At 37.5% G+C, this 57671-nt stretch carries 57 protein-coding genes (2 of these 57 only partly in view); 35 read left to right on the top strand and 22 right to left on the bottom strand.

Annotated elements, in window-relative coordinates; translation table 11 throughout:
- On the top strand, positions 1-161 hold the end of the coding sequence (locus tag AC106S_RS02715; RefSeq protein ID WP_482437595.1) for a DUF4468 domain-containing protein. The gene continues 370 nt to the left of window position 1, outside the view; the window shows 161 of its 531 coding nt (coding positions 371-531); its start codon lies off the left edge, out of view; the stop codon is at positions 159-161.
- A 2-nt stretch (positions 162-163) separates the two neighbouring features.
- On the opposite strand, the gene AC106S_RS02710 is transcribed toward AC106S_RS02715, so the two are convergent.
- Positions 164-577 carry a hypothetical protein gene (locus AC106S_RS02710; protein ID WP_482437594.1) on the bottom strand — a complete coding sequence of 138 codons (414 nt, stop codon included), beginning with the start codon at positions 575-577 and terminating at the stop codon, positions 164-166.
- A gap of 415 nt (positions 578-992) precedes the next feature.
- On the opposite strand from AC106S_RS02710, the gene AC106S_RS02705 reads away from it, so the two are divergent.
- The 13 genes from AC106S_RS02705 (at position 993) to AC106S_RS02645 (ending at position 15624) form a co-directional block, all read left to right on the top strand.
- Positions 993-1757: a S1 family peptidase gene (locus AC106S_RS02705; RefSeq protein ID WP_482437593.1), complete on the top strand. Its 765-nt coding sequence runs from the start codon at positions 993-995 to the stop codon at positions 1755-1757.
- A 309-nt stretch (positions 1758-2066) separates the two neighbouring features.
- A complete protein-coding gene (locus AC106S_RS02700; RefSeq protein ID WP_482437592.1) occupies positions 2067-4007 on the top strand; it encodes a leucine-rich repeat domain-containing protein in 1941 nt (646 codons plus the stop codon).
- A 302-nt stretch (positions 4008-4309) separates the two neighbouring features.
- Entirely contained in the window at positions 4310-5419 is a 1110-nt protein-coding gene (locus AC106S_RS02695) for a hypothetical protein (protein WP_482437591.1), read from the top strand.
- Complete coding sequence (locus AC106S_RS02690) at positions 5416-6513, top strand: hypothetical protein (RefSeq protein ID WP_482437590.1); 1098 nt, start codon at positions 5416-5418, stop codon at positions 6511-6513. Before AC106S_RS02695 ends, AC106S_RS02690 begins: the two co-directional genes overlap by 4 nt.
- A 3-nt stretch (positions 6514-6516) precedes the next feature.
- Positions 6517-7818 (top strand): hypothetical protein, encoded by a 1302-nt coding sequence (locus AC106S_RS02685; RefSeq protein ID WP_482437589.1) that lies wholly within the window; start codon positions 6517-6519, stop codon positions 7816-7818.
- A gap of 64 nt (positions 7819-7882) precedes the next feature.
- Positions 7883-9133, top strand: a complete 1251-nt coding sequence (locus AC106S_RS02680; protein WP_482437588.1) for a hypothetical protein — start codon at positions 7883-7885, stop codon at positions 9131-9133.
- A 32-nt stretch (positions 9134-9165) separates the two neighbouring features.
- Entirely contained in the window at positions 9166-9474 is a 309-nt protein-coding gene (locus AC106S_RS02675; RefSeq protein ID WP_482437587.1) for a hypothetical protein, read from the top strand.
- Between the two features lie 38 nt (positions 9475-9512).
- Positions 9513-10979, top strand: a complete 1467-nt coding sequence (locus tag AC106S_RS02670; RefSeq protein ID WP_482437586.1) for a hypothetical protein — start codon at positions 9513-9515, stop codon at positions 10977-10979.
- A gap of 77 nt (positions 10980-11056) precedes the next feature.
- Positions 11057-11662: a hypothetical protein gene (locus tag AC106S_RS02665; protein ID WP_482437585.1), complete on the top strand. Its 606-nt coding sequence runs from the start codon at positions 11057-11059 to the stop codon at positions 11660-11662.
- Between the two features lie 135 nt (positions 11663-11797).
- A complete protein-coding gene (locus AC106S_RS02660) occupies positions 11798-12211 on the top strand; it encodes a hypothetical protein (RefSeq protein ID WP_482437584.1) in 414 nt (137 codons plus the stop codon).
- A gap of 156 nt (positions 12212-12367) precedes the next feature.
- Positions 12368-12811 carry a hypothetical protein gene (locus tag AC106S_RS02655; protein WP_482437583.1) on the top strand — a complete coding sequence of 148 codons (444 nt, stop codon included), beginning with the start codon at positions 12368-12370 and terminating at the stop codon, positions 12809-12811.
- Between the two features lie 6 nt (positions 12812-12817).
- Complete coding sequence (locus AC106S_RS02650; RefSeq protein ID WP_482437582.1) at positions 12818-14785, top strand: leucine-rich repeat domain-containing protein; 1968 nt, start codon at positions 12818-12820, stop codon at positions 14783-14785.
- 581 nt (positions 14786-15366) lie between these two features.
- Positions 15367-15624, top strand: a complete 258-nt coding sequence (locus AC106S_RS02645) for a thioredoxin domain-containing protein (RefSeq protein ID WP_482437581.1) — start codon at positions 15367-15369, stop codon at positions 15622-15624.
- A gap of 317 nt (positions 15625-15941) precedes the next feature.
- Here the strand turns inward: AC106S_RS02645 and AC106S_RS02640 are convergent, their stop codons facing one another.
- Entirely contained in the window at positions 15942-16511 is a 570-nt protein-coding gene (locus tag AC106S_RS02640; protein WP_482437580.1) for a DUF6680 family protein, read from the bottom strand.
- Between the two features lie 295 nt (positions 16512-16806).
- On the opposite strand from AC106S_RS02640, the gene AC106S_RS02635 reads away from it, so the two are divergent.
- From AC106S_RS02635 to AC106S_RS02615, 5 genes are all read left to right on the top strand, one after another.
- Positions 16807-17097 (top strand): hypothetical protein, encoded by a 291-nt coding sequence (locus tag AC106S_RS02635; RefSeq protein ID WP_482437579.1) that lies wholly within the window; start codon positions 16807-16809, stop codon positions 17095-17097.
- A gap of 110 nt (positions 17098-17207) precedes the next feature.
- Positions 17208-18149 carry an IS1595 family transposase gene (locus tag AC106S_RS02630; RefSeq protein WP_482437578.1) on the top strand — a complete coding sequence of 314 codons (942 nt, stop codon included), beginning with the start codon at positions 17208-17210 and terminating at the stop codon, positions 18147-18149.
- Positions 18143-18379, top strand: a complete 237-nt coding sequence (locus tag AC106S_RS02625) for a hypothetical protein (protein ID WP_482437577.1) — start codon at positions 18143-18145, stop codon at positions 18377-18379. The genes AC106S_RS02630 and AC106S_RS02625 overlap by 7 nt, the downstream gene beginning before the upstream one ends.
- A gap of 54 nt (positions 18380-18433) precedes the next feature.
- Positions 18434-18646 carry a hypothetical protein gene (locus AC106S_RS02620; RefSeq protein WP_482437576.1) on the top strand — a complete coding sequence of 71 codons (213 nt, stop codon included), beginning with the start codon at positions 18434-18436 and terminating at the stop codon, positions 18644-18646.
- Between the two features lie 48 nt (positions 18647-18694).
- Positions 18695-18901: a hypothetical protein gene (locus tag AC106S_RS02615; RefSeq protein ID WP_482437575.1), complete on the top strand. Its 207-nt coding sequence runs from the start codon at positions 18695-18697 to the stop codon at positions 18899-18901.
- Here AC106S_RS02615 and AC106S_RS02610 read toward each other — a convergent pair.
- Together AC106S_RS02610 and AC106S_RS02605 are read right to left on the bottom strand one after the other, a co-directional pair.
- Positions 18885-19229: a hypothetical protein gene (locus AC106S_RS02610; protein ID WP_482437574.1), complete on the bottom strand. Its 345-nt coding sequence runs from the start codon at positions 19227-19229 to the stop codon at positions 18885-18887. The genes AC106S_RS02615 and AC106S_RS02610 overlap by 17 nt on opposite strands.
- A gap of 994 nt (positions 19230-20223) precedes the next feature.
- On the bottom strand, positions 20224-20376 hold the full coding sequence (locus AC106S_RS02605) for a bacteriocin-like protein (RefSeq protein WP_482437573.1): 153 nt from the start codon (positions 20374-20376) through the stop codon (positions 20224-20226).
- Between AC106S_RS02605 and AC106S_RS02600 the strand changes: the two genes are divergently transcribed.
- Positions 20330-20773: a hypothetical protein gene (locus AC106S_RS02600; RefSeq protein ID WP_482438423.1), complete on the top strand. Its 444-nt coding sequence runs from the start codon at positions 20330-20332 to the stop codon at positions 20771-20773. The two genes, AC106S_RS02605 and AC106S_RS02600, sit on opposite strands and share 47 nt — an antisense overlap.
- A gap of 53 nt (positions 20774-20826) precedes the next feature.
- Positions 20827-21579 (top strand): hypothetical protein, encoded by a 753-nt coding sequence (locus AC106S_RS02595; protein ID WP_482437572.1) that lies wholly within the window; start codon positions 20827-20829, stop codon positions 21577-21579.
- 65 nt (positions 21580-21644) lie between these two features.
- Here AC106S_RS02595 and AC106S_RS02590 read toward each other — a convergent pair whose 3' ends face one another.
- A complete protein-coding gene (locus AC106S_RS02590) occupies positions 21645-22460 on the bottom strand; it encodes an anti-sigma factor (protein ID WP_482437571.1) in 816 nt (271 codons plus the stop codon).
- A gap of 1 nt (position 22461) precedes the next feature.
- Positions 22462-23031, bottom strand: a complete 570-nt coding sequence (locus AC106S_RS02585; RefSeq protein WP_482437570.1) for an RNA polymerase sigma factor — start codon at positions 23029-23031, stop codon at positions 22462-22464.
- Between the two features lie 266 nt (positions 23032-23297).
- Here AC106S_RS02585 and AC106S_RS02580 point away from each other — a divergent pair, with 266 nt between their 5' ends.
- From AC106S_RS02580 to AC106S_RS02570, 3 genes are all read left to right on the top strand, one after another.
- Positions 23298-23867, top strand: coding sequence for a fasciclin domain-containing protein (locus tag AC106S_RS02580; protein WP_482437569.1), 570 nt, complete (start codon positions 23298-23300; stop codon positions 23865-23867).
- A gap of 76 nt (positions 23868-23943) precedes the next feature.
- Positions 23944-24657 (top strand): ferritin-like domain-containing protein, encoded by a 714-nt coding sequence (locus tag AC106S_RS02575; protein ID WP_482437568.1) that lies wholly within the window; start codon positions 23944-23946, stop codon positions 24655-24657.
- A 25-nt stretch (positions 24658-24682) separates the two neighbouring features.
- Positions 24683-25483: a ferritin-like domain-containing protein gene (locus AC106S_RS02570; protein ID WP_482437567.1), complete on the top strand. Its 801-nt coding sequence runs from the start codon at positions 24683-24685 to the stop codon at positions 25481-25483.
- A gap of 207 nt (positions 25484-25690) precedes the next feature.
- Here the strand turns inward: AC106S_RS02570 and AC106S_RS02565 are convergent, their stop codons facing one another.
- Positions 25691-26050, bottom strand: a complete 360-nt coding sequence (locus AC106S_RS02565) for a prevent-host-death protein (RefSeq protein ID WP_482437566.1) — start codon at positions 26048-26050, stop codon at positions 25691-25693.
- A 467-nt stretch (positions 26051-26517) separates the two neighbouring features.
- Between AC106S_RS02565 and AC106S_RS02560 the strand changes: the two genes are divergently transcribed.
- The gene (locus AC106S_RS02560) at positions 26518-27738 is read left to right on the top strand and encodes a hypothetical protein (RefSeq protein ID WP_482437565.1); all 1221 of its coding nucleotides are present in this window, start codon (positions 26518-26520) and stop codon (positions 27736-27738) included.
- A gap of 7 nt (positions 27739-27745) precedes the next feature.
- Positions 27746-28660 carry a leucine-rich repeat domain-containing protein gene (locus AC106S_RS02555; RefSeq protein WP_482437564.1) on the top strand — a complete coding sequence of 305 codons (915 nt, stop codon included), beginning with the start codon at positions 27746-27748 and terminating at the stop codon, positions 28658-28660.
- A gap of 1132 nt (positions 28661-29792) precedes the next feature.
- On the opposite strand, the gene AC106S_RS02550 is transcribed toward AC106S_RS02555, so the two are convergent.
- From AC106S_RS02550 to AC106S_RS02525, 6 genes are all read right to left on the bottom strand, one after another.
- Positions 29793-30206 carry a VOC family protein gene (locus tag AC106S_RS02550; RefSeq protein ID WP_482437563.1) on the bottom strand — a complete coding sequence of 138 codons (414 nt, stop codon included), beginning with the start codon at positions 30204-30206 and terminating at the stop codon, positions 29793-29795.
- 130 nt (positions 30207-30336) lie between these two features.
- Positions 30337-31005, bottom strand: a complete 669-nt coding sequence (locus AC106S_RS02545; protein WP_482437562.1) for a hypothetical protein — start codon at positions 31003-31005, stop codon at positions 30337-30339.
- Positions 31006-31259: 254 nt separating this feature from the next.
- Positions 31260-32792, bottom strand: coding sequence for a peroxidase, FMP-type (locus AC106S_RS02540; protein WP_482437560.1), 1533 nt, complete (start codon positions 32790-32792; stop codon positions 31260-31262).
- 24 nt (positions 32793-32816) lie between these two features.
- Positions 32817-34319, bottom strand: coding sequence for a ferritin-like domain-containing protein (locus AC106S_RS02535; protein WP_482437559.1), 1503 nt, complete (start codon positions 34317-34319; stop codon positions 32817-32819).
- A gap of 4 nt (positions 34320-34323) precedes the next feature.
- Positions 34324-36609 (bottom strand): GMC oxidoreductase, encoded by a 2286-nt coding sequence (locus AC106S_RS02530; protein ID WP_482437558.1) that lies wholly within the window; start codon positions 36607-36609, stop codon positions 34324-34326.
- Complete coding sequence (locus AC106S_RS02525; protein ID WP_482437557.1) at positions 36606-37052, bottom strand: hypothetical protein; 447 nt, start codon at positions 37050-37052, stop codon at positions 36606-36608. The genes AC106S_RS02530 and AC106S_RS02525 overlap by 4 nt, the downstream gene beginning before the upstream one ends.
- Positions 37053-37626: 574 nt before the next feature.
- Here AC106S_RS02525 and AC106S_RS02520 point away from each other — a divergent pair.
- The 3 genes from AC106S_RS02520 (at position 37627) to AC106S_RS02510 (ending at position 41061) form a co-directional block, all read left to right on the top strand.
- Positions 37627-39180 carry a hypothetical protein gene (locus tag AC106S_RS02520; RefSeq protein WP_482437556.1) on the top strand — a complete coding sequence of 518 codons (1554 nt, stop codon included), beginning with the start codon at positions 37627-37629 and terminating at the stop codon, positions 39178-39180.
- A 422-nt stretch (positions 39181-39602) separates the two neighbouring features.
- Complete coding sequence (locus AC106S_RS02515; RefSeq protein ID WP_482437555.1) at positions 39603-40703, top strand: lactonase family protein; 1101 nt, start codon at positions 39603-39605, stop codon at positions 40701-40703.
- Positions 40704-40836: 133 nt separating this feature from the next.
- Positions 40837-41061 carry a hypothetical protein gene (locus tag AC106S_RS02510; RefSeq protein ID WP_482437554.1) on the top strand — a complete coding sequence of 75 codons (225 nt, stop codon included), beginning with the start codon at positions 40837-40839 and terminating at the stop codon, positions 41059-41061.
- Positions 41062-41276: 215 nt separating this feature from the next.
- On the opposite strand, the gene AC106S_RS02505 is transcribed toward AC106S_RS02510, so the two are convergent.
- The 5 genes from AC106S_RS02505 to bla (AC106S_RS02485) are packed head-to-tail and all read right to left on the bottom strand — an operon-like array spanning position 41277 to position 45567.
- Positions 41277-42317, bottom strand: coding sequence for a serine hydrolase domain-containing protein (locus AC106S_RS02505; RefSeq protein WP_482437553.1), 1041 nt, complete (start codon positions 42315-42317; stop codon positions 41277-41279).
- Between the two features lie 3 nt (positions 42318-42320).
- Positions 42321-43208: a class A beta-lactamase gene (bla, locus tag AC106S_RS02500; protein WP_482437552.1), complete on the bottom strand. Its 888-nt coding sequence runs from the start codon at positions 43206-43208 to the stop codon at positions 42321-42323.
- 21 nt (positions 43209-43229) lie between these two features.
- Positions 43230-43991: an alpha/beta hydrolase family protein gene (locus AC106S_RS02495; protein WP_482437551.1), complete on the bottom strand. Its 762-nt coding sequence runs from the start codon at positions 43989-43991 to the stop codon at positions 43230-43232.
- A 9-nt stretch (positions 43992-44000) separates the two neighbouring features.
- Positions 44001-44675, bottom strand: coding sequence for an alpha/beta hydrolase (locus tag AC106S_RS02490; RefSeq protein ID WP_482437550.1), 675 nt, complete (start codon positions 44673-44675; stop codon positions 44001-44003).
- Between the two features lies 1 nt (position 44676).
- Positions 44677-45567 (bottom strand): class A beta-lactamase, subclass A2, encoded by an 891-nt coding sequence (gene bla / locus AC106S_RS02485; RefSeq protein WP_482437549.1) that lies wholly within the window; start codon positions 45565-45567, stop codon positions 44677-44679.
- Positions 45568-45834: 267 nt separating this feature from the next.
- Between bla (AC106S_RS02485) and AC106S_RS02480 the strand changes: the two genes are divergently transcribed.
- Positions 45835-46005, top strand: coding sequence for a DUF488 domain-containing protein (locus tag AC106S_RS02480; RefSeq protein WP_482437548.1), 171 nt, complete (start codon positions 45835-45837; stop codon positions 46003-46005).
- Between the two features lie 180 nt (positions 46006-46185).
- On the opposite strand, the gene AC106S_RS02475 is transcribed toward AC106S_RS02480, so the two are convergent.
- From AC106S_RS02475 to AC106S_RS02465, 3 genes are all read right to left on the bottom strand, one after another.
- The gene (locus tag AC106S_RS02475) at positions 46186-47391 is read right to left on the bottom strand and encodes an MFS transporter (RefSeq protein ID WP_482438412.1); all 1206 of its coding nucleotides are present in this window, start codon (positions 47389-47391) and stop codon (positions 46186-46188) included.
- Positions 47392-47485: 94 nt separating this feature from the next.
- Positions 47486-48400: a helix-turn-helix domain-containing protein gene (locus AC106S_RS02470; protein ID WP_482437547.1), complete on the bottom strand. Its 915-nt coding sequence runs from the start codon at positions 48398-48400 to the stop codon at positions 47486-47488.
- Between the two features lie 136 nt (positions 48401-48536).
- The gene (locus AC106S_RS02465; RefSeq protein WP_482437546.1) at positions 48537-49043 is read right to left on the bottom strand and encodes a hypothetical protein; all 507 of its coding nucleotides are present in this window, start codon (positions 49041-49043) and stop codon (positions 48537-48539) included.
- A 533-nt stretch (positions 49044-49576) separates the two neighbouring features.
- Here AC106S_RS02465 and AC106S_RS02460 point away from each other — a divergent pair.
- The gene (locus AC106S_RS02460) at positions 49577-50971 is read left to right on the top strand and encodes an aminotransferase-like domain-containing protein (RefSeq protein ID WP_482437545.1); all 1395 of its coding nucleotides are present in this window, start codon (positions 49577-49579) and stop codon (positions 50969-50971) included.
- Between the two features lie 6 nt (positions 50972-50977).
- On the opposite strand, the gene AC106S_RS02455 is transcribed toward AC106S_RS02460, so the two are convergent.
- Complete coding sequence (locus AC106S_RS02455; RefSeq protein WP_482437544.1) at positions 50978-52462, bottom strand: M1 family aminopeptidase; 1485 nt, start codon at positions 52460-52462, stop codon at positions 50978-50980.
- A gap of 735 nt (positions 52463-53197) precedes the next feature.
- Here AC106S_RS02455 and AC106S_RS02450 point away from each other — a divergent pair.
- The 4 genes from AC106S_RS02450 to AC106S_RS02435 all read left to right on the top strand — a co-directional run.
- On the top strand, positions 53198-53374 hold the full coding sequence (locus AC106S_RS02450; RefSeq protein WP_040994607.1) for a histone H1: 177 nt from the start codon (positions 53198-53200) through the stop codon (positions 53372-53374).
- 217 nt (positions 53375-53591) lie between these two features.
- Complete coding sequence (locus tag AC106S_RS02445; RefSeq protein ID WP_482437543.1) at positions 53592-54740, top strand: hypothetical protein; 1149 nt, start codon at positions 53592-53594, stop codon at positions 54738-54740.
- A gap of 203 nt (positions 54741-54943) precedes the next feature.
- On the top strand, positions 54944-56515 hold the full coding sequence (locus AC106S_RS02440; protein ID WP_482437542.1) for a M20/M25/M40 family metallo-hydrolase: 1572 nt from the start codon (positions 54944-54946) through the stop codon (positions 56513-56515).
- A gap of 222 nt (positions 56516-56737) precedes the next feature.
- On the top strand, positions 56738-57671 hold the 5' portion of the coding sequence (locus tag AC106S_RS02435) for a hypothetical protein (protein ID WP_482437541.1). The gene runs 188 nt beyond the window's last position; the window shows 934 of its 1122 coding nt (coding positions 1-934); its start codon is at positions 56738-56740; its stop codon lies off the right edge, out of view.

Genomic DNA, 57671 nt, shown 5'->3' with positions numbered 1-57671 from the left:
TAGTTTCTTATGGGATATTAACGTATGATGAAAAACCAAAAAGAGGAGCCAATAAAGGGTGGAGAGAGGTGAAAGAATTGGTAAACACACGTATAGAAAATCTAATTAAGTCTTTGACCGATTCTATGGCTAAGAATCATGAAACAAATAACGACTGGTAGAATTACAGGGCACTCCTTATATTTTTCTCAAGTGTATCAGCAATTAAGTTTTGAAGAATTTGGATGTCATTAAGGTTTTTCAGATCAATTAGAAAGTTTATTTGTTCGTCAAAAGTCATTTCATTAGAAATAAAATGCAAAAACATTGCAGACTTTAGTATAGCAGTAAGAATATTGAGTTTGATAATGTCAGAAAAAAAAGGAACATAATCACTCATCGTTTGAAAAGAGGTATTCTTCAAACTTATTTCTTTAAGTTGATCTGGCGATTCGATATTAAGAAAGAATGAAAAAATTATTTCGGAATCTATATTTTTTCTTAGAAATTCTTTTTTACTTTCATCAAAAGGAAGGCCTGAAATGACATTTTCTTTCTCAAGTTCAATAACATCTTTATTTTCTAGTATGTGTTTCATGATGTAAAAATACAATAATTAAATAGGCTAACAATAGATGACATAAACTGTCTATTTTTTATTCGATATTAATTTGCAATAAATGCCCTATTATAGATACATTTACAGGATTAAAATTAGTAACAAAAAAAGTAACAAACCGTAACACTTCGGAGTAAAACAACAAAATAAAACCCTTTAGAAACACGATTAATACGTATAAAATTACTGAAAAGCAGATTTCGGCTCCGACAGTGAGGGTTCGAATCCTTCTGCGGTCACTTTAGCCCCTGTTTAGGGGCTTTTTTGTTGGTTTATCCACACTTTTACACCCACTTTTTATTTTTTTTAGCATCAAAAGTTTTAAATATTATAATTTCCCCTAAAATCAAATTTTTGTTTTATTTGTATATTAGAAGAATTAATACTTATAACTATGAACTACTTAACGAAATGTTCACTGTTTATTGAACTTTACCTAAATGAAGATACAGAAAAGCCAGGGGGAATAGGAACTGCTTTTTTAGTTCAATCTGCTAAGAAAGATGTTTTTTTAGTAACAAATTGGCATTGTGTTACCGGTATTAATCCTGAAACGAATGAGAATATGTCAAAAAATGGGGTCATACACCCTGAAATTATGGATGTTCATTTTTTAAAAAAAGGCAGTGAAAGAGAATGGGTCATTAAAAGAATTCGGCTTTTAGATCATGATGGAAACAAATTGTATACTGAACATCCTAATGGACCTACAATTGATGTCGTTATCATTAAAATTGATAATTTTGATGATGTAGATTTATATTTTATGGGAAATGGTGTTTCCGCAGAGCTGTTCGATATAGAAATCACAAACAATGTTAGCATTATAGGCTTTCCAAAAGGCATCAGCACGGGTGGTAAATTCCCTATTTGGAAAACCGGGCATATTGCAAGTGAATTTGAATTAAATCACGACAATAAACCTATGTTCTTAATTGACGCATCAACCAGAGAAGGAATGAGTGGTTCACCCGTTTATTGTATAAACGGATTATCTACAAAAGTTGGTTCGCAAATATCAATGTTCCATGCCATTACACCAATTAATTTTCTTGGTATTTATGCTGGCAGACTTGGAGTTGATACTGAGATTGGCAGAGTTTTCAGGCTTGAAGCGCTGGATGAAGTTATAGGACATTATAATAGACTAAACTCTTAAAGTAAAACCCCAACAAAATAATTTAACTATGTACGAATTTAATTTATACAATATTTTAGGAAGCATAATAATAGCTGGTGTCATGGCATTAATTGTAAAGTACAATCTACCGAAGAAAGATAAATAAAAATATCACCTGTTTTTTGATCAGTATGAATATGGATACGGTTGTAGTTTTAAAAATATTCTCACAGTATATTCATGCATGAAATAAGAAGAGATTTACAGCTTGTCAGGAAAGAGATGACCTGATTATAATATCATTTTATTGCTTTACTAATGTCATTTTTTGGCTGAACTAACTGAAAAATGAAAGAGAATCATCAAACAAATACACCATTGGAAACAGACGAAGAAACTAAAAAAATAGAAGAGATTTTGGGCATAACCTCTCAGGAGGAGGACAAAAAGCCTTATCCTATCAGAAGATTAGAGCTCAAAGATTTAATAATTGATGATTTTTCCAAATTTTTGCCCTATCTCAGCGGGCTGAACACTTTATATCTCACCAACTGTACTATTCCCGGTTTTTCTGATTTATTGAAATTGGAGCATTGCCATTATTTCTATCTGGATAATGTGACGTTCAGAAATCATGACTGCACAGTAATAAGGGATTTCCCGGAGGAGATCCGCTTTTCCAATATGAGTTTTGATGCCGGCTGTCTTAGAGGTCTCCATACATCAGTGGACAAAGTAATTAAGCAGCTTACAATCAAAAACTGTCATGTTGATAATATTCAGGAACTGAACAATATCGACGGTCTGTATTCATTAGGTCTTCATAAGATAACCTTTACTTACAAACCAAAAAAAATAAAGCAGGGATCTGTCAGAAGGATATATATTTCCGACTCACAGTTTGACGATGTTTCTTTTATACCCTTTGATCAATCAGTATCTGATATTAGTTTCTATAATTGCAGGATAGGGAGCATTGCCGGACTTTTGGGGTTTAAGAAGCTTGAGGAAATCGGTATAGATACCGATACCACCGTTGAAGACACAGAAGAGCATGAAAATCCTTTTAATAAAAAAATAAGCTGCCATTTCGCGACAGGAGAAAAACCATTCAGTTTAAAAAACGTATTATCCCTTAAAAATTGTATTAGCCAGTTAGAATTTAATTATTTTAAAGAAAAAACAATTGATGATCTCGGGAAATTTGAAAAGGTAGACCGCCTGCTATTTGGTGAGTCCAGGTTTTATGCAGATGCTTTTTTACCCATTGCCAGGCAGATCAGAAGAGTTGAAATGAGCAACTCTGTTATCAAAAAACATACTTATTTCAAACATTTTCCCAATCTGACGAGCTTTGAGTTCAGATGTCATGAAGACAATCATATACAATCCCGGAATTTTTCAAGACTGCTTCCGCTCAAGGATCAGCTGAAAGAGCTGGATTTTTATGAATCCCTTGAATGTCCGGCAGCCTATCAGATCGGACAGTTTACAGCCCTGGAAACTTTAAAAATGGGTGCTGAAGTTTCAGCAGAAACCGCAGAGTCTATCCTGACCTTAAAAAAGCTGAAAAAATTAGAGCTCAATGTTGAAAAAACGAAGCAGACTTTCGATATAGGAAGCTTAAAAAAGCTGGAATTTTTAATTTTTAATTCAAGAGTTGGTTTCACCGGATTTGAGCATTTGAAACGCCTAAAATCCCTGGAGATAGTGAATTTCCAAAAATTTGATATTACCACACTTCCCAAAATGAAATCTTTAAAAAGGTTGAAGTTTTACGGACATAATGGTAACATTAAGGGACTGAACCGGTTTCCTAATTTAGAATTCCTTCAGATTCATACAGCGGGGAGACTGGAGTTGAAAACCATGAAAAAGCTGAAAGTTCTGGATCTTCAAAGCAATAAAATGAAAGATTTTTCTTCGTTTGAAACCTTACCCGCCCTTGAAAAATTAGATTTATCAAATCTTTGGGATAAAATGAATTTAAAAGGGATATCAAAATTTCCCAATCTGAAATGGCTCTCCCTCTTAGAAAGTTATGAGATAGATGATATTTCAGGCTTAGAGCCGCTAAAAAAGCTGGAGCGTCTTGATTTATACGAAACAGAAGTTACAGATGTGCGGGTACTGAACACTCTGCCCAATTTAAAGGAAGTTAATTTAGCAGTGAAGAATTCTAAAGAATTAAATCTCAAGTCGCAGCTGGACCGTCCGGAAATAGGCATTTACAGCGGATTGCCGACGATTAATTTATCGATCTGGAAAAGGGATGAATTCGGGATTTAAAAAAGGCTGTAATATACTTGTGTGTATGCAGTCATTCTCTTATTGTATTCATTGATGTTTTTTTTTGTGCACCTCTCGAATATCCGCTCTGATTGAACGGATTTCTTTGGTATCATAACGGATATGTATTTAAACAAAAGTTTTATTTATCAGCTTAATTTTAATTTATATATTGTGCTCCCGTTTTACATGATTAATCCGGAATTTTATAATAAAGAAAAAATAAGCATAATAATAAAACAATATTAATCCTTGATGAGAAGAGAATACTCTTTTTAAGATCGATTAATCTGATAAAAACCATGAAAACCAAATTGTACTTGTGCCTGCTAATGGTAGCGGTAACTTCTATTACAATGTCTGCACAGAAAAAGACTCCGGCAGATCAGTTCATAAGCTATTTCAATAACTACCAGAAAAACGAATTAGCGATGATGACAACACCGGATTTTAGATTCAAAAATGAATCCTCGGATGAAATTTTGAACAGATATGATTTTTTTACCTTTTATTTTGATGATTCCGAAACGCTGCTTTCCAAATATAAGGTCATTAAAAAAACGGAACAAAAGGATAAAACCTATTATGTGGTAGAAGAACAGTCACAGTTTTTTAAATTGCTCGACGTTAAATTTCCGAAATGGAATATGACCATCTCCACAGTAGAAGGAGAGGTAGATGAAGTGGTACTTACACCAACTGAGGGCTATGATGCTTATATGAAGGAACTGAAATCCAAAACAGAGAAATTTGATGCATGGATGACTGAGCATTATCCAAAGGTGAATCTGGAAGAATTAACAGACCCGTTCCCCATTCTGGAATATCTGAATAAATATGTTAAATCCAAAGGAATCCCTTTATCCGGTTTGCAGAAATATGATGAATCTACCGGCATACCGGAAATTTTAACAGATAAAGATTCAAAGGCTGAGGGCATGGACTGCGTGCATCAAAATAAATTAACGGAAGCCGAAAGAACCTCTTTTTATCCTTTCAATAAAGCTAAAAAAATACTCTTAATCTCCTTTACGGATAAAGATAAAGAATTATCGTATTATGCTGAAACTTCCAGAATAACCGATTTGTCAATCGCTCAATCAACTAAACAGCTGAATAAAGTCGATATTAACAGATTAACTGACATCTTTTATAATTACGGGTATAAAAAACTGGAAATGATCGTCAATGAGAAACTGGATTGTCCCGAATTTAAAAATGCAATCGTTTTTCTTGATGAAAACGACAAACCTTTTGAATATATTGCCCTGTCTTTTGATTGCGGCCAGATTGAGTTCAGTTCCCGAAAAATGAATTATGGCCGGGAATGCAATACCAAAAGAGAACTCCTGGAAGTATTTTTTGTTTCCAAAGGAGTTGATATTTTTCCACAAACCCCTAAAAAACCATGAAAACCAAATTATACCTCTGCCTGTTAATGGCAGCCGTAAATTCTGTGACAGTATCTGCACAGAAAATGAACACAGCAGATAAGTTTTTAGACTATTTCAACAACTATCAGAAAAAAGAATTAGCGGGTATAATAACCCCTGATTTTAAATTCAAAAGAAAATTTTCAAAAGTCGTTACAGACCGGAAAGAATTTTTAAACAAATATTTAGAAGATTCCGAAACGTTAATTGCTAAATTTGAAGTGATTAGTAAACCGGAAGGGAAAAATCAGAACTATTATGTAGTAGAGGACCAGTCGCAGTATCTGAAATTGCTTGACGTACAATTTCCGAAATGGAATATGACCATCACCACAGCCGCAGGAAAGGTAAGCCAGGTGATGCTTGCTCCTACTGAGGATTATGATAATTACGTGACGGATCTGGCTTCAAAAACAGAACAGTTTAATGCCTGGATGCAAGAGAATCACCCTGAAGTGAATCTGGAAAAGCTGAAGGATCTGTCCCGGGATCTTGAATATTTATACGAATATATCGAATCCAAAGGAATCCTTTTATCTGATCTCCAGCAATATGATGAATCTGTCGGGGCAGTAGTAGCCGTAACAGACAGCAAATCGCCGGCTGATAACATGACCTGCATGCACCGTAATAAACTGACGGAAACGAAAAGGGCTTCTTTTTATCCTTTTAATAAAGCTAAAAAGGTACTGTTGATTTCTTTACATGATAAAGACTGGAAATTAGATTATAATGCTAAGTCTTCTAAAATAATCGATATTTCAAAAGCAATATCGTCTAAACAGCTTAACAAAGCTGACCTTAACAGATTAACTGATTTATTTTATAATTACGGTTTTAAAAAAATGGAACTGGTAAAAACGATGAAGGAAGAATATGAATGTTCCGGATTAAAAAATGCAATCATATTTCTGGATGAAAAGGGAAACCCTTTTGAATACATAGCGTTCGCTTTTGATTGTGATGAAGTAGAGTTCAGTTCCCAAAAAGTAAGTTATGGTGATGACTGTACAACAAAAAGAGGATTGCTGGAGCAGTTTTTTATTTCTAACGGAATTGAAACCGGCGAATAAACCATGAAAAAATATATTATTCTTGCCACATTTCTGGCCGGATTGCCGGTATTGGCCCAACAGAAAGCCACTTTTAAAACTATTTCCTCACGGATCAATACCGGAGCGCCAAAACCCGGAATTCCGGATGCGGCGATTAAAGAATATCCTGTTTATTTTAAAGGATTCTGGGTCATCATATTTGATGAGGCGACCGATGAACTGGGTAATCACATGCTTATCGGACGAATTAAAGTTCTGGAAAAGGATGCCAAAAAAAGATCTCCGTTCATCAATAAAGCAATTGATTTTTCAGATACCTCTGATGATGACAGATATGTAGTGATTTCAACCGATAAAAATTATAAACCCATAAAAATCAGTTCCACTTTTTCACCACAGACAATCAGCTATAATGCAGAGCTTAAAAAATTCATCATTGGAAGTAATTCGCTTGGCTTTAAGGATTCAAAGGATCTTTTTGTCCACGGATGGCAGCCTATGATTACAGTTCTGGATCTTGAACAGTACGGCACCACGTATGCTATTAAAAACGATTATTCCTGCTATCTGAAAGATCTGATTTTTGAAAAAGATAAAATTCATGTATTAGCGGCTTCTGAAGAAATCAGAGATTATCAGAAGCTTGAAGTGATCACGGTTGACCTGAATAAATTTCATGATGATAAAGAAGAATTTTTCCCAAAAGTTCTGGACCAGATTTCCCATGTCATTTCGGTGAATCACGATAAGGGCAGAATAGATATATCAGGGATTTCAAAGGTGGGGCCGGATTACTATTTCTCTGCCTCTGGCCTGAACCATTTTGATATGATATATAAAACATATATTTATAAGTTTGATGGCAGAACCCTTGAAGAGCAGACAGCGTTTAAATACTTTAATGATCGTATGTATATGGACGCGAAGCTGGTAAAATATAATGGATTCTATATTGATTCCTCAAATAATCCTGTTTTTTTAACCCAGAGAATTGGATATGAAGAAATGAATCTGACGAAAGCAAATGCCGGTTTTGATATTAAAAAAAACATTAAAATTAAGTTATTTGATTATATAGAATCGGCAAAAATGGCGGTGTTTACCAATGGTAATATCGTAGTGCTCTCACTAAATGAAAACAATCGCTGGGAGTATTATGTTTATAATTCTGATCTGGAACTTACTAAAAAAATCAGCTCAAATCTCTCAGAAAATTATTATCCGGGAAAATTAAAAATACAGGATGAGCATACAGTGGAATGTTTCTTTTATGATACGAAAAGAATAAACGGTGCTATGGTGCAGTATGCTGCTGTAAACTAATCTGGAAATAATCCGAAAACTTATCATAGACCGGAAATTTATTTAATATTTAAAAACAATTACAATGTCAGTACTCTACCAAGTCGGTGTTATAGAACGCCGGGAATCAAAAATTAAAATCAGTGTCCAGGTTATTCATCCCGACAGCAATTACATTAATGCTTCACCTGGATTCGCATTAATGCTGCTTTACCGTAACGTTAATAATGATTCTCCTATAAAAAAAGAAGTTGATTTTGATGATACCCTTGATGAATCGTGGATGAGGCAAAATGCACGCGCTTTTATCCGGTCGGTGGATCTGGAAATGGGCGAACCCAGCGAAGAAGGGTGGAAGAATGGAGTGCTGGATATCACGGTAACACATCCTGCATGGCTGGAGCACCTGAAAGATATGAATTATTGGGATTCAGCGGCATTTGATCCGGCACGGGAATACGATGCCTGCGAACCCAGATTTCCAGCTCAGGATGAAGTTCCTGTTTCTGCTTCAGATCTGACTTCAAAAGAAGGTTTTATGCCTGTTTGGAAGTATATGATACCGGATTACCTGCTCAATACCCCGAAAGATATTTTATGGTTTCCTGCATTGGGAGAGAAATATTATAAGGATTCCGATACGGTGATTACCGATCTGTCTGACGAAAATCTGCAAAAGTGGGAGGGAACCCTTGTGAGAACAGCAAAGTCGTTTGGGATTTTATACCAACGTGAAACGGATTGGGGGATCGTAAAATGTGGCAGTGGAAGTATGGGGTCTTCCTATATTGATGGCGAAATGACCCAAATGGTTTTGAATCCGAAGAAAAAGGATGCCTATGCCAGCTCTCCTGAATCTATTTTGAAATGGGGCAGTCCCGTAGTGTATGAAACACTAATCGATGGCGATACTATTTCTTTCAAACTGATGATCATGAGTGAAGATGATGACCGCATATTCCTGGAAACAAAAATGAGTGTGCTGAAGTTTATGCTAAAACGATTGGAATCCTTTTCAGGTAAGGAATACCAGATAGAGGGACCTTTGTTTGAAAAACTAAACGCCATTATAAAAGAAAAAGACATTAGAGATACCCACACACTCTATCTCAGACACAGGGAGATTGCCGAAGAATTCATCGTGAGCTCAAAAATAGAAAAAATCAGGGATGTCCCTTATCCGGACTTTTACCAATTGAGCAATGAAGAAATTATAGATCTCTATTCTTTTGAAAAATGGCCGGCTTATGAAATAACGGTTAAAGTAACCGATGCAAAGTGGCTGGAGCAATATCCGCTGGAGCCGTTTTCTTACATTTTTAGTGAATATGATTAACAATAACCAAAACCTTATAAAGAAAAATAAATATGGAAAAAGCAGAAAAATTATCAGGCGGCCAGCTTAAAGAAGTAAAAGAAATTCTTGCCAATACCGCAGTAGGAGAATTAGCAGAAGGTGAAGACTTTGCTGATTTAGCCTATACAAAAGTGGAATTCGGATATATTTATCTGAGAGAAGGTCACTATGAATCATTATTCAAAATGGTAACAGACAGGAAGACCGTTTTTTTTGCAGCACAGCGGGGAAGCCTTATGCGTTTGCAGGATGCATTTACAGAAGCACAGTTCGAGGGAACAGTTGAGCAGATGAAGGCATTTCATGGCGACTGGCTATAAAAATTAAAGAATAAATGTTTTAAACTAATAATAAAATTATGAAAAACAATCATTTAAACTCAGAAGAAGCACAGAATACGTTGGCAGAAATTTCTGAAAAATTACAGCCATTATTAATTGAAGGAAGGGAGTATTTTACAGAAATTACAAAAACAAAGTTTGGAAGTACGGGAGGAACAGTGAAATTTCGCGAAAATGGTATTGTATACAATAGTAACAGTTCCGATGAAATCGAAGAGCATTTGGATAAAATTGAGGAAACAAGACCGCATTCACTGATTGATTTCTTTCCTGCTCATTCCAAAGTGAGATTCACGTTCAAAAAAGGAGAATCTATTGTGGCAGAAGAGTATACTGTTGCCATGTATCTGGAAGATATTAAATACAGCATTGAAAACGAATCTTACCGGGATGAAAAAACCATCAAAAGTGAAATGCTGGCCCGTTTTAGCCAGGAAGCAGATGAATTGGGAATGTTTATCGATTCCACTGTGTATTATGATGATTCTACGATGCGTTCTTTGGATTTTATGAGGAACAGTAGAGATTTAGAATCCATCTATCATCTTGTCGGAGGAATGGAAGCCTTTTATTTCAGGTATGAAAACGGAAAAATAGAAGCACAATCTATTCCTGCATTCGAGGAACATGGATTAAGCCTGCTCGCCATTGATCATATTGAAGTAGAACCTGAATACAAAAAACGGCAGGATGCCTTTAAGGAAGGTGTACAGTTGCGTCACGATTTTTTCCGTTCACTGGGAGCTTTGGACGACCGTATTATTTATCTGCGTGTAGGTGGTTTCAGGGATTATTCCTGGCCTGAAAACAGCACGGTACATAATTCCTGTAAAATGCGTGTCATTCACACTCCGGAAACAACTATTCTGGTAACAGACGGTTTATCGGATATTTATACTTCGTCACGTGATGATGCAAATCTGCAGTATAACGGTATCGGAGCTGAATTTTATATGGAGTTTTACGGAGATATTCCTTTCGAAGTGATGCATAAGCATTTTGCTATGGCCCTGATCAACAGTACCTCTCAGGTAGCGTTAGGTCATGGGGATATCAAGAACCTGATGCTTGCACACCAATATTTTACCGTTGAGTTTACGGAAGATAACATTGAATTGTGGGTAAACCGCGAGAACAATGAAAACCATAACCTCAGAAGCTTTTTAACGCCAGGAAAATTCTTAAAAGATGGCAGTCTGGGAGTGATGCTGGGAATGGAGTCTAAATTGGTTCCGCAAAAAGTACAGCTTAACCTGGAAGAGATTTTAATGATTTCAATCAAACCTTTTGATGCTAAATGGCTGAAAAGAACAAAACTCAGAAGTAAAGATAACGACATCGTTAATGCGGCAAAAGGAGAAATTATTCAGGGATGGAAAGATAATGGAGAAATGAATCTGGTTCCGCTGACTTACCAGCCGGAATATATCCAGACCGCACCTGAAGCCCAGGGAACGGTTCTTGCCCCTTTGTTTCCTTTTTAACAACAATTAGATTATACCGGGCCCATTCCGATTTTCCGGAGTGGGCTTTATTACAGATTTAAGAGAAAATAACAACTATGGAATATCAGATGAATGAAGAGCTTGAAAAGAAAATTGCTGAGGTTTTAATTTCAGTAAAAGAACAGGAAGAACGGAAACTGTCTGATACTTTTGACTTCCTGAAGGAGCTGAAGTATGAAACAAAGCTTTCCCCCAACATCATCAGCCAGATGACTGAAGCCATAAAGTATGGCCTGAGCCGGGATTACAGTGTATTCAAACCTTACTGGTCGATCTACATTCTGATCGGAAAACTGGCTCCCTTACATTCTGGAGAAATTGCTTCCATTCAGGACGAAATCACCAATTATCTGAATGATGATATTGTGGAGTACGAAGATTTTACGTCCGCCTTATATTTTTTCAGTAAAGCATGGGGAGATCTGGAACCGGGCTGGACCGCCGAAAATAAAGCTGCCATTATCAGAAACCTTATTGAGATCATTGAAGACGAATATGAATCTGATGGAAGTTTTGACGCATTTGTTGCCGATGATGTTTTGCGTGCCCTGATCATTATCGGAAAGGATGATCCCAAAGCCCGGGAAACCATAAAATGGGTGGAGAAAGTTCTGGAAGAAGATAATCAGTATGATGATGAAGAGGATGAAGATGAAGATTAAAAAACACGGTTAAATATTTCCTGAATCATTATCTGACGCAGATTTAATGCACTTTAAGGAAAAATGTAATACATTGGAGCTGAATCGCCGGAGATATCACTGAATAATCAATGCTTAAACTTTTTAACAATAGTTATGGATGAAATTTCACAATCCAGAATAATTAAAGATCCTTTTCTAGTTAAGGAAATTGTAGAATTTAACTACTACAAGATGTATGAGCAGGTGAGTAAAAAGAAAATCACCTGGAAACCGAATATCAGGCTTGGAACTCCATATGAAAACCTGGAAAATATTATCAGTAAACTGGATTCTCAAAAAGATTACTTATTAATTGACGGTTTTATTCATTTGTCCAAAAGATCAGTTAATAACAAAATCTATATCATTAATGATGAAGAATTACTGGACTGGATAAAAGACATTGATGATGATTTTGAGGGACCTGTTAATATTATGGCCGTTGAAAAAAGTAATCCGGATTCATATATCCATTCTACCCGTATTTTTTCTGTCATTGAGGAAGGTGTTTTTTTCTTGTTTGAATAAAACTATTTAACGGGCAAAATGAAAGAAAACCGTCAATATATGAGTAAGAAGAACGGGATGGCGATTAAAAACAATTAAACATTTACTGAAATATTCCCTGAAGTAGATTTTTATTCACTTAAAAAATGTCTGGGGTGGTAATCACTATATAAAATCATGAATACAATGACCGTACTGAAAAAAATCTTGTGGTACAATATGTTTGATCTTGAGATAAAAGGAAAAGATATACAGCTTGCCAGGAAGGGAACTTCTTTGGTACTGGCTGCAACAGTCCTTATTTTTCTCATCGGTTTCGCCTTATGGAATTTGGAATTTTTAAGCAGTAGTGTTTCCGACGGAATATTTGAACCGCTACATAGATCCAGAGGAAGATTCTTAGGCGGGGTATTGGGGCTTTTATCCATTGGCTTGTTTTATGGGCTTATTTTTATCATAATGGGTAGGAAACGCTTTTTTGAACAGACATTGCAGGAATACAGAGAAATGTCTCTGCAGCAGAAAGCCGACGCGGCACAAAAAGGAAAATACCTGATACTAATCCCGTTTGTATTGGCCCTGCTGCCGTTATTTTATAGTATACTTTTTATATTAGACTGATTGGAAATGAAAGAAAACGATCAAATAAATACACCATTGAAAACAGAACAGGAAATTAAAAAAATAGAAGAGATTTTAGGCATCACGCCAGGCGAAGACCATGAAAAATCAGATTACCTGACAGTATTAAAGCTTAAGGATGTAACCATTGATGATTTCTCCGGATTTTTGCCCTATCTCAGCAATGTAAGAAAAGTAGATCTCACCAACTGTATCATTCCCAGCTTTTCCGACTTGTTGAAGCTGGATCATTGCAGTTATTTTTATCTTGATAATGTAACATTCAGAAATAATGGCGGCAATATCATAAGAGACTTTCCACACGATGTCCGCTTTTCCAATATGAGCTTTGATGCCTGCTGTCTGAATGGTATGCAGGCATCGGAATCAACAAAGATATTCAGGCATCTTTTCATTAAAAACTGTCATATTGATAATATTCAGGAACTGAGCAATATCGGAGGACTGTATTCCTTAGAATTAGACAAAATAACCTTCACCTGTCATTCAAAAAAAATAAAAGAGAAATCAATCAGCATGATCGATGTTTCCAACTCGCAGTTTGACGACCTTTCTTTTATACCTTTTAAAAAATCGGTAAGAAATATCGATTTTAAAAACTGCAGGATAGGAAGCTTTGAAGGGATTTCGGGGTTTGAGAAGCTTGGAGAAATGGAGATAGACAGCGATACCACCGTTGAAGATACAGAGGGACAGGAAAATCCTTTTAATAAAGAAATGATCTGCAGTTTGGTGAAGGGGGAAAAACCATTCAGCTTAAAAAATATCCTGTCTCTAAGAAATTATATTAATGAATTACATTTTACCGGTTTTAAAGAAAAAACGATTGATGATCTCGGGGAATTTGAAAAGGTAACCAGCCTGTCATTGGGCAAATCCATATTGTTTGTGGATGCTTTTTTACCTGTTGCCAGACAAATCAGAAGAATAGAACTCAGAGACTCTGTCATCAAAAAACATACTTATTTCAAACACTTTCCTAATCTGACAGGTTTTGAATTAGCATGTTTTGAAAAAGAAAATGCAGATGTCCGGAGCTTTTTAAAACTGCTTCCTCTGAAAAAGCAGCTGAAAGAACTGGTGTTTTATGAAACAGATGAATTACGGAATAGGCTGAAAACCTATCCGGTCGGACAGTTTACAGCCCTGGAATCTTTAAAAATCGGTTTTGAAGTTTCAGCGAAGACCGTTGAATCCATTCTGACCTTAAAAAAGCTCAAAAGGCTGTATGTAAGTATTAAAAAGACAAAACAGACTTTCGATATAGGAAGGTTAAAAAAGCTCGAATTATTAAGGCTTATTTTAGCGGATATCTCAACGAAAGTACGTTTCACGGGATTTGAGCATCTGAAACGCTTACAGTCGCTTGGGATCGTCAGTGACAGAAAATTTGATCTTAAAACACTTCCAGAAATAAAATCCTTAAAAAGACTGAGCGCTTCTGGCTATGATTGTCATATTAAAGGGATGGATCGATTTCCTAATTTGGAATTTCTGAAACTTCACGGAGTAATGAAACTGGAGTTGAAAACCTTGAAAAAGCTGAAAGTTCTGGACCTTCAGAATAGTGAAATTAAAGATTTTTCTTCGTTCGAAATACAGCCTTCCCTTGAAAAATTAGATTTGTCAGGCCTTCAGGGAAAAATTAATTTAGAAAGGATATCGAAATTCCCCAATCTGAAATGGCTGACACTCTTGGAAAGTTATGAAGTAGACGATATTTCCGGATTGGAACCGTTAAAAAAACTGGAACGTCTTGATTTATACAAAACAAAAGTGAAAGACATAAGGGTATTGAACACTTTACCGGATTTAAAGGAAGTCAATATAGCAGTGGATAATTATAATGAATTAAATTTAGAATCGCAGCTGGACCGTCCGGAAATAGCCATTTACAGTGGATTGCCATTGCTTAATTTAAGCATTTGGAAAAAAGATGAATTCGGTATTTAGTACCCGGAAAAAATCTGCTCAATCCGCCAGATCTGCGAGATTTAAAAACTATAAATCTGTGAAATTTACACAATTTGTGGATGCTTTTTGAAAATGCAAAGTTTCAGCTTCTTTGTGCATATTTCAGGGAGCTAAGTACAGAATCAACTCCGTTGATCCGATGAAGCGTTGGATTAGCCTCCGGCTATTCTAATATTTAAAAAAAAACACCTGGAACCTTGCTGAAAATCTTTGATTTTCTTGCGCCTTAAAAACAGTATAATGGTAAAAAATCTTGCGCCCTTGCGATTCTCCAACCAAAAAAATCTGCTCAATCCGCCAGATCTACGAGATTTAAAAACCATAAATCTGTGTAATTTATGGATGCTTTTTTTGAAAACGCAGAGTTTCAGCTTCTTTGTGCATATTTCAGGGGGCAAAGTACAGAATCAACTCCGTTGATCCGATGAAGCGTTGGATTAGCCTCCGGCTATTCTAATTATTTTAAAAGGTAACTATACGCATCTCTACACCAAACATAAAAAAGTAAAGACCGACTAAAGTAGTTGGTCTTTTTTATTAATAATTTTAAATTTTACGTTATGAAAAAAATTAAATTCTATGGTAAAATAAATTGCTCTCCATGTGAACTAAATTTTAGGAGATTATTAAGATATGTAAATGAAAATGATGTTGAAAAAATAATATTCAAAACCAATGAAGAAGCTGTTGCTGGTGTTGAGAAATTTAAAACTCAATTTGTCCCATTTATAGTAATCAACGATAATTCAGTTATTCATTATAGAGATCTTATTGCACTATTATCTGCTTTAAATTCTAATGACAAGAAAAACCATTAAAATTTTCACATTATGAACGAAGTTATTTTAGAAGAGTTACATAAGGACGTAATGAACTTAGTAGCAAAATATATCATGGAAACAAGTGATGTTACCATTACTTTTGAACAAATTTGTAAATTGATAACTAGTAATCAATCTTCAATTTTCAAAAGTTCATGAAGATAGAAACATTTTTCCTCCCACTGATTTGTAAAATTGTTATAATATTTGCAAAGGAATCGCTCTGGGTCCTTTTGTGATATTCTACCTGTTGCGAAAAGACAGTTACCCATAATTACCATTGTAAAATCATCAGTAGTTTTATGTTATGAAACTTATTCATTTTCCTCCGTTTGATTTATTTGGGGAGTCTGGGTCTCATAATAATTTATCCAAAGATTATGAAACTTTGCTCCACTCTCATAAAAGGACTTCATTACGTAATTGTAATCCTGATTACTTAATTCAGAATCAAAGTGAGCCTTTGGAATATAATTGCGCTGAATTGATGTCTGTTTCAACTTCTGATATCCTAAATGTTGAGCCATTTCAGAAAGTAATTCTATCCTCAATAAATCCCAAGTTTGAACAGCATTGTTTTGATTATTATTGTTTAGAGAATCGTAAAGTTTGCCCCATGCAGTTAAAACTTCAGGAGAGTCTTCAAAAACGATGTCAATTTGATTTAAGCCATTCACAAATCTATGATGTGTGGGATTACCTCGAAGAGAAAAAAGCATTAGGAATAAATCCTTTTTTGCGTTGTATTTATTTTGTTCGCTATCTAGTTTACGACTTATTTGCACCGCCCTTAAAGGACCTTCTTTTATCCAGTAAACGGTTACGACTAGTATTAATAAGCTTATTGACCAATAGATAATTTCAAAATAATCTTTAGCTGACATAGTTAAAAATTTTGCCCCCAATATAGTGAAAAAACCGTATATTTGTATAAATATTTATCGATCAAAAGGAAGCGTTAGCTTTTATTCTGTTAATCTGAAATCTGGAAAATTTCTCTAATACAATGCAGAATAAACGTAGACACTTGCACCATATGGTGTGGGGTTGTCTTGTTTATATTGTATTGGTTTTCCAGAGCCACAGATTAGTAAACAAGAGTTACAAACCCACACTTTCTTTTTTTATAATCATAAAATTTCTACATCGGGTTTGGGTGGATTAAAAATCTATCTTATTATGAAAATGGTAAACTTATTATCAGGAGCAATTGTAACATTGACTGTAACAAGCTGTGGATCATTAAACAGATCAATGACAGGAACTACGGAATCTAAACTTATCAAGACAGTATCAGTTGAACAAGGTTGTCCAGTAGAGAACGTAAAAGTTATAGACAAAATTCGTACTATGGGGAATGCTACTTATTCTTTGGATGCCTGCGGAAAAAGAGTTGTTTACAAACAAATCGGAACTGTATTTATGGAGAGTTCAAAAGCGGAAGAAACGGCAAGAAAAATGGGCCGATAGAAAAAAATGTCTAGTACTAGTTGGGTGGTGGAATTTATGAGTTTACACGGATACCCAACTTTTCTAGACTTTACAAATATATAAAAGTTTTTCAACAAAGCATTAACCCTATGATCAACCCTAATATAAAATCGGTATTTGAATTGACTCAAACCTTTTCAACAGAACAGGATTGTATTGAGTATTATGAAGACTTGAGATGGAATGGTATTGTAGTTTCACCTTTTGACCCTACAAGCAAAGTTTATAAATGTAAAAACAACCAATATAGATGTAAGAATACAGGCAAGTATTTTAATGTTAAGACAGGAACAATGTTTGAAAATTCAAAGGTTAGCCTTAGAAAATGGTTCCTGGCTATCTGGCTTGTTACTTCTCATAAGAAAGGAATAAGTTCAATGCAGCTGGCAAAAGATATTGGAGTAAGACAAGCAACAGCATGGTTTCTATTGCAAAGAATACGTGCTTGTTTTGGTATCGAAAACAATAATGAGCTTGAAGGAATTGTAGAATGTGACGAAACTTTTATCGGCGGTAAAAACAAAAATCGCCACAAAGATAAAAAAGTTCCACACTCACAAGGAAGATCTTTTAAAGATAAAGTTCCTGTGATGGGTATGTTACAAAGAAATGGCAAAATGAATGCTTTTGTTGTACCTGATACAAAAAGAAAAAGTATTCAACCATTTATTTATAAGTATGTCAAACCTACAACCCAAACAATCATTACTGATGAATGGTGGGCTTATAACGGATTGAGTAAACATTACGATCATAGAATCATAGATCATTCTAAAAAAGAGTATGTAAGTTTGCAGGATAGTTCTATACATACAAACAATATAGAAGGAAGTTGGAATATACTTAAAAAGAGTGTTTCAGGAATGTACAATCACGTTTCAAAAAAGCATCTTCAAAAATATGTTGATGAATTTGTATACAGATTTAACCTGAGAAAGGTCTCAGACCAAGAAAAATTCAGATATTTGTTGTCAAATTCAAACATTAGAACTACCTATCAACAATTAACAATTAACAATATAAAATGTTAGATAAAGAAATAATCGACAGGGGAATAAAGTACATTACAGTTTCAGATGATGTACTGTATTTTGATGTCAAAGACATAAAAAACAAGACTACCGATCTTTTGGTGAGAGGAACTCGGGTTAAAAACATAGATGGAGTTCCCTATATCTTAGCAAAAGATATTAGACTAAAAACAGAATTTGATTATCTGATAGAAAAAACAATTAATCCTAACAAAGATAAAGAGAACTAGAGGAATTTAGTTCTCTTATTTTTCTAGGCTAGTATAAAAATCGCGGATTAAAAAATGGATAACATTGAAATAATAAAAGCTCAGTTGATATTACTTGATAAATTACCATATGAAACAATTACACATTTTAATGATAAAAAGATATATCAAAAAACATATGTAAAGTTTGATGTAATTATAAACGAAATCAACAGTCTAAGAAGCGAGTTAATAAAACTTGGATACAATTATTATGATGGAAAATTAATTGAAATTAAACACAATTAGTACCTGTAATTTCTACAATGAAAATCGCGGGATTAAAAAATAGAAAATATGAATATAAAACAAAAAATTCAAACAGATCATCAAATTATTGATGAAGTATTTAAAATCAAAAATAGTCTAAATACTATATTAAAATTAACAAATTACCCAGATCTTGAATTAAGAATTGGATCAAGTGAAGAAGATAAAAAGATGAACAAAAAGATTGAAGATATTTTTAATAAAGTAGCTGAAATTATTACAAAAGATGAATAATTTCTTTTTCGAATAATGAAATCAAATAATCATCTTCATCAATGGAATTTTTTATATATAGTTTAAAATCTACGGGTTTTTTCGCTTGTGCTTCTTTTGCTACTTCATTTGTAAGATGTTTAGAACATTCATCATAAAATGAATTAAAATTGTTTAGTAAATCTTGTTTAAGATCATTTTTCTTTTGAGAAACAACTTTTTGTAAATCATTCTTATTTAATGTTTTACTCTCATTTTTTATTAATGAAACATAATCGTTAACACTCACGTGGTTTTTAAGCCTGTATTTTTTCAATTCTTCTGTAAGAATAAAAAGATGTTGATTCATGAAATTAAAAGTTTAATCAAATATAACAAAAAAATATCAGCACTTTAACTTTTTCGGTGTAAAGTGGCGTATAATTACCTTTTAAAAAAACACCTGGAACCTTGCTGAAAATCTTTGATTTTCTTGCGCCTTAAAAGCAGCATAACACTCTAAAAACCTTGTGCCATTTGCGTTAAACCAACAAAGAATCTGCTTTATCTGCCAGATCTGCGAGATTTAAAAACGATAAATCTGTATAATTTGTGGATGCTTTTTTGAAAACGCAAAGTTTCAGCTTCTTTGTGCATATTTCAGGGAGCTAAGTACAGAATCAACTCCGTTGATCCGATGAAGCGTTGGATTAGCCTCCGGCTATTCTAATATTTAAAAAAAACACCTGGAACCTTGCTGAAAATCTTTGATTTTCTTGCGCCTTAAAAGCAGCATAATGCTCTAAAAATCTTGCGTCCTTGCTATTCTCCAACCAAAAAAATCTGCTTTATCCGCCAGATCTGCGAGATTTAAAAACCATAAATCTGTATAATTTGTGGATGCTTTTTTGAAAACGCAAAGTTTCAGCTTCTTTGTGCATATTTCAGGGAGCCAAGTACAGAATCAACTCCGTTGATCCGATGAAGTGTTGGATTAGCCTTCGGCTATTCTAATATTTAAAAAAACACCTGAAAACTTGCTGAAAATCTTTGATTTTCTTGCGCCTTAAAAACAGCATAATGGTAAAAAAAACTTGCGTCCTTGCTATTCTCCAACCAAAAAAATCTGCTCAATCCGCCAGGTCTGCGAGCATATAGAATATCCATAAAGATCTGTACCATCTGAGAAATCTGTGGGAAATGTAACACTTCTATGCACAAAGTATTTAAACTTAAAAATCAAATTGTTTTAAAATAAACTTTTGTTACTTTTATGGTTTAATGAAAAAGCAGTCAACAAAAAAAGAGATCATCAGAATGACGATCTCCAGTATGAAAGTTTCCAGAAAGAAAACTTTAAGGGATTACAGACAAGCCTGCTCAACCGGATGACAGTAATAAGCCTGGCCGCGCGTGCAGCATTTTCTATACCCTACTAAACAGTTTTGAACGCATGTTTCAATTCCTCCATTGATGGATTTTAATCCATTTCTGGAAATTTTTTTCAGATTTTTCATGATGGTTAAAATTTTCGTTGTAATTATTAAATTAATGAATATTTTTAATATAATGATTGTTTTTAATCTAAATTATTCAAATAGAGATGTGAAAATGTATAAAATTAAATCTACCACAAAAAAGGCAGGATTGTATATCATGTTATTTTTGCTGCTTGCAGCGGGTGTTTATTATTTTTTTGAAAAAGAATCTGCTTCGGTTTACGGTAAATCTGCCGGAGAAACGTTGGTGAATAAGAATCAGGGAAAATTCATCCCGGAGCAGACGACAGATTATATTTTTTTTACTTCCTCAACAGAGATGGGAGTGAATATTCTGAACATAACTATTCTCATGATATCATTAGGTATTATTTTTTTAATGATAAGAAAATGGAGGAAAATCAAAAGAAATTAATTCCGGCTATGTTGTTTTTCTTTAAGATATTGCTTTAAAATCTACCTTTAAACATGAAAAAACGATTAACCACAATTTTATTTTCCTTAAGTATGCTCAGTGTATCGGGCCAGAACAAAGATAATCCCAACGAAAATAAATCTGAATTCAAAAAAAATAAAACAATCCGTTCTATGATTTCAACGAAGAATTTAAGCTTATTACCGGATAGAACAAAGTTACAGGCAATCTGTAAAGCTATTTCAGTTTTGGATGCCATTCTTTCCCCGGAATGGGAATACCGTTATTATTCTTATAACAAACAATGGTCAGCAGATGAAGAGTTCTGCGAAATGCGGGATGGTTCCGGGGACCACATGCTTATTTTATTCAGAAAAGACGGTTGCGTAATTAACGGTTTTGCTCATGAATATAAACAGCCTGATAAACAGCGGCTTACAAAGGGGTTGCCACCGGTTTTTAATGAATTTATCTTTGGAGAACCCGTAAAAACAATCGGAACAACCTTTTGTTTATGGACCACAGAACAGAAAAACTGGATAACCGGAAGGATTGAAAATGATGAAGACCATTCCGGGGAAATGCTGAAAATTTTCGATGGAAACCCACAAACCTACATCGATTGGGCAACGGAATATTTTGAAGAAAGTTATAAAGAAAGCGGAATTCCGCTGGAAACGGTAGCTAAAATCTATAAAGGAGAGACTTTAACAAAACAAATGGTATTGAGCATCACTTATCAGGTTGAAGATTGGGAGCAGCTTAAAACCGACCTGAATGAAATTGGGTACCCTTATCAATTTTGATTCAACAGAAGATATAAAATGTTTTCCGGCATAATTTTGTCAATTATTGCTGAGGTTCTCATTTTTTATATTCCTCCCATAACATACATATTTTCCATAGTAGGAACGGGACTTCCTCCTTCTTTTTCAAGAGTGATGGCAAAGGCCTGTGCTTTTGTAACAGTAGCTAATACAATCTTGCTGTCTTTCTCTTCAGAATACATTCCTGCACTTACAGGCTTTCCGTCTTCAATAGCCCAAAGCTGGTACTGCATTCCTTCAGGAGCTTTTGGAAGATTTTCAGCATTCAGGTAAACTTCTTTTGTTTTTTTATCCCAGAAGACCATAGCTTTCGCATCCTGATGTTTCTCTACACCTTTCAGCATGACGGTCTGCATATCAGGATTGGAAAACATCGTTATTTTCTGATTCATTTTCTGCATAGCGAAATCCAGAGACTGTTTCTCGGTTTTCATTTTTGCAATTTCTTTCTGTGTTTCAGATTGCTTGCTTACCCAAAAAAGATTTCCGGCAGTACTTGCTAAAAATAAAACAGAAGCAGCAATACTTATAGCTTTCCAGTTATTATTTCTTTTACTGTTTTGTTCTTCTTCCGACAGTTCAGTAACAGGAGCGGCTATTGGAACAGGAATTTCAGATTCCTCCTGAAGAATTTGTTCCTTCTGGATTTTATCCCAGATTTTAGATTTCAGATCACCCGGAGGTAACACAGCCTGGGCAGTAGCAAGATTTTCCAATGTTTTTTGGACCTCTTCAAAAGCAGCTTTCACTTCAGCATTATTCTTCATCACACATTCCAGAATCCCTGCCTCCTCGGGAGAAGCATGTCCTAGAATATAAGATTCTATAATTCCGGATGATATGTATTCTTTAGTGTTCAATTTATTGATAATCTTTTAGCAAGTCCTTTAATTTCATAAGTGCATTCCGCATTTTCGTTTTTACGGTTCCAAGGGGTATTTTCAGTTTCTCGGATATTTCGTTCTGGGTATATCCCTGATAATAGGCCAGGTCTATAAGTTCCTGCTTGTCAGCTTCAAGCCCTTCCAATACATTATTAAATCCAATATAATCAGAGGTATTGTTGGTCGTTGAAAGTTCTGCAGAATTATATACGAAATCGGGAAGCGGTTGGTTTTTAAGCTCATTTTGGAAACCTTTGGATTTTAAATAATCTATTGCTGTATTTCGGGCAATATTGATCATCCAGGTGTAAAACCTTCCTTTTGAAGCATCATATTGATGGATAGAGTTCCAGATTTTAACAAAAACATCCTGAATGATTTCTTCCGTATATTCCTTAGACTGAACAATACGCAGTATAACTCCATACAGCGCACCGGAATAGTGGTCGTACAGATAATGAAAACCATTTTCGTTTTTTCCTTTTAGTAAAACGATAAGTTCCTCTTCTGAGCAGGTTGTTTTAATAGCTTTTATTTTTCTATCCAAATGTAGTGAAATAAAACATATTCTAAATGAAATCCATAAGATCTTTTATTTCGTAAATGATTTCTTGGGGATATTTTCAATGATGCCCGGAAAGTAAACAGAAAAAGATTTTGCTTGTCTTTATATTTTATTTTAAATGAAAATTAATGATCTGTTTTTCAGTTATTTGAGATTAATTTTGTTTTTTTTCAATCTAAAACAAAACCCAGCTCGTAAGTGAGATTAAGAACACAAATTACCCATAATTAATTAAAAAATTTAGCACAATGAACACGCAATCAAAAATCACAGTTTTAGCAATGGTAGCTTTATCATTTGCTTTCAGCGGGAAGGTAACTGCACAAACGATGAAAGAAAAAACAGTAATGGTAGGAGGGGCTCCTATGTACCCTTCTAAGAATATTATTGAAAACGCCGTAAATTCTAAAGATCATAAGACTTTAGTAGCTGCCGTAAAAGCTGCGGGATTGGTAAATACATTGGAAGGAAAAGGCCCTTTTACTGTATTGGCTCCTACTGATGCTGCTTTTGCAAAACTTCCGAAAGGAACAGTAGAGAATCTTGTAAAGCCTGAAAATAAAGCGATGCTTACAAGCATACTAACGTACCACGTTATCCCGGGAAAATACAGTGCCAAAGAAATATGGAGCGCCGTAAAGGCAGGAAACGGGAAAAGCATGATGAAAACAGTACAGGGGGAAGATCTTACATTTTGGACGAAAGGAAAGGATCTTTATATAAAAGATGCTAAAGGAAGCAGTGCCAAAGTTACCATTGCTGATGTAAACCAGTCTAATGGGATTATTCATGTGATAGATACGGTTCTGATGCCGTAGAAATTTAAGAATAAGCAGCATGTTTTCAATGTGCTGTTTTTCTTTTACTTAATCGAACACTTAAAAAATTAATAGTATGAAAAAAATGATTCATGTTTCTAATCAGGGAGCTACCCTTGATACAAGCCGAAGAAACTTTTTAAAATTAAGTGGAATAGGGCTGGCTATTGCAGGGCTTGCTATAATAGGATGTGATGATGATAATGATTTTTATCCAATGGATAATAACCAGATTTTTGATCTTGGATCAGGAGATGTCGGAGTTTTAAATTACGCCTACGCTCTTGAACAGCTGGAAGCCGATTTTTATACGAAAGTAGTCAATAATTTTTATTCCGGAATTTCCAGTGTAGAAAAAGAGGTTTTTACAGATCTTTATCATCATGAAGTGATTCACCGGGACTTTTTCAAAGCAGCTATTAGCAGTGCAGCCCCAAACGTTCTTCCAAAGCTTGAATTCCAATATCCCAATGTAAATTTTAATGACAGAAACTCTGTACTGGCCACTGCAAAAGCATTGGAAGACACCGGAGTAGCAGCGTACAACGGTGCCGGAAAATACATAACCAATCCAGCTTATCTTGTTATTGCCGGAAAAATAGTTTCAGTTGAAGCCAGGCACGCATCTGCCATCAGAAACCTGATCAGTCCCGGATCTGCAGATTTTTCAGGTGATGATGTAGTAGACGCCAACGGTCTTGATCTTGCCAAAGAACCAAAAGATATTGTAATGACAGCAGGAGGTTTTATAAAAACCCGGTTTACGTGGAAAGAAAGAGGTATTAATTAATCATTTATCTTCAAAAACTTACATTATGAACATTCTCAGACTATTAGATAAGCTTTCCTATGATCAGTTTTTCACCACGGAGGCCTCGAAATTAGAAACAATGACGAATACATCACTATTCGGGAAAAAAGCAGCCGTAGCGGCAGTTCCTTCTGGATCGGTAGCTTTAATGGCTGCACCGGCAAACAAAGAAATCACAGGTACTGCTCTGAAAAATACCTTGACAGATGCTTTACAGTTAGCACTGGTTTTGGAATATCTTGAAAATGAATACTATGCGATAGGATTATCAACGCCTGGATTAATACCCAATTCAGACCGGACTGTTTTTATGCAGATTTCAAAGCATGAGTCAGCACATGTTGGTTTTTTGAAAACTACACTCACTTCTCTGGGAACCCCTCCGGGTAATAAACCAACCTTTGATTTTACGGCGAATGGTAGCTTTTCTCCATTTACGGATTATAATCAATTTCTCACTTTGGCCCAGGCTTTTGAAGATACAGGAGTGAGGGCTTATAAAGGCCAGGCCGGAAATGTTATGTCAAACAAAGTTGTACTTCAGGCAGCGTTACAGATTCATTCGGTAGAAGCAAGGCATGCCTCACAGGTAAGAAGAATGAGGGCTAATAAAGGCTGGATAGAGCTTTCTGATGGCGGAAATATGCCTTCAGTAACTAATCCTGTTTATGCCGGAGAAGACCTTATTAATCAGGCTGGCTACAACACAGCAGCCTTATTTGGAGCAGCGGCAGGTTCTGCCGCTTACGATGAGATTTTGAGCGGCAGCGATGCACAGACTATTGCAGGCCTATTTATCGTATGATATTATGGAGTTAAAAGTTTAACATCTTAATCTTTTCTGAAATGATACGGAAAAGGATTTTTTAGAATAATCCCATTGTACATTATAAAATAAAAAAGAAACCCCCGCTTCAAAAGCCGTATGTTCTTTAGAAAATAAGCTCCCCACTATCCGGTGGGGAGCTGTATATGTGATAGAATTCTTCAGTTTAAATAATTAAGCGTGGACTTAATTAAGTTCATAATTGGCAATCAGCAGGCCCAGAATGAAGTGAACGTAGTCCTGGTCAGCCTCTTTTCTGTTGATCAGCTTATTTTTGTATTCATAGGAAGACAGTTTTTTAGACAGCCTTTCGTAAGTTTCAAATTCATCGCCTTTGATTTTTACCCTTGTATTGCCGTCTCTTCTTGCCACAAGCTGGTCGTCCAGGGTTCTTACTTTAAACAGTGCCTCACATAAGGTCAGGCGGGATTTCATTGATCCGATATATCTCTCAACTATATTTACCTTGAACGAATCAAATAGGATGTTGTGAAAAACAATTTTAGAGTTGGGCTCCTGAGTATTGAGCTCAAGTTTATAGTTCATGAATTTAAATTTTTATTAAAATAGATTTACTTATACTAAACAGCATTTCTTTATGCTTTATCGTTGTGTTCCAGTAATAGGGATGATAGCTCATTCAGTTATTGGAAATCGAAAATGAAAAGTTAACCGTTCATCTTCAGCTACCGGTTAAATCCTCAACATAATACCATTTCAGTGAGAAGGATAAAAACAGTTAACAAATATAACACTTAAAAGTTTAATTTAATAATATTTGTGTTCACACTATCGGGAAAATTCGCTGTATTTTTTGATTTATATAACAGATGAAAATTATAATTCCTTGTGCTGTAAAGTGAAATATCCTGTATGATGTTGATTTTTAATTGTATGGTGGGGGCTTATTTTTTTTAAATTAAAACAGTAGCGGACTCATTTGGCAGGATTAAATATTTTTTAGAATTTTGCGCGTCCTTTAAAAAGGAGCTTAAAAAAAGATTCTTATATCCATGAAAATAAAAACTATTCTTTTTAAAACCCAGCTGATAGCTTCTCTTTCAGCAGCAGCATGGGGATTCAGCCAGACAGCCCATCAGAATAATGATAAAGATTTTACCCTGAACCTGAGTTTTTTTCCGGTTGATAATAATTTTGCCAAAAGCGGGGTGGAGATACAAGACGGATACATCATTGCAGGACAGAATTTTGTGAATGAAGGGAATACCGAGTTCAATTCTGCTGTCATTAAAATTTCTAAGGATGGGAAACTTCTCAAAAAAACATTCCTGGCCAATAGTAAAAACTTTGATGATGAATCTTTTAACAAAACTGTTTTCAGAACCGGCAGCAATAAACTGGTTCAGATAGGCTCTGAAAAAGTGGATAAAAGATCCCGTCTCTGGTTGAGGGAAATAGATGAAGATCTCAATGTATTACAGGATAAGGTGATTGAGACTGTGCCCGCGGATGTCACATTCGATCCTTTGTTTTTTCCTGTAAAAGACGGATTTTACTGTGTTACCCGTTCTGCATTTTTTCGTGATCTGGAGCTGAATGTTACCTTTATTTCCAACGATCTGCAGAAAACGGAAAACACTGTGATCAGTTTTATAGAACCCCCGTTTGATTTCTATAATACAGGTTATTATTCTGCTGCTCTGGACCGGAATAAGCTGTATGTTCTGATGGGCGCAGTGGATGAAAGAGGTTCTTATGCGTACAAAAGCTACCTTCTTGAATACGATCTGGTCTCCAAAAAAGTGACCCGCCATAAAAAAATTACCGGTGAAGAATTTCAGGGTAAAAAAATACTGATTCATAAAGATCAGATTTACGTAATCGGAATGAATGATACGAAGGAAGTGCTGCCGAATAAACAGACCCGGAGAAATACTTCAGTCAGAGTGTATAATATGAACTTTGAAAAGGTGCGTGAGTTTAATTACACTCCAGGCAGCAATCAGGGGAAATTTACGGAACATATGCATGACGCTGTGATTGTAGCGGACAAATTATATATAACAGGAGAAATGTATAATTCCTTCGGCAGTTTTTCCAATGAATCCGTTTATCTCGTCTTTGATCTTCAGGGAAAACTTCTTGACGAAAGATTTCTGAAATATGGTACCACGTACAGCGAAAACAGGCTGGTGAAAATTTTACCGTTAAAAAATGACGGCCTTATGCTTCTGGGAAAAGGAGACGGATGGAGAATTCTTATTAAACAATAACCGGATCATGAGATATTTACTTATTATTTTAATGCTTTTTTCAGGAGCCAGCCTGTATTCACAAACCGCTAAAAAAGGAAATATAATAGCAGATAAAGATTTTCTGAAATACCTGCTTTCTGCCACTGAACAGAACAGTATTGCCGTAGATTCTACCTATCAGTCTTTAAAGCTGGATGCCAACAGAGACGGAATCATTTCACCTTCAGAAGCCGAAAAAGTAATGCAGCTGAACATTGAACATACACCTCTGGTAACCTTGAAAGGGATCGAACTGTTCAAAAACCTTAAAATCCTGCTGATAAAAGCAGAAACTTTAAAAGATCTGAATGGGGTAGAAACACTGAAAAAGCTGAAGCATATCGACTGTTCTTTCAATAAATCACTGGGACAGCTATCCTTTAAAAATCTTCCAAAGCTCGAAACCATCGACTGTACATGGTCTGCCCTTACCAAACTGGAACTTGCAGGGCTGCCCAGTCTGAAAAGACTCAGATGCGGAACAAACAAACTGGAAAAACTGGACCTGTCACAGCTCACATCCCTTACAGAACTTATCTGTGAAGGCAACAGTCTTACAGAACTTTCAGTAAACCACCTTAAAAACCTGAAGTCCTTGCGCTGTGAAAATAATCTTTTACGGAATCTTGACTTGAGTAATCTCAAAGAACTGGAATACATTAACTGTTCCTACAATGAAATCTCCGCACTCAGTTTTGAAAACTTAAAAAATCTGACTGATATCAACTGTGCCTACAACAGAATTAAAAAACTGAACATTAAGACCAACGGAAAACCACTTACCCGCCTTGATATAGAAGGAAACCGCTATATCAATACCATATGTTACAACGATTTCGATCTTGAACTCATTAAAACCGGCAATATAGAAAAGATCAGTCTCACAAACTCCTGCAATTAATTCATCAAATATCATTAAAACTAAAGGATAACAGAAGCCGTCTCATGCATTGGGACGGCTTCTGTATGTTGAAAATGCTGGATTACCATTTGTCGTTATTTCACTAAGACATAAAACTCAAATTTCATAAATGTTTTTTCGCCCGCAGATCAGACTGATTGAGCAGATTTTTTGGATGCTTTTTGGTTGGAGAATCGCAAGGACGCAAGATTTTTAGAGCATTATGCTGTTTTTAAGGCGCAAGAAAATCCAGGATTTTAAGCAAGTTTTTAGATTGGTGACCCCATTAAATTGCCGGAGGCTAATCCGTCGCTTCATCGGATCAACGGAGTTGATTCTGTACTTGGCTCCCTGAAATATGCACAAAGAAGCTGAAACTTTGCGTTTTCAAAAAAGCATCCACAAATTATACAGATTTATGGTTTTTAAATCTCGCAGATCTTGCAGATAGAGCAGATTTTTTTTGGTTGGAGAATCGCAAGGACGCAAGATTTTTTTACCATTATGCTGTTTTTAAGGCACAAGAAAATCGAAGATTTTCAGCAAGTTTTTAGATTGGTGACCCCATTAAATTGTCGAAGGCTAATCCGTCGCTTCATCGGATCAATGGAGTTGATTCTGTACTTGGCTCCCTGAAATATGCACAAAGAGGCTGAAACTTTGCGTTTTCAAAAAGCATCCACAAATTGTGTAAATTTCACAGATTTATAGTTTTTAAATCTCGCAGATCTGGCGGATTGAGCAGATTTTTTTGGTTTTTTAATCTCGCAGATGGATCAGATTGGCATATTATCTGATTTGAAAAAATGACTTTACATAAAAACGTTATAGGTTTCCAAAACCTATAACGTTTATCTGCAACCCAAATATTTGCAGATCTGTGAATTTTTCAGATCGAGTAGATTTTTTATTGATTTAACATAAATTGCAGGGATTATAATGGTTTTAATACGCTGGAAAATCCAAGATTTTAAGCTTTTCTTACCAATGAATGACTTTCATTTCATGTAATGAAACAATCCCCCCTTGCTGAGTGTTAACGCCTTTGTGCCCTAAAAACATATAGCATTAAAAAAATCTTGGCGTCTTTTGCGTTAAACCAACAATACACATTGGAAGTTCACTAAAGTTTTTATCTCTTTTCAGAAGAAAACTTTTCTGCGGCTTCCTTTGTAACAGGAGTGAAAAAATTAATCAGATGACCATCCGGGTCCCTGAACAGCAAAGACAGATTGCCCCAGGGCATTAATGTCGGTTCCTGTACGATATAAGGAGACAGGAAAGTTTTTAACCGTTCAAATTCCTTTTCCACATTGTTTACCAGGAATTCTATAATGACAGAGCGGTTTTCAGCCGGCCGGGCAATATCGTCCCCGCCAAAAAACTGTAAAGTTCTTGTACTTCCAATGGCAATAGTAGCTGTGGAGGTCTTCAGTTCAGCAAAATCAGGAGTATACTGTATCGCTTTAATACCTGTTACATGCTCATAAAATGGAATCAGTTTTTCAATGTCACTTGTGATAATACGTATGGATACTGCATTCATTTTTTTAGTTTTTTAAATTACTTCACAAAAATAGGGGAGAGGTGTGACAAGAGTATGGCAGGAGGTTGGATGAATAAAAAAATCCTGATGTGATCAGGATTTTATAAGTATCAATGGTTTTTATCATATCTTATTCTAATACGGAACCGTCAGAATATACAATTTTCTGTACATCGAAATCAAAAATCAGATCTTCAAATTTTGCAGAGGCTATTTTTTTGTCATCATTAGAGAACTGATTGTAGCTGAAAGCTGCATCACCTTTAAACGTTCCGTTGCCCGGAATTCTGTCATCGGTAAAATCCATGCCGTAAGATTCTCCGACCTGTTCACCTAAAGAATTGAAAATTTTAAAACTGATTTTAGCTGCTTTGATTTCTTTTGCTGATTTGTTCTCGATCGCATATTTAAATAAATTGTAGTCTTCCAGCTGACCCGTATCAAAATTACTCGGAACAAATTCTTTAGCAAAAATAGTTACCGTAATGGCATTTTTCATTTTCTGCTTTCTCGCTTCAATTTCCCTTTTTGCTTTTTCAGCTAAGGCATCTTCTTCTGCTTTGAATTTTTTGGCTTCATCCAGAATACCCTGATACGTCTTATTCTCCAGAGATTCACCTTTTAGTTTGGCCCTTATCAGCCATCCTGCAAATAAGCCGGCATCCTGCTCACTCCATTTTTTGCTTGCACCTATTTCTTTTAAATCCTCAGCCATTGTGGCTTCATTGTATTGTTTATCAGCAGGATTTGAGCATGAGGTTAAGAAGATTAAACCACATAGGACTAAAATTTTCTTCATGATTTTAATTAGTTTGGGTTTTTTGATTATTCGTTTTTACAATATTAGTTAAAAATAAAGGGTACTAAGGCAGTATGTGAATCAATTATTTGCCCGGTAGTATTTATTTCCCAAATATACGATCAGAAATATTACTGTAATTACGGCTTTCCATAAAGTTGAAATTGCAGCAAAGCCGGCAAGACTTTCTAATATAAAGGGTAATAAAATTTCCGCGGTGCCGTAGGCACCGCGGAAACATATTAATCATCAATCTATCCCTTGTTATAAGGGCATCCTCCTGCCGGACCGGCAGTATCGCCGGGAATTGCCATATCCGGCTTTTTATCAAAAAACTGTTCTTCAATAACCTTTCTCTGATCTTCAGGGATATCTTCCAGTTTACGGAGTGTATTGGTCTGAATATGAGGCCAGCTTGTAGTACCTCCGTCATTCCCGAAATCAAATTCAAAGAATACAATCTGCTCATATTGCAGCTGAAGGATTTCTTTTCCGTTTTCAATCACTGTTTCTATCCACATATGCATATCCACTTCAACAGTAGGAACAAAACGGTTCACAAACGGTACGTTTAAAATTCCTCCCTGGGCACCCGTTTTCATTTTGGAAGACATTTTAACATGCACATAATTTTTCACCTGCTGTCCTCTTAATGTGTCTCTGAGCCGCAGATCCGGCCGTACAGAATAAGGGTAAAGATCATCCGCCAGAATCCGCTGGGTATAAATCTTGTTGGAGCCCTCGTCATTTTTGTCTGTCAGGGTTTCATGTACCCAGGCCGGTGCAGGCTCGTCCAGGTCGATAATATCGTCGGGAGTTACCCCTGCGTTACCCATCGTACGTGAAATAGAGAGGTGGTCTGTCTGCCATGCTTTCTTACCATATGGGAATTCAGGGAAGCCGCTGATTAAATAACTCTGTCCCTGAGGAGCAATATCACCCAGCAAAGTAATAGTGCTGCCATGAGGAATAACACCGCTTCGCGAGATCGAGTAATCAGGAATAAAATAAGGGCCGTCAAGACCTGTACCCGGCTTTATTTCCTGAGCCGGAATAATTTCGTAGTAAGGCTGTCCCGGCTGTAATTTACTCTGAAGAATATATTCCTTTTTCTGTCCGTCCGGTGAAATGCGGAGAAGAGGTTCATCCCTGTATTCCCCGTCATAGCCGTAATTTTTATAATCTTCCTCTGAAAAAGCATGGATTCCCCGGTCTCTCTCTATGGATTCTTTGGTGGCGGCATGATTGTAAACATCACTCAGCCAGAGATACATTCCGTTTTCTTCGTGGATAGGGGTATATTTTAAAGAATCCTGCCCCTCCGCAGTATTAACGCTTTTAATGCTCTGCTCATATTTTACAGCTCCGCAAAACAGTTCACTCGCTCCGCCGCGGTTACGGACACCGCCGGGAACAATGGAAAACGTAAGCTTTTCAATATACTCCTCACAGTCGAAGCTGAATTTTCCCGGAATAGTTCCCGGATTCGTCCCGGGAGACGGCATAATCGTGGTATGAATACCGCTGGCCAGGGAAGGGCGGGTAATATTTTCATTGTAATTGGCATTGTAGCTTACCCAGGTTCCGTCCAGGGCTGCCAGAATACCGTAATCTACACTGTTTTCGATCTGCTGCAGATTCTCTTCCCTGAAAGGTCTTACCGGATCGTCGATCAGAAGTTTCGAGTATCCGTCCATCAGTTCCTCTAAAAAGCCTCTCTGAGCGGTTTTTGCCGTTCTCAGTAACTGGCTTCCGGTTTCAAGACCTTCCTTTTTTCGTTTAAGCATGATATATTGTTTTTATGGTTATGGTTATAAACTGATGTATTCGAAAGTAGGACCTGCATTATACTGAGAATCCAGCGGCTGCTTCATAAGCCCGGTAGCCTGCTCTTTCAGGGCATACATATACATGATTGATTTTTCCAGTTCGCTCTGGTTTCCTTCTACCGCACTCTGAATGGCATCCAATAATCGTCGGTAGGTTTTGTTGAATTCCACTCCCTGAGCATATAGCTCTTTATTGTCAGTATAATCACTCAGTTTAGGGTTGTCTTTCATAGGATAGGCAGCAGTCCAGTCTACGGGAAGAGGTTTCCCGGTTGGAGGAGTAGCAACGGGCATCATCCCATCATTATCCATGAAGGGTTCATAATTACCCCCGAGATAAAAATGCTCGTGGAAAACTTCTTTAAATCTGAAATAATGGGCCAGTTCAACGCCTTCTTCAAACTGGGAAGGATCAACATCAAAAATAGAATCATCCGCACCTTCACCCTGGCCTTTTATTTCCTGAAAAACTGCGATGACTCCTTCCAGGGATTCTACCGCATGTAATTTCCCGCCGCTTCCGTAATACTGTTCAGGGCGGATCTGTTTAGCAGGATCTCCTGTGAACATTCCTCCCGTGTTTAATTCTTCAAAACCGGTTGGAAGAGCTCCATGTTCCCGGTAGTAAGCAATAATCTGGAAAACGGTAATATAAAAGAACAGAACATCATAATATTCACCTATCGTATGTACATTTTCCATGATGAAACCTTTCATATTCTCAAGTGTCCAGAAATTGTTTTCCTGTACAGCCATTCCTTTGGAAAGCTTTGCATTGAATTCAAACTCCGGTTCGTACTTCGGAGCTTTTACGACAGGGCTGCCTGGACTTTCAATAGCGATAAAGGTGGCGATGCTGTTGGGTGAAAATGTTTCAAGACCGACATAAAAGTCAACATTCATCGGTAATTTCATCGGATAAACAGGATAATTCTGAGGCTTGTTTACCGAAGGCTGAATATTGATGGCATTCAGGACATTACATACCATGATGAGGTGAAGCATTTCCTCTACTGCCACACTTCTGATGATCTGCGAAGCCAGTGCATTGGTTCCTTCCTTAATGGAGTAAAGCGCTGTAAGATAAGGCGGAATCGTGGAGTGTTCAATAAGGATCGCGGTCTGTAAAAGATCCTGGAGAACAGGACGGTAGTCAATATCGGCTAATCCCTTTTTTATTCCGGAAGCTTTTTTATTTTTAAGCGGCAAATCTGAAATTTTTGATCCAAACTGAGCGCTTAAATACTCATTAAATTCTTTGATCCGGTCATTCAGCAGCAGATTCGTCATCATTTTGCTGTGGTACTTTAGCCCGTCGGTCCATTCCTGTTTACTTAATGCAGTATCAAATAATAAAGACTGCAGAGAAGTGCAGTCTGCAACGATCATATCTGTGCTTAAAGCTTTTGAAGACCGTAATGACACAGCTGTATTTTTGGAGAACGTTTCCTGATGTTCTGTTTTATTGATAAGTCTTTGTCTCATGGTTTTAATTTTTAAAGTGGGATTCCAGATCGGTAAGGATAGATTCTACCGAACGGATCGTGAATGCGGATAAGGTTAAAGTAGGGTTGGAAGTTCCCAGGGTAGTCATATTTCCGGCTCCGACGACGTATAAATTCGGATGATCCCAGGATTTACAGTAACTGTCTGTCACGGAATCATCCGGTGAAGAGCCCATTCTGTGTGTGCCCACAATATGCCCGGCTCCATTGTAAGAATACCTCACATTATTGTATACCGTAGTATTCGGGTCTGTTGCATTATATGTCGTGAAATCCTGAATTCCCAGTCTTTCGAACATCTGGTCTGAAGCCAGTTTTGCCTGTTCCATAGATTTCTTTTCATAATCCGTAAGCTCATAATGGATCACAGGACGCGGAATTCCCAGGGCATCCATATATTGATTATTAATAGTCACTCTGTTATTCGGATTCGGCAGCTGCTCAATTTCAAAATGAAATAAAACCTGTCTGGAAAGTCTGTCGGCTAAAGCTTCTTTCAGCGCTGCTCCGAAAAGCCCTTTTCCGAGAAATTCAGAAAGATCGGATCCCGGAGAAAATGCAGGCCAGCTCCATCCCCAGTTATCGAGAGGGGAGATCCATGCCGAAAACTCACTTCTGAACTTCCCGTCACGGAATGACGAAATATTGGTGGTAGAACCGGGTCCTCTGTAAGAATATACAGGCTCAGGGAACAGTCCCCAGGTCAGCATTACCATATGATCCATCAGGTTACGGCCTACCTGATCACTGCGGTTGGCCACTGTTTTTTCTACCTGCTGTCCGTTTTCGGTAACAGTATATTTTGAATTCAGAAGGATTTTAGGGTTTTCAAAGGCATTGGCTGCCAGAATAACGATGGAATCCGAAGTATCAATATATTCTTCAACAAAATCGGTTTTCTCTTTTGAAGTGTATCTTCTCAAATGAACTTTTGAAATCCTATCCTGGTCAACACTTAAACGGTACACCACACTCTGAGCCCTGATTTCTATATGCGGATTACGTTTCAGGTTATCATTTTCATTCATTTTGTACAATGCTTTTTTCAGGGTTTTCAACGCATTGTATTTAGCCTGAACCGGGCAGATCGGCACACAGGAAGCATTGCCTTCGCAGCGTTCGCCCATATAAGGATTCCAGACAGATCCCAGCGCTTTGTATTCTTCTTTTTCCGAATGGTCCAGAACCAGATGGTAGCCCGGCTTTTTATATTCTGCCCGGATGACTTTTGTATTCCCGTATTGTAGATTCGGAGTGGAATTTCTTCCCTGTGGGGAGGGAACCAGCAGTAACGGGATTTCTTCAAAATTCAGTTTAACACTTGTGTTTTTAAGGCCTTTGATGATCTGATGATCCATATAGCTTTGGGGAATTTCTTCCATCGGAAATACATAATGACCGTAATACTGTTCCATACTTTCATCGATAGGATATTCCTGCTTTGAAACATCCCCGGAAACACCGATCTCAAACTCAGCCATTTCGTAGTAAGGCTTTAAAGTATCGTAATCAATCGGCCAGTTGATCGGACTTTTTTCTTCAGAGTCCGGTTTATTGATCTCAATGCCGTATTTTTCGGTAAGTCTGAAATCATTCGGGAGCATTCTTGGCGTTGTTCCCAGCCAGTGAAGGGTAGTTCCGCCTCCAACCCGGATCGCGTCGCTTGCGAATGCCATAGGGCCAAACTGAACGAGGTAACCTTTTTTATCGGGAAATGGAGGATTGATCTGTGCGATATCCAGAACATTAGGCGAGGGAGCCTGCTTTAAATCAGGATACGGCGAATTCGGAACTTTGGCTTCCTGCGTATAAAAAGTGCGGATGTATTCATTGTAATTGGTCATGGACGACACAGAATCCAGTTCTACTCCGGCTTCCAGTCCTGCTTCATACATCAGAATCGATATTTCATGAAAGAATTCAAGAAAGAAATATGTTTTGAAAAGTTCCAAACCGATCCTGTTTTCAAGGGTTTGGGGATCTATATTCTTTTTGGCTGCCTGGGCATCAATTTTTTTATGGGTGAGGTCTTTAGCACTGCCCGTTTCCTTTTTATAGGAAGCTGATCTGGGAAGATGTTCCAGTTTTTTTACGGAGTCAAAACCAATTTCTGCCAGTATTTCTTTAAACTTCATATTCGCGGCAGTACGGTGAATGAATTTTTTTCCGTTCACACTATATACATGATCCGTCAGCAGCTTGGCGATCAGAGATCCGGCGATTCCCGTTCCTACGATGATCACATCTTTTTTTTGGATAGGATTTCTCATGAGTTGCTGTTTACAGGTTCAACGGCCCAGGATTTATAACCGGGTTGTTTGGCTCCCGGCGGGTGGGCATTCATCACGTTCCATACCAGTCCTTCCTGATAAGAAAGATCGTTGATATAGGCTCCTTCCCAGGTTCCCAGGTACCAGAGGGTAATCAGCTTATCTGCAATATCACTCATACCGGGATTCATGACGATGTCGGAAACAATCGCGTTTTTTAACTGATCTTCAGTAAAAGAATTTTCAAGTACGTTTTTAGAGACCGTCAGAAATTCTACAAAAGTACCTCCATCAAGGCTTCCTGAAATATAGGTATAATAAGTTTCCGTGAGTCCGGTAGACTGTAATTCATTCAAAGTAAATCCGGTAAGGGCCTGTGAGATCGACATGAAGACGTCAAAATAATAATCATCAATGTTGAGAATTTTGTTCGTAATAATCATTTCGTTAAAAGTTTGAGGGTTGTGGTATCTTAATTTTTGTAATCGTGACCTGTCTGTCAGATATTTCAGAGCATGATTTGAGCACCCATCTCTTTTTAAGACATGGGTTGTGGCTTTGGGAGCTATCCATAATGATCAGTTTTTGTTTATCCGAAATTACCCCGATCCTGTTACATACGATTCAGTATTTCTACGTAATTTTTGAAGATGTTTATATTAAATGATGTAACAAATACTTTAAATAAAAGGGTTTGCCGTGATTTTAATTCACTTGGTTTAGAATTGTTTTAAATAGTAGGAAATTTGATAAAGTCATATTTTTAGACCCTTTTAGGGCACTTAAGATATTTAGGAAAATTGCGAATATTGAAGTTCACATAAGAAGAAAATCGAAGGTTTTCAGTTTATTATCTAAAGCAATTAATTTTTACGATTCTATGAATTATTCATGATTTTTGGTGAATAATTTATTTTTATCAATGATTTAAACACTTCATCAAATTGGATAAATATGTAAATTAGTGAACTAACATATTCTCTTGAATCATAATAAAAACTAATACTATTAGATTAAATGAATAAAAACTTCTGGAATTTATACAAGGATTCAAAAAAAGGAAAAGAAGTGATTGATCTTTTTACTTTTGATAGTGAAAATGATGATCTTGAATTAAAAGCTAAACAAATTTTTCAAAAATATAATGAATATTTTGGAGGACCTGATGTTGAAGATTATTTTTTAGATAATTGTTGTCTAGTTATTGATAACATTATTGCAAGTAAACTATTTATAGAAGATGGAGAAAGTAATACCGAATACTTTATAAAATTAATTGATCATCTTGAAATTTTTTTTGTTGAAGAAAATTCACAGAGAGAGTTGATTATACAGGAAAATTCACCACCATTGATTTCCCAAAAAGATTATAAATCTTTCTGTGCAATATTATCGGAGATTTCACTCGTGCTTTATTTTTATAGTAATGGATTTTTCTTTCCCGTTCTTTTTCGTGAACAATTTGATGTCTTTATGAAGGTACTAGATGTTTTACAAATTTCCATACCCAAATTACCTGTAAAATCCGATAAAAGAGGACGGCTGTTATTTTATAATGAACTTAATGATAATATTTTAAAGTTTGCGCATGAAAATCAGTTTAAACGGGAGGAAATTTGTGCCTGTATTTACGATTTTGCATTGATGCTGCTAGAAGAAGATGAAATAAAAATAGAAATGCCAGAACCAACAAATGTATGGCTGACTGGTGGAAGTAAAGAAGATTATTTGACCTTTTTACAAAATCCTATTACAGGCTCAAAATCTGTTTGGACGTGTAATGAAAATACAAAACGAGGAGATATAATTATAATGTATGTTCTTGCACCTTACAGTTGTATTCAATCTATCTGGAGGGCAGATATTGATGGTGTTTATACACCTTTTAACTATTATAATAGCAGAACTAGGGCTAGTAATGGCATTGTTGTTCCTCATATAACATTAAGAGAACTAAAAGCTGATCCTTATTTTTCAAAACTTCCTATTACCCGCAAGAATTTTCAAGGTGTGAATGGTATCCGGTTTTCATCTACTGATTATAAAGAATTACGGCGTTTATTACAGGAAAAAGCATTTGACGTTTCTACTTTACCTCAGCTTCATAAACTCAATTTAGAATTTGACGAGCAATTGAAAAGTGAAAAGGATGTTGAGGAAAAGTTGTTAATTCCTTTATTAAAAAAGTTAGGATATTCTGAAATTGACTGGACAAGACAATTATCACAAAAAGCAGGAAGAAAAGAAAAAGCCGTCCCTGATTTTGTATTTTTACCAAAAGGTGAAATTTATTTCCAAAATGCTCCAATGGTGATTGAAGCAAAGTTTGATATGAGTTCCAACATTGAAAAAACAAAGTCATATAACCAGGCTTTATCATACGCCCGCCTGATGAAATCAACTGTATTTGGCATTTGCGATAAAGAAAGATTGATCATTTTTAGAGAGAAAAAAAACTATTTTGATCGTTTTAATCCAGTTTTTGAAAATCATTGGCAAAATATAAATGATGAAGAAATATTTTGGCAATTAAAGGTTTTGATAGGTAAGGATGTAATAAAAAATTACTAAAAACACATTAAACTTTACTCAAGGGATATTTGTATGATGAAGAACTTTTTGTAAAGAAAATTAACTTTAAATATGAGTATAATTATGAAATAAATATTCAAGCATTTTAAAAAGCAAGCGTAAAATCTATGTTGATCCGTTGAAACCTACACATAGCTATAAAACTTCATCAGCGACGGAGTCGCATCACTTTGCCCACTCAAAATAAAACGGAATTACTCATCACCTTTGCGTGGTAAACCTTTTTACAGACTTAAAGAAATGTAATAGTATTTAAAAGATCTTAAATTCAATATTCCGATAATATCCTTTCATACTGCCATATTCCGAAGTAAATCCATAAATTTGCTCATCACTGGGAATACCACTCCAAAAAATCCATTAAAAACAAATAACGAAAATTGAAGAAAGCATTGAGTCTGATGACTATAATTTTAGCCAGCGCAAAATTATACTCACAGAATACATACGTATTTTTTGGCTCATTTAACTGGGACAAAACAACAGAAGGCATTTATGTTTATGAACTGGATACGGTCCGCGGAAAACTATCCAAAGTAACCGCAGTGAAAAATATCCGGAATCCGTCATTCCTCAGTTTATCACAAAATGGTAAGTATCTTTTTGCCTGTACAGACAGCAAAACAGAAAATGCAGGAAGTGTAAGCAGCTTTGAGTTCAGTCCTGAAAACAGAACACTTACCTTCATCAGCAGCCAGAAAAGCGGCGGTGAAAATCCGGTATATCTTACAGCCCATCAAAATGGCAAATGGCTGGTTAACGGAAACTACACGGAAGGAAGTGTTTCCGTATATCCGGTTTCAGAAAACGGCGTGATTCAGCCTGCGGTTCAGAACTTTCAGTTTTCAGAGGGAAGTGTTAATCCGGATAGGCAGGACCGTTCCCATATTCATTCCACTGTTTTTTCTCCTGATTTTAATTATATCTTTCTGCAGGATCTGGGCGCAGATAAGATCAGGGCTTACGGGTTTGACACTGAAAAAGACCGGCCTTTAACCGCAGCCGGACAACCTTTTACTCAGACTGTCCCTGGAAGTGGTCCGAGACACTTTACTTTTCATCCGAACGGAAAATTGGCCTATTGCATCGAAGAAATGGGAGGTGCTGTAAGTGTATATTCATATGAAAACGGAAAATTAACACCTGTACAGAGGATCTTTACCCATTCTGAAAAATTCAGAGAAGATTTTGAAGGCTCAGATGTTCATATTTCTCCTGACGGTAAATTTTTGTATGCCTCAAACCGCGGTCATGAAAATAATATTGCCATATTTTCCATTCAGAATGACGGAAAACTGAAAAATGTAGGCTACCAGCCAACCGGAGGAAAACATCCCAGAACATTTGCCATAGATGAATCCGGAAAGTTCCTGATCGTAACCAATGTAGTCAGCAGTGATGTCTTTGTATTTAAGAGAAATACAGAAACCGGATTACTGAAAAAATCCGGGCGCAGAGTAAAAATAAAAAATGTCACTTCCGTACAGATCAGAAAATATTAATTTTTGCAGATACAGAATGGATAAAGAAATCATAAACTATGTCAGAAATTATTTTCGTCATTTAATGACTGATGATGAACAGTTGGCATTAAAGTATCATGTATACACAAGCAAGACATCTGAAAATTCTCAGATGAGAAAGATAATGGCTGAAAAAGGCTGGATAAGTTCAGATCCTGAAGTATCAGCCCTCCTGAAAAATGGCTATGGGGAATTTGAACAGAAAATCATCAAACGGATCCTGGAGGAAAATCCTGAAAAAGTGTTTTTCAACAACTGCCCGGAATGCGGTAAACCGGCCCGGACCCCTTTTGCCAAACAGTGCAGATATTGCAGGTATAGCTGGCGGGATCAATAAAAAATAACAGAAAGCGTTGTCTTTTTAAGGTAATTTTCGGTTTTTTATTTTCTTAATCGGGGTTTAGAACGCTTATGAAACTCAGTCCTGCCATAGTTGACCCAAATTGATTATTCAATAGCAACAGGTTGAAGCCGTTGCTATTGAATAAAATAAAATCTTTCAATTCCGGTTTTAGCGTAAATTTATGCATTAGAGATAAAACGGCCCCAAGATTAATGTCTGTTGACAATACTCTTCAGTACTGCATTCTTAATAGCAGCCTCCTTATAGCTCCAATACTCACTATTTCTTGGCATCTGGTTCTCAAGAACAATTACACTGGTATCAGTGGATGGGAAATATACATTAAGGCAGGTAAAACCATCTCCCAATCCTGTAATCCCGAAATAATCCAGTCCCTGTTCTCTGACCACTCTCACGCTGTACCCGAATCCCATATTCTCTTTTCCGAAAACACTGTGCTGGGACAGAGTAGAAGCGGTCATCATCGCCTTCTGATACTTGGGGGAAAGCAGTTTTCCTTTGTAGAGGGCCTGATCCCATTTTGCCAGATCCTGAACCGTGGAAACAATTCCGGCAGCGGGCAGCAGTTCCGTATTGATAAACGTTTCCCCTGTTTTCTGATACCGGTTATTCTCACTCCTGTACCCCGGAACCAAAGATTGTTTATTCTGCGCGTCGTAGCAGAAAGTCTTATTCATTTTCAGTTTTTTGAACAGGGCATGAGCCAGTGCTGTGTATTTCTTTTTCGTTGTATTTTCAAGAATTTCACCCAAAAGGGCATAAGACAGATTTCCATATTTGAATTGTGAACCGGGCTTGATAACCAGGGGCTTTTCGGTGTCAACAATACCATGGGTATGATTCAGAAGATGGTGTACCGTGACCGTATCCGCCCAGGATTGGGTGAGTTCCGGCAGATACTTCCGGATCGGGGTCTCAAGGTCAAGGTTTCCTTTTTCAGCTGCCTGTAAAACCAGAACCGCTGTAATCTGTTTGGAATTGGACATGATTTCGAACTGATCGTCTGTTTTCAGGGGAATCTTTTTATCAAAATCTTTGTAACCATGTGCTTTCAGATATCGGGTTTTTCCGCCCTGGGAGACAAGAACAACCCCGTTGAACTGTAAGGGCTCCGAAGCGGTTATAATACTGTCTAGCTTTCCGGAATAGGCTGCCGCTTTCTGTGCATTCACCGGGGTACAGAATGCCACAGCAATCAGTAAGGTGGGAAAAAGTGAGGTTTTCAACATAGGTTATTTTGTGTTATAGTGGTCATAAGCGGCTTTGGAAATATCAGCGATGATAGTCTCGGCGTTATCAAAACTTTCATAGGTATCATGTACAAAAACGGCAACAACGATTTTTCTGTTGCCGGAAAGTTCAATAATCCCGTAACTGTTCACAGCACCGGTCATTCCTGCTTCATTGGTGAAAGATGTTCCGCTTCTGTGGGCTGCTTTTACATTTTCCGGCAGCTTTCCTTTCAGGCGTTTCAGGCCGGTCCGGTTGTTGAGCATGGCATTGTAAAGCCATTGAGTGTGCGCTTTATTCAATATTTTTCCCTGATAGAACTTTTCCAAAAGATCAGCGGCCTTCCTGGGAGTAATCTTATTGATAAACTGAGCATCCCAGTCTTTATGCATTCCTTCCTCATTGTTTTTGATGATAAAATCACTTCCGATGAATTTTTGTACAGGTTCAGTTCCTCCAATCAGTCTCAGAATAATGTCTGTTAAATTGTTATCACTGTAACACATCATCCATTGCAGAGCCTCTTCCAGGCTGATCGTAATATTTCCTTCAGGGTGTTTTTCCTTGAAGGGGCTCCAGGTATTTTCCAGCAGTTCCTCCTTTTTAATGAAAAGTTTCTGGTCCAGGCTCAGTCTGCCTTTTTCAACCTGATGAAGCGTAGTTAAAGCAATAGGAAATTTGAACGTGCTCAGCATCGGGTAAAATTGGTCACCGTGAATCAGTACTTTGTCATTTTTTTGAACTCCGATAACAGAAACGCCTACATCCGCTTTTTTACCGGAGATAATGCTTTCAATTTTCTGAGCAAGACTCGTGGTCTTTTGAGCATTCAGGCTGAATGATCCCAGCATAATACTAAGGGCAGCATAGTAAAATCTTGCAGATTGCATATTTTTTTTTTGTTAAAATGATTAATTCTTTAAATACTCCAGGATCTTCTGTGTCATATATTCACCTTCATCAGGAGTTGCGTCGTTGTCCATACTGCCGTGGTTGATCGGGGTAAAGTCAACGGTTATTCCGTATTTCTTTTTTTCTTCTTCCGCAGGCAGAACCCCCTCATCTGCGGGATAATCATTGGAGCGTAGCGTGTAGATTTTAGGATGAGCCGTTCTGGGTAGCGGCATTCTCCGGTTATCCATCGTAATCACCTTATGAATAAGTTCAGGATGCTGATGGGCAAAAAGAGCAGTCATGTCGCCACCGTTGGAATGTCCTATTACAGCCAGTTTATTGTAGGAAAGATCTGGAAAATCGGTTTTCAGCCTGTTCAGAACAAAGAGAATATTCCGGGCACCGCGTTCCCAGTTGGGCATCCTTGTAACCCTGAGATTTCCGTCCATCGCCAGCATTTCATCACCAGGCAGTTCATGCTGGATACTTACGACAAAATATCCTTTTGACGCAAGAAGTTTGGTGAGATAGGAATACACAAAATAATCCCCGCCTTTATTTTCGCCCCAGCCGTGACTGAAAATAATGGGGGTAAGATGGGCTGTTTTTTTATTTTTAGGTTGATAAATGGCTACCGGGATCTTCCGGCTTCTGGACTGGTCGAAATAAGTCAGCGTGTCCGGTTCAAAATCTGCACTGGCAACTGCAATACCACTGGTTCTCACAGAACATTGGATAAAAAGAAAACTTAAAATAATAAACACTGAATATCGCATCATACCACCGGGTTATTTAAGGTCATAATTTCTTGCTGCCCATTTTTTAGCCGGCAGAATCCATTCATCGGAAGCAAGGTATAAAAATCCGTGCTTTAATCCGGTATTAAGTTCGATTTCTTTAAAACGGGGAACGGAGAGGTTAGACAGTTCTTTTCTTTTAATGGCGGATACCCCGAAAACATCGGTTTTTTCATAGATAGTCAGAATATTTCCGCAGAAATTGATATCAGGAACTTCTTTGATATCAGAATCCTGATAACAGCCGATCAGAACAAAATTAAGATCCGGATTTTTAGCATACGTAGAAACAAACTGAGCAATATAGCCGCCTTTGGATGTGCCGACCACGGTAATATGATCGGGCTTGACCCCCATTGCCGTTAAACTGTCGATCTGTGAGACGACCTTTTTAGCATACATTACGGCATCTGTTTTAGGTTTTCTTTTCTCGCTGATGACCACAAAGCCGTCTTTCCGGAAAGAAGTCAGTATTTCATTATATTCCGCTTTTGTATTATATTCAGGGGCAATCGTTCCTGAAGGGTTGTTCTCAACAAATTTATTATGCAGAAAAAACACATAATTCTTTTTTTCCCGGACGATTTCTGTTTTCTGATGAGGTTTGCAGCTGAAAGAAGCCGTTAAAATCACTGCGGCCCATATGAATTTTCTGATGAACATCATTTTATTGAGTGTTATAGTGGTTATAAGTCGCTTCAGCAATGGCTGCAATTATTTTTTCAGTGTCAGCACGTTCTTCCGTAATGTTTTTCAGATATACGGAAAGAATGACGTGTTTTCCGTTGGGAAGTTTAAAAATTCCCACATCATTCATAGCTGCCCTCAGATTGTCTTTGTTGTTTCCGGAAATACCTGTTCTGTGAGCCAGTTCCGTTCCGGGAGGCAGACCTGCTTTCATCCATGTCAGTCCGCGTGAAGTCTGCACCATGATCCGGTAAAGATAGGCTGATGTATTTTTCTTCAGAATTTTTCCTCTGTAAAATTTTTCCAGAAGAAAGGTCGTCGCTTCAGGAGTTGTGGTATTTACATACAGGTTTTCCCAGGCTTTACCCATCTGCTCTTCATCCAGCTTAATGGTAATATCCCTGATACCCTGTTTCTTAATGAATTTCTGAACCGCCTCAGGTCCTCCTGTCATTCTCAGAAGAATATCACAGCCATTGTTATCACTGTGAGAAACGGTGTACCGTAACAGCTGGTCAAGGGTAAGACTTATATTTCCGTCAGGAAATTCATCACGGATAGGGCTCCAGGTATCGGGAAGAAGTTCTTCCTTTTTTATAAAGAATTTCTGGTGCAGCTGCAGCTTCCCTTTATCCACCCGGTCCAGGACGGCAAGAGCGATATGAAATTTGAAAACACTCATCATCGGCATACTCATATTGCCGTTGATGTTTAAAGTGTCTTTATCCTCTATATTTTTGACGGATATTCCGGCAGTAGCATTTTTTGATGCCATGATCCGGATGATTTCTTTTCGTAAATTTTCAGCAGACTGTGCACTCAGCTGTACAGAAATCATGCATACAGAGACCAGGAACACAATTTTTTTCATTTTTGTGAAAGATTGTTTTATCGTTAATGATGGCGAAGAAATATTTCAGGCCGTATGGGGAATTCCGGTCTGAATGCTGCTCAGCACTTTGCTAAATTAAACAAAAAAAGGAAAAGCTCTGTATGGTTCTGAAAAAAAATAGGCATGATCTTACAAAGAGAAAATGAATGAATCATCCGGGCTCATATAAAGAATTTTTCGTGATCTGAATCCTGGAAATTTTAAATATCAGTCCCTTTAGTACCGTATCAAATAAGTATAATAACGTTGAAACGGGTCTGTGAAACTCCAACTCCGGAAGACGCGTTTCGTGTGCTGGCAGACCGTCTCCGGCCCGGAGGGCTTTCTAAGGAACATGCTGGCATTGATGCCCGGGGTAAAGATCTGACACCCTCATCAGAACTCCGGAAATGGTTTCATCACGACCCGGATTTATAGAAAGATTTCGCTGAAAAATACATGTATGAGCTCAACATAAACAATTCCGGAAAGGGTTTCCTGCTGCGGTCATAAGGATGAGGAAAAGATCACGCCGCTGTATGCTGCAAAATATGAAAACCATTGCCATACCATTATCCTGAAACAGTATCTCGAAAACTTACAACCGTGAAACAGGGATCAGTTCTCTGCCTTTTCTCTTTTTACTGCCTGATTCATGATGAGGATCACTCCAAGAAGAACAAGAGCAATGATGAGATAACGGCAGGCCAGACCATTCTGATCCGTAACGGTTCCGCTTACAGAAATAATAAAGCTGGTAACCGAAGTGATCACATACACCAGTCCTCCCATCAGTCCTCCGGCTGTTCCTGCATTTTTCGGAAAGTACAGCATACTCGTTGTAAAGAATGAGGTAAACAGGATTCCTGAACAGATATGAATAAAGAAGGCGAAAGGAACCATGATAAAAAGACTTTCTGCAAAACTTCCTGTAATGATCAGTCCGGTAATCAGGATCAGCTGCAGAATAATAGGCTGTAAGATCCGTTCCTTAAAATCAAGTTTAAGCCTGCGTTTTCCGATAAAGCCGCCAATCATCCATGAAAATCCTAAAATCAGCGTACAGTAACCGATCACCACCGGAGTGAAATGAAAGGTATTTTCAATAATAAATGGTCCGGTGATATTGAAGAGCATCACAATAGAATAGCTCAACCCGAGAATAATGATCCCCAGCATGAAAATACGGTTCTTCAGCATCATTTTATACAGACTGATATTTTCCGAAAGATCCAGCTTTTTCTTTTCAGGAAGGCTTTCTCCACTGAAGAACCATTCGAAAAGGAAAAGAATTCCTGCATAGAATGCCAGAAAATGAAAATTCGCATGCCAGTTGAACAGCTTTTCAAGGTATCCGCCTAAAAAAGGAGCCAAAATAGGTCCGCATGACCATACAATGGTAAAATAGCTCAGGTAATGCTTTACTTTTTCAGAATCATAAATATCAACAAATATAGCACGGGTAGCTACAACCAGAACAGAAACAGCAGCACCCTGAAGGATCCGGAGAAGACATATCAGGAAAATACTGTCGGTAAGCGTAATCATAATACTGCTGATGATCAGCAGGAATAAAGCCAGCAATTTTGGACGGTAACGCCCTATGCTGTCCAGAATACCGCCAACGAACAGCTGGGAAATCCCGTAGCTCAGAAGGTAAGACGTTAAAGTGATCTGAATATCCTTTTCGGAAACCTGCATTTCTTTAGCCATAGAAGGGAAGGAAGGCAGATATATATCAGTGACAAACCCCGAAAGCGGGATTGATATAAAGGCCATGACCGTTATTAATCTGATGCGTTTTTCAGATGCTTCTTTCATCAACATAATCATTCATTTTTTTTACCGTACAAAAGTACATCAGGAATAGCCGGATTGAATTTTAAAAGACAAAGTAAAAATTACAAAAATCAAAGATTTATAATGCATTTTTAAATTTGAGCGGAGAGACATCAGCATGTTTCTTGAAAAAATTATTGAAATGGGCCGGCTGATCGAATCCCAGGGTGTAGCCGATTTCAGCAATATCCCAGTTGGTGTATTTCAGCAGGTTTTTGGACTCTTCAAACATTCTTTCTTTAATGATCTGGGTAGTGGTAAGCCGGGTAACAGATTTTACCGATGAATTCAGATGGTTGACGTGCACATTAAGGTGTTCCGCAAAATCTGAAGCGGTCTTCAGGGCCAGCGGATAAGCCGGGGAATCCAATGGGAACTGCTTATTGAGCAGCTCATCAAATAAACGGTAAAGACGGATGTTGGCGGGAAGTTCATTCGGGTTGATATCATCCACACGGTTTTCCAGAGCCAGATGCAGAACAGAAGCCAGATGGCTTTTAATGCTGTTGCACCGGAACGGATAGGCCGAATTATTCATCCTGTAAATCTGGTCAAAATAAAGCGTAGCGAGTTGAGTCTGTTCCTCCGTTAAAAAAACAACAGGCTTACTCCATTCTTTGAACAGCGAAGTCTTTTTAAACAGGCTGAATTCAGAATTTCCGTTAAAGAATTCCTGATTAAAGAGACAGAAATAACCTTCCTGGAAATCACCGTCACACTCCCACGAATAGGGAATACTGGGCGAAGGAAAGAACAGGGCAGGCCGGTCGATATACAGCTGATGTGTACCGTAATGAATCGTGCCTTTTCCTATGATAAAGCTGATCTTGTAATAATCCCTGCGGTTGTAGGGGCTCTTGAAGCTGCAGTATTTCCGCATCGAAATATTGAAGTGGGATTTTCCCATTTCAAAATCCTCAGAATCAAACATTTTGATCCGGTCTTTCCGGATGCGTCTGTAATAATCTTGTATGGTTTCCAGCTGATCGCTCATTGATTTAAAATTATAAAAATCAAAGATACGCAAATCTGACGAAGTCCGAAATATGAAAATGGAAACAGGAATGTATTGAGTTTTTGAAATCCGCGACCGTCTGTTCCGGATAATCAGTCTCCCGTTCTTATTCTCTTTAAATCTCCATTGTCAACAGATGTGATGGGAGCTGAAAAGGTCCTGCCTGAGAATCGGAAGCCAGTGTAAATCCTGATTCCTTTAAAAACTCCAGAAGCGGATCATGAGCCAGCATATTGATCCATATGATCTCTGTAAAGCTTACCGCAGATCTGCATTTTTTCCAGAGCGATTGCTGTACCTCCGGAGAGTGGTATTCAGGCAGAATAACAAAACTGATCTCTGTCGATTTTTTACCCTCCGGAATTCCCGGATATACGGAACCGCTTTTTATAATGCTGTATCCAACGGGTTTTTTGTCCGCATAGGTCATGATCAGCTGGTTGGAAAGATCATTCAGATCGTTGATCATCTTTCTCGGGTCTATTTCATTGTTAATATATTTGTGAATCTCTTCTTCAGAAACCAGGTCTTTGTGCAGACTGTAAACCGAAGAATCAATGATGGATATAAGATCAGAAATTCCCTCTTCAGAACCTACTGTAAATTTTGAAATGATCTCCATAAATCTTTTTTATTCAAAATTATAAGATTATTTCATTCAAAAAAGGTACAGTTGAGTTAAATTTAACCGGTACAGTTGAAAAAAGCCGGGGATAAAATGTTTTCATAGCTTACAACAGTATCTAAAGACATCACGGAACATGATACTGCAGCGGATATTATGTTCTCGCTGATCACGCGGGTTTCTTCCATGATAAATAGAAATCGATTTCTAAACTTTTTGTGAACTTCTATACAGCAAGGCTTTCAGCTTAAAGTTGATTAAGGAGTTAAATTCTTTTTCCCCTTTGGGGGTTAAAAATTTTCTGCTGTGTATACGTAAATCTTTATTTTCTGTGCATTTTATGATTTTTAATTCTCGCTGATCATACAGATTGAGCAGATTTTTTTCTGAACTCATCTTAAATCTTAATGTTCCAAACAAAATATAGTCAGGATTTTACTGCTTGTTTGCAGGCTGCTAAAAAGTTGCGGAAGATCAGCTTCACCGGTTATTTTATACATTTGTACAGCAAAGTTTAGCAGAGAAGAAAGATGAAGTCCTATAAATATGAAGTTTTCACCGCCGTGATCGAAGAGCAGATCAGAAATAAAATTCTTGGTAAAGGAGATAAGCTTCCTTCAGTCCGGGAAATTAAAAACAGGTATCATCTGAGCACCAGTTCCGTTCAGAGCGGTTTTGAATACCTTATAATCAAAGGACTGGCAGAGAGCAGGCCGCGTTCCGGATATTTCGTTGCCGGCACTGCTTTTCATGCTAAAACCAATCTGGCTCCGGTTGTAAGAGATCCCGGATTTGCTAAAAATATCATGCTGACCTCATCCCGGAACCGCAGCCCCGAATCCGGTTCTTTTAATACCGCAGCTCCCGGAGATCTTTTGATTCCACAGAAGCTGATTTTGAAAACAATGCAGCAAGTCATCCGTGAAAAAGGAGCGTCACTGCTCCGGTATTATCCTTCAGCCGGGCTTCCTGAGCTGAAGAAACAGATTTCTGTCCGCTCAGGGCTGAATCCTGACGAAATAATTATTACAGACGGAGCATTGCAGGCGCTTACGGTTGCTTTAAGCACGGTAACGGTTCCCGGGGATATTGTTGCTGTTGAAAGTCCGTGTGTTTTTTCAGTTTTGGAAGTTCTGGTCAGTCTCAGTCTTAAAATTATTGAAGTTCCGGTTCATCATGACAGCGGTTTGGATACAGACTATCTGGAAAGGATCTGTAAAGAAAATAAGATTGGTGCGGTGGTGGCTACCCCTAATTTTCACAATCCCACAGGAACCCTGATGAGCGATGATGCCAGGAAAAAACTGTTGGAGATCTCATCAGAATACCGGATTCCCGTTATTGAGAATGATATTTACGGCGATCTTTATTTTGGAGAAGAAAGGCCCGGGTGCATCAAAAGCTTTGATCGTTCAGGATTAGTGATGACCGTTTCCTCATTTTCCAAGACGCTGGCTCCGGGAATCCGTCTGGGGTGGCTCTGTGCCGGAAATTTTTATTCCCAGGCAGAACGTTCAAAGTTTGTTCTGGGAAGATCCGTTTCCCCGGTTTACCAGGAACTGGTGACAAAACTGCTTCAGAACGGAAGCTACGAAAGACATCTGAGGTCATTCAGAAAGAAACTTCAGCAGCAGGCAACTGAATTATTATCCGTATTGTACCGGTGTTTCCCTGAAGGTTCTTATTTCTATGTTCCACAGGGAGGTTACAGCATTTGGGGAAGATTACCGGAAAAAACAGATCCCGGGATCTTTTTTGAATACTGTGAAGAAAACGGAATCCTGTTTGTTCCCGGCAGCACATTTTCCCTGTCCAATGAATACAGACATTATTTCCGGATCGTTTTTGCAGACCGCATGACCCATGAAAGTCTTGTTTTGCTGGAAAAAGCAGGCCGGAAAGCAACAGAGCTGCTTCCCGGATGATTGCAGTTAACGTAAAATATATTTAGATTCTGCATTCTTATCCGCCTGGATCTGCGGGATTTGGTCTGTTACTTTAAACTGCAGGCCGTTGATCCATTTTTCATTGACCAGGTCTATATCTGTTCCGCCGAGAATATGTTTCTGGAAAAAATAAGAAATGTCTTTGTCCAGGTATTTCTGAGCAAGATCAAGGAAAAGCTCATCCGTAAATTTTACTTTTTTCTCTGTACAGGTTTTCAGCAATTCCAGCATCAGGTCATCCAGCGATTTTTTATAATTGCTTTTGATCAGGATCTGATTATCCAGCCAGAATGCAAAGATAGCTCCCCGTTTGTACGGAACTTTTTCTATATCGCGGCTTTTCCAGAAATCGTCCCTGATTGTGTAATTGGCGATATTTCGCTGTGGGTTTTGCCAGTGATTCTTAATGACCTCATCATTGAAAAGTTTTATCCATTCATCCAATGAAATATCTTTGATTCTCAGTCTGTTTTTATAGGTGTAATAATCTGTAAATCCTTCGCTGAACCAATAATTAAGCTCTTCGTGCTTGTTTTTGATCGTGGTTCCTATCCAGTCGTGCATCATCTCATGGTGAAGAAGATAAAGATAACTGTTTCTGTTATTGAACGGGTTATTGGTTCCCTGGATCATAAATGCGTTCTTTATCGCTGAACCTGTGGTGCTGTATCCTTTAAACGTACTGTCTTTTGTGGAAACGGTAGGGCTCATAATAACGGTAAAATAATCTTTATCGTAATCTTTCCAGAAATCACGCTGAGACTGTACCGACTTTTTTAAGTTGGAAAGCAGGAAATCATCTGAAAATCCGTTGTTCCATTCATCACGGATTGCAAAATACACCGGTTTACCATGAACCTTAAAATCATAGATCCGGTAATCACCTCCTACAAAAAGTGAATTGTAGAAGCCTTCCCATAATACCGTTCTGATCTTTTGTTTACGGGACTGGCTGGCAAAAGTATTGTGAAGTTTAAAGTCGGGAGGAAATCCAATCCATTCAACAGAGAAATCCAGCTCTTTGTCATCAGGCATTTCTGTGAAAGATTTTGGGACCATGAACAGGTTTCTACCCAGAGCATGAAAAAAATGACTGCTGATTCTCGGACGGTTGAAAATGCGATGATTAGGATCTGCAAAATCCTGTCTGATCCGGTATGTAAAACTCACCTTTTTACCATTTTTATGATGAACCCTGATTTCATCTTTTTCCGGCCGGGTTTCAAAACGGATTCCCGGATTATCTTCCCGGCTCAGAATAAGGCATTTAAAAAGATCTTTTTCTCCCCAGTTTTCATTGCTGTAATAGAAATCCGAAACTTCGGAAGAGTTTTTCCCGGTATAATCTACCTGTATTTTCAGGCCATCCTGTCCTGCATTTTTGTCGTAGTATACTTTATAGCTGATCTTATTTTGAGCATTAGTCAATAGCGGTAAAATAATGATGAATAAGAGTAATCTTCTAATCATTGGTTCATTGTTTTTTCAAATTTAATTAAAACCCTTAAAAAGTAAGTTGTCTTTTGATAATTCCGTCAGGAAATATTTTATTATTTTCTTCGGCTGGTTTTCATTTTTCCACAGGTTTCATCGATGATACCGATCTTTTTACGTACTGCATATTATTTGATCTGAAATGTATGCTGCTTATTGATAGCGAAAATCAACCGTAAAAATCTGCTCAATCCGCCAGATCTAAAAACCATAAATCTGTATAATTTGTGGATGCTTTTATGAAAACGCAAAGTTTCAGCTTCTTTGTGCATATTTCAGGGGGCAAAGTACAGAATCAACTCCGTTGATCCGATGAAGCGATGGTTTAGCCTTCGGCTATTCTAATGTTTAAAAATACTTATCACCTTGCTGAAAATCTTTGATTTTCTTGCGCCTTAAAAACAGCATAATGTTAAAAAATCTTGCGTCCTTGCGATTCTCCAACCAAAAAAACTGCTCAATTTGCTGAATCTGCGAGAATTTAAAACCATTAAAACTTACCGGAAGTCTTTGGTTCAGGATACCTCAATATTACATTCTAATATTGGCTGAATCTCTTGCTTCCTTGTGTTTTTCCCGTATTTGGAACGGGCAAAAAGGAAAATTTCGGTAAAAACATGAGATTTTGGTGAATTTACCTCAATTTTTTTTACCTGCAGTTAGGCTGGAATCACCATAAAACCTATATTTGCACCCTAAATTTTAAAAATAATGAAAGAACTAATTGAAAAAATCAACGCAGAATTTGAAGCGTTCGCAACAGAAGCTAACCAACAGGCAGAAAAAGGAAACAAAGCTGCAGGTACAAGAGCTCGTAAATCAGCTTTAGAACTTAGCAAACTGTTCAAAGAATTCAGAAAAGTTTCTGTAGAAGAAGCTAAAAAATAGTTCAGTTCCGGCCGGCTCATCGAGCCGGTTTTTTTATATCCTGATTTCCGGGGAAACGATCATTTCAAAATGTTAAAATCTCCCAGTTTCCGGTATTTTTTATTAAAATTATACTCCAGAAGTTAAATACTATTAAATTGTATTAAACCGCTCTTTTTTTCTTGTTTCTGCGTATATATTTGCGATATTGATTTTGAATTAATAAACTGATAACCCAATGAAACATTCTTACTTTTTATTAGTCCTCTTTTTCGGACTTTTTTCTGCCCAAAAACTGAAAGTTGTGGATTCTGAAACAGGAAGTCCTGTTTCCAATGCAAGGATTTTGCTCAGCCATCAGATTGTATATACCAATGAAGACGGATTTGCTCCCGTTAATCCGGACGCGGCGAATTTTGAAATTTCAGCCTCGGGTTTTCAGAAGGAAAAGGTCAGGGCTTTTAGTCCTGTAATCCGATTGAAACCTGTTTATAAGGATATCGGGGAGATAAAGATTGTGGATGTGGATATTAAAAAACTATTTCAGGATGTCAGCAAAAATTACCAGAAACGTTACTATAATGAACCTTCACTCTATGATGTGGTGTATAAAGAAAAAAAATCAGATAATGATAAACTTTATTTTTTAGTGATTGCAGAAGCCAAGTTATGGAGCAAAAGCAATCATTACAATTACAGGGACGGAATCCGCCGGAATTATGATGAAATTCTTCAGATGCAGCTGAATAATGTAAAATATATGAGGAATATGAAATCTGACAGTATCTTTGTTGCCGGTACAAATGAATTTTCCCACGAATATATGGGCAATTATTTCTTCAGTTTTGAACTGAACCGTACATTGGCTCATATCAAAAGCAAGGGTTCAAAGTATTCAGGAAGACTGATCTTTGAAGAAGGAGACGAACAGCTGATTTCCTTTAAAATACAGTCAGGGGCCGGGATTGAGATAAAAGGGGAATTTAAATATAATGGAACAGACCAAACGATTACCTATTTTGAGATCCATTACTATCAGACTCAGTACCCGGTGATGAAAAGGAAGACTGCGGATGGAAGAGAGTATGATTATCAGCTTGGAGATGCTTCGCTTACCTTTGATTTTTATAAAAAAGACGGAATGTATGTGCCTGCCCTTTGTAAGCTGGACGGGGAGAAATATGTGGCAGCGTATAATGGTAAAAGGCACGAACGTAAATTCAGCAGGGAAATTATTTATAATACCTTCACAAAGTCTGATGATCAGGGACTTGCCGCTAAAGTGGATTTCGGTAAAAGTATCTGGGAAAATATTCCTGTGAAAGAAGAAAAGGACGGAACGATTCTTCTGTCTGAAGAGGAGCAGGCTTTTATTAACGGAAAGTAAGTTCTTACTTGATTAAAATAATGACTGTCAGGTTGGGCGGTCTTTTTTTTCTCCCGCAGATCGCACGGATTCCGCAGTTATTTCTTATGAATACAGTTGATTTAATGGTAAAGAGCTTCTTTTTTATATAAATCGGTTCATATAGGCTTTTTGCTTTCATTATCTCCTTAAATTCCTTTATCTTTAAGCAATCAATAAAGGTTATGAAGATAAATAGATTTTTTGCAGTGCCGGCAGTTGTGCTGGCAGCCCAGTTCTCGTGGGCCCAGATCAAGGTAGATTCGAAAGAAAGACTTAATCCCGTAGTAAAAAGTTTTGTAGATGAAGTAAACAACAATTCACAGCTGGAAAACCTGGCTTATGAACTGCTGGATGGCATCGGCCCGCGTCTTGTGGGAACTCCCGAAATGCTGGCCGCTAATGAATGGTCGGCAGAAAAGCTCCGTTCATGGGGTATAGAGGCTAGCCTTCAGCAGTTCGGAACATGGAAGGGGTGGCAAAGGGGGACTACCCATGTAGATATGGTGTATCCGCGTATCAAATCCCTGTCTGCAACACAGCTGGCATGGAGCCCGTCGACTAAAAAACCGGTGGAAGGGGAAGTGGTTATTCTTCCAAAAGCGGCTTCGAAAGCAGAGTTTGATCAGTGGCTCCCCTCTGTGAAAGGAAAAATAGTACTGATTGCCCAGTATCAGAAAATTGGCCGTTCAGATGAGCAGATCAAAGAATTTGCCACTCCGGAGCTGTATGAAAAGCTTAAAGCAGAAAGAGAACAGGCCGCCAAAGACTTCAGTGCATATGTGAAGAATATCGGTTACGATAATAATACCCTTCCGGAAGCCCTGGAAAAAGCAGGTGCGGCAGGAATTGCGATTTCGAACTGGACGGGAATCATGGGGGCTAACAGAATTTTCGGAGCTAAAACAGCAAAAATCCCGATGATTGATATTGATGTGGAAGATTACGGAATGCTGTACAGAATGGCTGAAAAAGGCGCAAAACCTAAAATTAAAATCGATGCCCAGTCTAAAATACTTCCTGATGCCAAAAACTTCAACACGATCGGGATGATTAAAGGAAAAGAAAAGCCGGATGAATATGTGATCCTTTCCGCTCATCTTGATTCATGGGACGGAGCACAGGGAGCGACAGACAACGGGACGGGAACCATTACCATGCTTGAAGCAATGAGACTTCTGAAAAAGTACTATCCGAACAACAAGAGAACAATCGTTATCGGACTTTGGGGCAGTGAAGAACAGGGGCTGAACGGTTCCAGAGGTTTTGTGGCAGATAATCCCCAGATTGTCAAAGGAGTTCAGGCTGCTTTCAATCAGGATAACGGGACGGGACGGGTAGTCAACATCAGCGGACAGGGATTTGTAAAAGCTTATGACTATATCGGAAGATGGCTTGACGGGGTTCCGAAGTCCGTGAGAGGACATATTAAAACCGACTTTCCGGGAATGCCTGGTGGGGGAGGTTCTGATCATGCTTCATTTGTGGCGGCAGGAGTACCGGGAATTTCTTTAGGTTCTCTGAACTGGGGGTATTTCGGATATACATGGCATACGACAAAAGATACGTATGATAAGATCGTTTTTGATGAAGTGAAAAATAATGTAGTCCTTACCGCAGCATTGGCTTATATGGCTTCTGAAGATCCTGAGTTTGCCAGCAGGGAGAAAAGAGTAATGCCACAGGATGATAAGGGAGAGACAATGAAATGGCCGGAAGCAAAAGAACCTAGAAGAGATTCTAAGGATTTTAAATAGTAAGAAATCTGGAGGGCCTATAAAAGCATCCGCCAGTGAAATAATAAATACAAAGACTGTTTCTGTTTAAGAGACAGTCTTTTTTGTTGGTATTGTACACATTTTTATTTTTTTGCATATATGAAATTGCAATAAAAATACAAATGAATGCAAAATAATGTAAGGGTGATATTTCTAAATTTAAGAGTCATTTTTTGACATTAAAAAACACCAGTTACATATATGAAAAAGAATATTTCTAATAAGGACGGTCCTGTTCCGGGGCCGGGTCCTGCCCATCTGTATTTTGTAAAATCCGGCGAAACACTGGAAAGTATTTCCTGGGATCTGAACATTCAAAACCCCGGCTATCTCCGTAAGTATCACAATGCGCGGTGCAGTTCTCTGGACCTGATTCCTGAAGACGGAAGGTTGAGGTTTCTTCAGAAGCTGTATGTTCCCATTCCGGATGAAATCGCCGGTATCAACAGAAAGATCAGGGAGCGCGGGGAAAGTTTGTGCTATTTGCTGCCTCATGGAAAGATTCCTTTCAATATCAGATCAGTTAATGGTGATTATTCAGTAATGCATGCTGAAAGTGAAGACGGTATCCGGAAATATGAATATGCCTATCTCATTCATTTCAATTACATCAGAGAAGATGAAGAAAAACATTATATCCGTTTTTCAATGAGCAGCTTCAGGAAAAATGGGACGGAGCCGGAAGAGAAGATCAATGGTCTGGCTTCAGATCTTGTGAATATTATCTATCCGGTAACACTGACGGCGGACAGAACCGGAAATTTTATAGCAGCAAAGCCGGATAAAGAGATTAAAGAGATCATAGCTCGGATTGAAGGGCTAAAAAAATACCATACAGGTCCTTATGCAGCTTTACATACTGATCAGATGAAAAGCAAGGTGAAGAATCCTGAAATGATATATGATCACCTGAAAAAACTGATGTGCATACAATTTCTTTTCGGACATTTTTATCAGGCAGACTATCAGTCAACAGATACTGCTGCTCCATACCTGGAGGAATTTTCATGGCTGGCTCCGGCATCTCCCGTCAGAATGAAAATGACTCATCAGACTTTACCACAGAGGGATGCCCGTTATATGGAAATTCTGCAGAAAGGTAGATCTGCGGATTACCGGACCATTCAGGAATTAT

The organism is Chryseobacterium sp. FR054 (genome assembly GCF_056844565.1).
The sequence above is the reverse complement of the archived record's forward strand: the minus strand, read 5'-3'. Positions and strand labels throughout refer to the sequence as shown.

What these genes read in the sequence shown, in the direction of transcription:
- AC106S_RS02540 (WP_482437560.1), bottom strand. Translation starts at nt 32,792, where the DNA reads ATGCTTAAACGAAAAAAGGAAGGTCTTGAAACCGGAAGCCAGTTACTG.
- AC106S_RS02630 (WP_482437578.1), top strand. Translation starts at nt 17,208, where the DNA reads ATGATCAACCCTAATATAAAATCGGTATTTGAATTGACTCAAACCTTT.
- AC106S_RS02680 (WP_482437588.1), top strand. Translation starts at nt 7,883, where the DNA reads ATGTCAGTACTCTACCAAGTCGGTGTTATAGAACGCCGGGAATCAAAA.
- AC106S_RS02615 (WP_482437575.1), top strand. Translation starts at nt 18,695, where the DNA reads ATGAATATAAAACAAAAAATTCAAACAGATCATCAAATTATTGATGAA.
- AC106S_RS02445 (WP_482437543.1), top strand. Translation starts at nt 53,592, where the DNA reads ATGAAACATTCTTACTTTTTATTAGTCCTCTTTTTCGGACTTTTTTCT.
- AC106S_RS02665 (WP_482437585.1), top strand. Translation starts at nt 11,057, where the DNA reads ATGGAATATCAGATGAATGAAGAGCTTGAAAAGAAAATTGCTGAGGTT.
- AC106S_RS02660 (WP_482437584.1), top strand. Translation starts at nt 11,798, where the DNA reads ATGGATGAAATTTCACAATCCAGAATAATTAAAGATCCTTTTCTAGTT.
- AC106S_RS02555 (WP_482437564.1), top strand. Translation starts at nt 27,746, where the DNA reads ATGAGATATTTACTTATTATTTTAATGCTTTTTTCAGGAGCCAGCCTG.
- AC106S_RS02635 (WP_482437579.1), top strand. Translation starts at nt 16,807, where the DNA reads ATGAAAATGGTAAACTTATTATCAGGAGCAATTGTAACATTGACTGTA.
- AC106S_RS02550 (WP_482437563.1), bottom strand. Translation starts at nt 30,206, where the DNA reads ATGAATGCAGTATCCATACGTATTATCACAAGTGACATTGAAAAACTG.
- AC106S_RS02560 (WP_482437565.1), top strand. Translation starts at nt 26,518, where the DNA reads ATGAAAATAAAAACTATTCTTTTTAAAACCCAGCTGATAGCTTCTCTT.
- AC106S_RS02690 (WP_482437590.1), top strand. Translation starts at nt 5,416, where the DNA reads ATGAAAACCAAATTATACCTCTGCCTGTTAATGGCAGCCGTAAATTCT.
- AC106S_RS02605 (WP_482437573.1), bottom strand. Translation starts at nt 20,376, where the DNA reads ATGAAAAATCTGAAAAAAATTTCCAGAAATGGATTAAAATCCATCAAT.
- AC106S_RS02700 (WP_482437592.1), top strand. Translation starts at nt 2,067, where the DNA reads ATGAAAGAGAATCATCAAACAAATACACCATTGGAAACAGACGAAGAA.
- AC106S_RS02655 (WP_482437583.1), top strand. Translation starts at nt 12,368, where the DNA reads ATGAATACAATGACCGTACTGAAAAAAATCTTGTGGTACAATATGTTT.
- AC106S_RS02465 (WP_482437546.1), bottom strand. Translation starts at nt 49,043, where the DNA reads ATGGAGATCATTTCAAAATTTACAGTAGGTTCTGAAGAGGGAATTTCT.
- AC106S_RS02515 (WP_482437555.1), top strand. Translation starts at nt 39,603, where the DNA reads ATGACTATAATTTTAGCCAGCGCAAAATTATACTCACAGAATACATAC.
- AC106S_RS02450 (WP_040994607.1), top strand. Translation starts at nt 53,198, where the DNA reads ATGAAAGAACTAATTGAAAAAATCAACGCAGAATTTGAAGCGTTCGCA.
- bla (WP_482437552.1), bottom strand. Translation starts at nt 43,208, where the DNA reads ATGCAATCTGCAAGATTTTACTATGCTGCCCTTAGTATTATGCTGGGA.
- AC106S_RS02675 (WP_482437587.1), top strand. Translation starts at nt 9,166, where the DNA reads ATGGAAAAAGCAGAAAAATTATCAGGCGGCCAGCTTAAAGAAGTAAAA.
- AC106S_RS02525 (WP_482437557.1), bottom strand. Translation starts at nt 37,052, where the DNA reads ATGATTATTACGAACAAAATTCTCAACATTGATGATTATTATTTTGAC.
- AC106S_RS02495 (WP_482437551.1), bottom strand. Translation starts at nt 43,991, where the DNA reads ATGATGCGATATTCAGTGTTTATTATTTTAAGTTTTCTTTTTATCCAA.
- AC106S_RS02570 (WP_482437567.1), top strand. Translation starts at nt 24,683, where the DNA reads ATGAACATTCTCAGACTATTAGATAAGCTTTCCTATGATCAGTTTTTC.
- AC106S_RS02490 (WP_482437550.1), bottom strand. Translation starts at nt 44,675, where the DNA reads ATGATGTTCATCAGAAAATTCATATGGGCCGCAGTGATTTTAACGGCT.
- AC106S_RS02645 (WP_482437581.1), top strand. Translation starts at nt 15,367, where the DNA reads ATGAAAAAAATTAAATTCTATGGTAAAATAAATTGCTCTCCATGTGAA.
- AC106S_RS02510 (WP_482437554.1), top strand. Translation starts at nt 40,837, where the DNA reads ATGAGAAAGATAATGGCTGAAAAAGGCTGGATAAGTTCAGATCCTGAA.
- AC106S_RS02650 (WP_482437582.1), top strand. Translation starts at nt 12,818, where the DNA reads ATGAAAGAAAACGATCAAATAAATACACCATTGAAAACAGAACAGGAA.
- AC106S_RS02580 (WP_482437569.1), top strand. Translation starts at nt 23,298, where the DNA reads ATGAACACGCAATCAAAAATCACAGTTTTAGCAATGGTAGCTTTATCA.
- bla (WP_482437549.1), bottom strand. Translation starts at nt 45,567, where the DNA reads ATGAAAAAAATTGTGTTCCTGGTCTCTGTATGCATGATTTCTGTACAG.
- AC106S_RS02670 (WP_482437586.1), top strand. Translation starts at nt 9,513, where the DNA reads ATGAAAAACAATCATTTAAACTCAGAAGAAGCACAGAATACGTTGGCA.
- AC106S_RS02455 (WP_482437544.1), bottom strand. Translation starts at nt 52,462, where the DNA reads ATGATTAGAAGATTACTCTTATTCATCATTATTTTACCGCTATTGACT.
- AC106S_RS02695 (WP_482437591.1), top strand. Translation starts at nt 4,310, where the DNA reads ATGAAAACCAAATTGTACTTGTGCCTGCTAATGGTAGCGGTAACTTCT.
- AC106S_RS02470 (WP_482437547.1), bottom strand. Translation starts at nt 48,400, where the DNA reads ATGAGCGATCAGCTGGAAACCATACAAGATTATTACAGACGCATCCGG.
- AC106S_RS02620 (WP_482437576.1), top strand. Translation starts at nt 18,434, where the DNA reads ATGGATAACATTGAAATAATAAAAGCTCAGTTGATATTACTTGATAAA.
- AC106S_RS02640 (WP_482437580.1), bottom strand. Translation starts at nt 16,511, where the DNA reads ATGTCAGCTAAAGATTATTTTGAAATTATCTATTGGTCAATAAGCTTA.
- AC106S_RS02625 (WP_482437577.1), top strand. Translation starts at nt 18,143, where the DNA reads ATGTTAGATAAAGAAATAATCGACAGGGGAATAAAGTACATTACAGTT.
- AC106S_RS02705 (WP_482437593.1), top strand. Translation starts at nt 993, where the DNA reads ATGAACTACTTAACGAAATGTTCACTGTTTATTGAACTTTACCTAAAT.
- AC106S_RS02685 (WP_482437589.1), top strand. Translation starts at nt 6,517, where the DNA reads ATGAAAAAATATATTATTCTTGCCACATTTCTGGCCGGATTGCCGGTA.
- AC106S_RS02575 (WP_482437568.1), top strand. Translation starts at nt 23,944, where the DNA reads ATGAAAAAAATGATTCATGTTTCTAATCAGGGAGCTACCCTTGATACA.
- AC106S_RS02595 (WP_482437572.1), top strand. Translation starts at nt 20,827, where the DNA reads ATGAAAAAACGATTAACCACAATTTTATTTTCCTTAAGTATGCTCAGT.
- AC106S_RS02505 (WP_482437553.1), bottom strand. Translation starts at nt 42,317, where the DNA reads ATGTTGAAAACCTCACTTTTTCCCACCTTACTGATTGCTGTGGCATTC.
- AC106S_RS02710 (WP_482437594.1), bottom strand. Translation starts at nt 577, where the DNA reads ATGAAACACATACTAGAAAATAAAGATGTTATTGAACTTGAGAAAGAA.
- AC106S_RS02565 (WP_482437566.1), bottom strand. Translation starts at nt 26,050, where the DNA reads ATGAACTATAAACTTGAGCTCAATACTCAGGAGCCCAACTCTAAAATT.
- AC106S_RS02520 (WP_482437556.1), top strand. Translation starts at nt 37,627, where the DNA reads ATGAATAAAAACTTCTGGAATTTATACAAGGATTCAAAAAAAGGAAAA.
- AC106S_RS02610 (WP_482437574.1), bottom strand. Translation starts at nt 19,229, where the DNA reads ATGAATCAACATCTTTTTATTCTTACAGAAGAATTGAAAAAATACAGG.
- AC106S_RS02530 (WP_482437558.1), bottom strand. Translation starts at nt 36,609, where the DNA reads ATGAGAAATCCTATCCAAAAAAAAGATGTGATCATCGTAGGAACGGGA.
- AC106S_RS02545 (WP_482437562.1), bottom strand. Translation starts at nt 31,005, where the DNA reads ATGAAGAAAATTTTAGTCCTATGTGGTTTAATCTTCTTAACCTCATGC.
- AC106S_RS02460 (WP_482437545.1), top strand. Translation starts at nt 49,577, where the DNA reads ATGAAGTCCTATAAATATGAAGTTTTCACCGCCGTGATCGAAGAGCAG.
- AC106S_RS02535 (WP_482437559.1), bottom strand. Translation starts at nt 34,319, where the DNA reads ATGAGACAAAGACTTATCAATAAAACAGAACATCAGGAAACGTTCTCC.
- AC106S_RS02440 (WP_482437542.1), top strand. Translation starts at nt 54,944, where the DNA reads ATGAAGATAAATAGATTTTTTGCAGTGCCGGCAGTTGTGCTGGCAGCC.